Origin of the sequence: Burkholderia sp. Bp8992 (assembly GCF_003853705.1) — a bacterium.
Taxonomy (GTDB): domain Bacteria; phylum Pseudomonadota; class Gammaproteobacteria; order Burkholderiales; family Burkholderiaceae; genus Burkholderia.
Genome location: NZ_QTQI01000010.1, coordinates 111,807 through 167,593, shown reverse-complemented (window position 1 = coordinate 167,593; position 55,787 = coordinate 111,807). Strand labels below are relative to the sequence as shown.

The 55,787-nt window shown below is 68.6% G+C and carries 52 protein-coding genes (2 of these 52 cut by a window edge); 27 read left to right on the top strand and 25 right to left on the bottom strand.

All coding sequences use genetic code 11. From position 1 onward, the window contains the following. The 3 genes from DIE03_RS17050 to aceK form a co-directional block, all read right to left on the bottom strand. Positions 1-476, bottom strand: partial view of an SDR family oxidoreductase gene (locus tag DIE03_RS17050; RefSeq protein ID WP_124452277.1) — the 5' portion only. It extends 202 nt beyond the left edge of the window; only the first 476 of its 678 coding nucleotides appear in the window; it begins with the start codon at positions 474-476; the stop codon falls past the left edge of the window. Positions 477-578: 102 nt separating this feature from the next. Then, positions 579-1,352: a carbonate dehydratase gene (can, locus tag DIE03_RS17045; RefSeq protein ID WP_124452275.1), complete on the bottom strand. Its 774-nt coding sequence runs from the start codon at positions 1,350-1,352 to the stop codon at positions 579-581. Between the two features lie 56 nt (positions 1,353-1,408). Next, positions 1,409-3,226, bottom strand: coding sequence for a bifunctional isocitrate dehydrogenase kinase/phosphatase (aceK, locus tag DIE03_RS17040; protein WP_124452273.1), 1,818 nt, complete (start codon positions 3,224-3,226; stop codon positions 1,409-1,411). 304 nt (positions 3,227-3,530) lie between these two features. Here aceK and DIE03_RS17030 point away from each other — a divergent pair, with 304 nt between their 5' ends. After that, on the top strand, positions 3,531-4,610 hold the full coding sequence (locus tag DIE03_RS17030; RefSeq protein WP_124452271.1) for an MBL fold metallo-hydrolase: 1,080 nt from the start codon (positions 3,531-3,533) through the stop codon (positions 4,608-4,610). Between the two features lie 13 nt (positions 4,611-4,623). Here DIE03_RS17030 and DIE03_RS17025 read toward each other — a convergent pair whose 3' ends face one another. The 6 genes from DIE03_RS17025 to argS all read right to left on the bottom strand — a co-directional run bounded on the left by DIE03_RS17025 (position 4,624) and on the right by argS (position 12,752). After that, positions 4,624-6,276: an ABC-F family ATP-binding cassette domain-containing protein gene (locus DIE03_RS17025; protein ID WP_124452269.1), complete on the bottom strand. Its 1,653-nt coding sequence runs from the start codon at positions 6,274-6,276 to the stop codon at positions 4,624-4,626. A gap of 192 nt (positions 6,277-6,468) precedes the next feature. Further along, complete coding sequence (locus DIE03_RS17020) at positions 6,469-8,064, bottom strand: ABC transporter substrate-binding protein (RefSeq protein WP_124452267.1); 1,596 nt, start codon at positions 8,062-8,064, stop codon at positions 6,469-6,471. Positions 8,065-8,478: 414 nt separating this feature from the next. Further along, complete coding sequence (locus DIE03_RS17015) at positions 8,479-9,252, bottom strand: SDR family oxidoreductase (protein WP_124452265.1); 774 nt, start codon at positions 9,250-9,252, stop codon at positions 8,479-8,481. 19 nt (positions 9,253-9,271) lie between these two features. Beyond that, the gene (locus DIE03_RS17010) at positions 9,272-9,910 is read right to left on the bottom strand and encodes a thiol:disulfide interchange protein DsbA/DsbL (protein ID WP_124452263.1); all 639 of its coding nucleotides are present in this window, start codon (positions 9,908-9,910) and stop codon (positions 9,272-9,274) included. Positions 9,911-9,980: 70 nt separating this feature from the next. Then, positions 9,981-10,883 (bottom strand): SPOR domain-containing protein, encoded by a 903-nt coding sequence (locus tag DIE03_RS17005; protein WP_124452261.1) that lies wholly within the window; start codon positions 10,881-10,883, stop codon positions 9,981-9,983. A gap of 87 nt (positions 10,884-10,970) precedes the next feature. Further along, positions 10,971-12,752 (bottom strand): arginine--tRNA ligase, encoded by a 1,782-nt coding sequence (gene argS, locus DIE03_RS17000; RefSeq protein WP_124452259.1) that lies wholly within the window; start codon positions 12,750-12,752, stop codon positions 10,971-10,973. Positions 12,753-12,952: 200 nt separating this feature from the next. Between argS and DIE03_RS16995 the strand changes: the two genes are divergently transcribed. Next, on the top strand, positions 12,953-13,276 hold the full coding sequence (locus tag DIE03_RS16995) for a DUF1840 domain-containing protein (RefSeq protein ID WP_006489103.1): 324 nt from the start codon (positions 12,953-12,955) through the stop codon (positions 13,274-13,276). Positions 13,277-13,386: 110 nt separating this feature from the next. Here the strand turns inward: DIE03_RS16995 and metH are convergent, their stop codons facing one another. From metH to DIE03_RS16965, 5 genes are all read right to left on the bottom strand, one after another. After that, complete coding sequence (gene metH, locus DIE03_RS16990) at positions 13,387-16,104, bottom strand: methionine synthase (protein ID WP_185658175.1); 2,718 nt, start codon at positions 16,102-16,104, stop codon at positions 13,387-13,389. A 41-nt stretch (positions 16,105-16,145) separates the two neighbouring features. After that, positions 16,146-17,213, bottom strand: a complete 1,068-nt coding sequence (locus tag DIE03_RS16985) for a homocysteine S-methyltransferase family protein (RefSeq protein WP_124452257.1) — start codon at positions 17,211-17,213, stop codon at positions 16,146-16,148. Between the two features lie 203 nt (positions 17,214-17,416). After that, positions 17,417-17,674 (bottom strand): DUF3567 domain-containing protein, encoded by a 258-nt coding sequence (locus DIE03_RS16980; protein ID WP_006477667.1) that lies wholly within the window; start codon positions 17,672-17,674, stop codon positions 17,417-17,419. Positions 17,675-17,928: 254 nt separating this feature from the next. Then, the gene (locus DIE03_RS16970; protein WP_124452255.1) at positions 17,929-19,206 is read right to left on the bottom strand and encodes a DUF3108 domain-containing protein; all 1,278 of its coding nucleotides are present in this window, start codon (positions 19,204-19,206) and stop codon (positions 17,929-17,931) included. 112 nt (positions 19,207-19,318) lie between these two features. Beyond that, positions 19,319-20,185, bottom strand: coding sequence for an IclR family transcriptional regulator (locus DIE03_RS16965; RefSeq protein ID WP_124452253.1), 867 nt, complete (start codon positions 20,183-20,185; stop codon positions 19,319-19,321). A 142-nt stretch (positions 20,186-20,327) separates the two neighbouring features. Here DIE03_RS16965 and DIE03_RS16960 point away from each other — a divergent pair, with 142 nt between their 5' ends. From DIE03_RS16960 to rfaE2, 6 genes are all read left to right on the top strand, one after another. Next, positions 20,328-21,320, top strand: a complete 993-nt coding sequence (locus DIE03_RS16960) for a fumarylacetoacetate hydrolase family protein (RefSeq protein ID WP_124452251.1) — start codon at positions 20,328-20,330, stop codon at positions 21,318-21,320. Between the two features lie 122 nt (positions 21,321-21,442). Next, positions 21,443-22,270 (top strand): enoyl-CoA hydratase/isomerase family protein, encoded by an 828-nt coding sequence (locus DIE03_RS16955; protein WP_124452249.1) that lies wholly within the window; start codon positions 21,443-21,445, stop codon positions 22,268-22,270. A 79-nt stretch (positions 22,271-22,349) separates the two neighbouring features. Then, entirely contained in the window at positions 22,350-23,090 is a 741-nt protein-coding gene (locus DIE03_RS16950) for a PhaM family polyhydroxyalkanoate granule multifunctional regulatory protein (protein WP_124452247.1), read from the top strand. Positions 23,091-23,114: 24 nt separating this feature from the next. After that, a complete protein-coding gene (locus DIE03_RS16945; RefSeq protein ID WP_124452244.1) occupies positions 23,115-24,341 on the top strand; it encodes a patatin-like phospholipase family protein in 1,227 nt (408 codons plus the stop codon). A 466-nt stretch (positions 24,342-24,807) separates the two neighbouring features. After that, positions 24,808-25,686, top strand: a complete 879-nt coding sequence (locus DIE03_RS16935) for a diiron oxygenase (RefSeq protein ID WP_011353352.1) — start codon at positions 24,808-24,810, stop codon at positions 25,684-25,686. Positions 25,687-25,836: 150 nt separating this feature from the next. After that, positions 25,837-26,322: a D-glycero-beta-D-manno-heptose 1-phosphate adenylyltransferase gene (gene rfaE2 / locus DIE03_RS16930; RefSeq protein ID WP_012329309.1), complete on the top strand. Its 486-nt coding sequence runs from the start codon at positions 25,837-25,839 to the stop codon at positions 26,320-26,322. A 16-nt stretch (positions 26,323-26,338) separates the two neighbouring features. On the opposite strand, the gene DIE03_RS16925 is transcribed toward rfaE2, so the two are convergent. The 7 genes from DIE03_RS16925 to DIE03_RS16900 all read right to left on the bottom strand — a co-directional run bounded on the left by DIE03_RS16925 (position 26,339) and on the right by DIE03_RS16900 (position 32,522). Continuing rightward, positions 26,339-26,581: a hypothetical protein gene (locus tag DIE03_RS16925; protein WP_124452242.1), complete on the bottom strand. Its 243-nt coding sequence runs from the start codon at positions 26,579-26,581 to the stop codon at positions 26,339-26,341. After that, entirely contained in the window at positions 26,566-26,718 is a 153-nt protein-coding gene (locus DIE03_RS38315; RefSeq protein WP_185658174.1) for a hypothetical protein, read from the bottom strand. Before DIE03_RS38315 ends, DIE03_RS16925 begins: the two co-directional genes overlap by 16 nt. A 60-nt stretch (positions 26,719-26,778) precedes the next feature. Next, complete coding sequence (locus DIE03_RS16920; RefSeq protein ID WP_124452240.1) at positions 26,779-27,564, bottom strand: type III pantothenate kinase; 786 nt, start codon at positions 27,562-27,564, stop codon at positions 26,779-26,781. After that, complete coding sequence (locus tag DIE03_RS16915; protein WP_124452238.1) at positions 27,561-28,481, bottom strand: biotin--[acetyl-CoA-carboxylase] ligase; 921 nt, start codon at positions 28,479-28,481, stop codon at positions 27,561-27,563. Before DIE03_RS16915 ends, DIE03_RS16920 begins: the two co-directional genes overlap by 4 nt. A gap of 84 nt (positions 28,482-28,565) precedes the next feature. Then, positions 28,566-29,108, bottom strand: coding sequence for a hypothetical protein (locus DIE03_RS16910; protein ID WP_124452236.1), 543 nt, complete (start codon positions 29,106-29,108; stop codon positions 28,566-28,568). Positions 29,109-29,310: 202 nt separating this feature from the next. Further along, on the bottom strand, positions 29,311-30,156 hold the full coding sequence (locus tag DIE03_RS16905) for a tetratricopeptide repeat protein (RefSeq protein ID WP_124452234.1): 846 nt from the start codon (positions 30,154-30,156) through the stop codon (positions 29,311-29,313). 8 nt (positions 30,157-30,164) lie between these two features. After that, the gene (locus tag DIE03_RS16900) at positions 30,165-32,522 is read right to left on the bottom strand and encodes a bifunctional 2',3'-cyclic-nucleotide 2'-phosphodiesterase/3'-nucleotidase (RefSeq protein ID WP_409364424.1); all 2,358 of its coding nucleotides are present in this window, start codon (positions 32,520-32,522) and stop codon (positions 30,165-30,167) included. A gap of 21 nt (positions 32,523-32,543) precedes the next feature. Between DIE03_RS16900 and DIE03_RS16895 the strand changes: the two genes are divergently transcribed. From DIE03_RS16895 to DIE03_RS16850, 10 genes are all read left to right on the top strand, one after another. Next, positions 32,544-33,668: an ABC transporter permease gene (locus DIE03_RS16895; protein WP_124452230.1), complete on the top strand. Its 1,125-nt coding sequence runs from the start codon at positions 32,544-32,546 to the stop codon at positions 33,666-33,668. Beyond that, positions 33,665-34,579: an ABC transporter ATP-binding protein gene (locus DIE03_RS16890; protein WP_124452228.1), complete on the top strand. Its 915-nt coding sequence runs from the start codon at positions 33,665-33,667 to the stop codon at positions 34,577-34,579. Before DIE03_RS16895 ends, DIE03_RS16890 begins: the two co-directional genes overlap by 4 nt. A gap of 17 nt (positions 34,580-34,596) precedes the next feature. Then, positions 34,597-35,526, top strand: coding sequence for an MlaD family protein (locus tag DIE03_RS16885; protein WP_124452226.1), 930 nt, complete (start codon positions 34,597-34,599; stop codon positions 35,524-35,526). A gap of 85 nt (positions 35,527-35,611) precedes the next feature. Next, positions 35,612-36,235: an ABC-type transport auxiliary lipoprotein family protein gene (locus tag DIE03_RS16880; RefSeq protein WP_124452224.1), complete on the top strand. Its 624-nt coding sequence runs from the start codon at positions 35,612-35,614 to the stop codon at positions 36,233-36,235. A 19-nt stretch (positions 36,236-36,254) separates the two neighbouring features. Next, a complete protein-coding gene (locus DIE03_RS16875) occupies positions 36,255-37,406 on the top strand; it encodes a VanZ family protein (RefSeq protein ID WP_124452222.1) in 1,152 nt (383 codons plus the stop codon). A gap of 147 nt (positions 37,407-37,553) precedes the next feature. After that, positions 37,554-37,871, top strand: a complete 318-nt coding sequence (locus DIE03_RS16870; protein ID WP_045567109.1) for a ferredoxin — start codon at positions 37,554-37,556, stop codon at positions 37,869-37,871. 13 nt (positions 37,872-37,884) lie between these two features. After that, positions 37,885-38,529, top strand: coding sequence for an alpha/beta hydrolase (locus DIE03_RS16865; protein WP_124452220.1), 645 nt, complete (start codon positions 37,885-37,887; stop codon positions 38,527-38,529). 497 nt (positions 38,530-39,026) lie between these two features. Beyond that, complete coding sequence (locus tag DIE03_RS16860) at positions 39,027-40,340, top strand: D-alanyl-D-alanine carboxypeptidase family protein (RefSeq protein ID WP_124452218.1); 1,314 nt, start codon at positions 39,027-39,029, stop codon at positions 40,338-40,340. Positions 40,341-40,388: 48 nt separating this feature from the next. After that, positions 40,389-41,315, top strand: a complete 927-nt coding sequence (locus DIE03_RS16855) for a D-amino acid aminotransferase (RefSeq protein ID WP_124452216.1) — start codon at positions 40,389-40,391, stop codon at positions 41,313-41,315. Then, complete coding sequence (locus tag DIE03_RS16850) at positions 41,315-41,623, top strand: YbeD family protein (protein WP_011353335.1); 309 nt, start codon at positions 41,315-41,317, stop codon at positions 41,621-41,623. The genes DIE03_RS16855 and DIE03_RS16850 overlap by 1 nt, the downstream gene beginning before the upstream one ends. A 24-nt stretch (positions 41,624-41,647) precedes the next feature. Here DIE03_RS16850 and DIE03_RS16845 read toward each other — a convergent pair whose 3' ends face one another. Next, positions 41,648-42,637 carry a transcriptional regulator GcvA gene (locus tag DIE03_RS16845; RefSeq protein WP_124452215.1) on the bottom strand — a complete coding sequence of 330 codons (990 nt, stop codon included), beginning with the start codon at positions 42,635-42,637 and terminating at the stop codon, positions 41,648-41,650. Positions 42,638-42,739: 102 nt separating this feature from the next. Between DIE03_RS16845 and DIE03_RS16840 the strand changes: the two genes are divergently transcribed. The 6 genes from DIE03_RS16840 to DIE03_RS16815 all read left to right on the top strand — a co-directional run bounded on the left by DIE03_RS16840 (position 42,740) and on the right by DIE03_RS16815 (position 47,960). Next, positions 42,740-43,066 (top strand): DUF2917 domain-containing protein, encoded by a 327-nt coding sequence (locus DIE03_RS16840; protein WP_124452213.1) that lies wholly within the window; start codon positions 42,740-42,742, stop codon positions 43,064-43,066. Between the two features lie 83 nt (positions 43,067-43,149). Next, on the top strand, positions 43,150-43,905 hold the full coding sequence (lipB, locus tag DIE03_RS16835; RefSeq protein ID WP_124452212.1) for a lipoyl(octanoyl) transferase LipB: 756 nt from the start codon (positions 43,150-43,152) through the stop codon (positions 43,903-43,905). Further along, complete coding sequence (lipA, locus tag DIE03_RS16830; protein WP_124452210.1) at positions 43,898-44,890, top strand: lipoyl synthase; 993 nt, start codon at positions 43,898-43,900, stop codon at positions 44,888-44,890. The genes lipB and lipA overlap by 8 nt, the downstream gene beginning before the upstream one ends. 251 nt (positions 44,891-45,141) lie before the next feature. After that, positions 45,142-46,158 (top strand): taurine ABC transporter substrate-binding protein, encoded by a 1,017-nt coding sequence (gene tauA, locus DIE03_RS16825; RefSeq protein ID WP_124452207.1) that lies wholly within the window; start codon positions 45,142-45,144, stop codon positions 46,156-46,158. Between the two features lie 42 nt (positions 46,159-46,200). Continuing rightward, complete coding sequence (locus DIE03_RS16820) at positions 46,201-46,998, top strand: taurine ABC transporter ATP-binding protein (protein WP_124452205.1); 798 nt, start codon at positions 46,201-46,203, stop codon at positions 46,996-46,998. Next, a complete protein-coding gene (locus tag DIE03_RS16815; RefSeq protein WP_124452203.1) occupies positions 46,998-47,960 on the top strand; it encodes an ABC transporter permease subunit in 963 nt (320 codons plus the stop codon). The genes DIE03_RS16820 and DIE03_RS16815 overlap by 1 nt, the downstream gene beginning before the upstream one ends. 37 nt (positions 47,961-47,997) lie before the next feature. Here DIE03_RS16815 and DIE03_RS16810 read toward each other — a convergent pair whose 3' ends face one another. The 3 genes from DIE03_RS16810 to DIE03_RS16800 all read right to left on the bottom strand — a co-directional run bounded on the left by DIE03_RS16810 (position 47,998) and on the right by DIE03_RS16800 (position 51,508). After that, the gene (locus tag DIE03_RS16810) at positions 47,998-48,594 is read right to left on the bottom strand and encodes a hypothetical protein (protein WP_124452202.1); all 597 of its coding nucleotides are present in this window, start codon (positions 48,592-48,594) and stop codon (positions 47,998-48,000) included. A gap of 5 nt (positions 48,595-48,599) precedes the next feature. Then, the gene (gene ggt, locus DIE03_RS16805) at positions 48,600-50,474 is read right to left on the bottom strand and encodes a gamma-glutamyltransferase (RefSeq protein ID WP_124452200.1); all 1,875 of its coding nucleotides are present in this window, start codon (positions 50,472-50,474) and stop codon (positions 48,600-48,602) included. Between the two features lie 71 nt (positions 50,475-50,545). Next, a complete protein-coding gene (locus DIE03_RS16800; protein ID WP_124452197.1) occupies positions 50,546-51,508 on the bottom strand; it encodes a LysR family transcriptional regulator in 963 nt (320 codons plus the stop codon). 240 nt (positions 51,509-51,748) lie between these two features. Here DIE03_RS16800 and DIE03_RS16795 point away from each other — a divergent pair, with 240 nt between their 5' ends. The 3 genes in view from DIE03_RS16795 to DIE03_RS16785 are tightly spaced (at most 29 nt apart) and all read left to right on the top strand, a layout consistent with a single transcriptional unit that may run on beyond the window. Further along, the gene (locus tag DIE03_RS16795; protein ID WP_124452195.1) at positions 51,749-53,884 is read left to right on the top strand and encodes a 3-hydroxyacyl-CoA dehydrogenase NAD-binding domain-containing protein; all 2,136 of its coding nucleotides are present in this window, start codon (positions 51,749-51,751) and stop codon (positions 53,882-53,884) included. Between the two features lie 29 nt (positions 53,885-53,913). Further along, the gene (locus DIE03_RS16790) at positions 53,914-55,110 is read left to right on the top strand and encodes an acyl-CoA dehydrogenase family protein (protein WP_124452193.1); all 1,197 of its coding nucleotides are present in this window, start codon (positions 53,914-53,916) and stop codon (positions 55,108-55,110) included. 14 nt (positions 55,111-55,124) lie between these two features. Next, a protein-coding gene (locus DIE03_RS16785) for an acyl-CoA dehydrogenase family protein (RefSeq protein ID WP_124452191.1) crosses the window boundary here: on the top strand, positions 55,125-55,787 show its 5' portion. It continues 483 nt past the right edge of the window; only the first 663 of its 1,146 coding nucleotides appear in the window; the start codon lies at positions 55,125-55,127; its stop codon lies off the right edge, out of view.

Genomic DNA, 55,787 nt, shown 5'->3' with positions numbered 1-55,787 from the left:
ATGCGCAGCGCGTCGTTCAGCGCCGCCTTGCTCGCGCGGTACAGCCAGCCGGTCGTGCCGGTCGCCTCGGCGATGCTGCCCATCCGGCTCGACACGACGGCCAGCACGCCGCGTGCGTCCTCGACGAGCGGCAGCAGGATCGGCAGCAGCTGCATCGGTCCGCGCACGTTCGTATGCATCACCGCGTCGAAATCCTCGGCCGTGATCGTCTCGACGCCTTCGGTGCGCGGCCCGTACACGCCCGACACGAGCACGGCTGCATCGAGCCGTTCGCCGTCGAGCTTCCAGCCGAGCACCGCGATCTGCTCGGGCTGCGTGATGTCGAGCGCATGCGCGTGCGCGCCGAGCGCGCGCAGCGCGTCGAGCGACGCTTCGTCGCGCGCGGTCGCGATCACGTTCCAGCCGTCGCGCCGGTATTGCCGGACGAATTCGCGGCCGAGGCCGCGCGATGCACCGACGATCAGTACGGTTTTCATGCCCATCGCTCCTTTCCTGGGCGCCGCCTTGGCGGCGCCGGTGTCAGATCCGTTCGATGCGTGCCGCGGCCGCGCCGCGGCCGCCGCCAGGCTGCTGGCGCACTACTGCTTCGCGTCGTCGCACGGCTTCAGCGTCGCGGCGACCGCCTGCGCGACGCCTTCGAGCCGCGCGGCGGCGTCCGCCGCGATCATGTCGTTGTCCGGTGCATGCTGGCCGCCGGCGGTCAGCGCGGCCACGCAGCGCTTGTAGGTCTCGTCGAGCGCGTCGAAGTTCGACACGGCCATCCCGAGGTTGCGCATCCGGCCGTCGTGCACGCCGTACACGAGCCCATGCACGGTGAGCGACTGGCCCCGCGCCCACGCGTCGTTGACGATCGTCGTGCGGCACACGTTGACGACCTGCTCGATCGCGTTCAGCTCGATCAGGCGGCGATAGCGCGCTTCGCCGACCGGCCAGCCGTCGAGCAGGGCCGCGTGGCGCTCGCGCACGTCCTGCACGTGGTGCAGCCAGTTGTCCGCGAGGCCGACGCGCCGGTTGAGCAGTGCCGCGTTGACGCCCGAGCAGCCGTAGTGGCCGACGACCATGATGTGCTTCACGCGCAGGATGTCGACCGCGAACTGGATCACCGACAGGCAGTTCAGGTCGCTGTGCACGACGACGTTCGCGATGTTGCGGTGCACGAATACTTCGCCCGGCGGCAGGCCGATGATCTGGTTCGCGGGCACGCGCGAATCCGAGCAGCCGATCCACAGATATTCCGGCGCCTGCTGGTCGGCGAGGCGCGCGAAGAATTCCGGATCGTCCTCGAGCTTGCGCTTGACCCAGGCTTCGTTGTTGTCGAACAGATGTGAAAGCGGATTGTCTTGGGTGTTCATCGGTGTGGATTCCGTTGGCGGAAATCGGGTCGATATCGGTTTCGGTGTCACCGGCGTCAGGCCGCGCGCTGCGCGTTGCCTTCGCCGTCGTTCTGGTCCGCCGCACCGAAGCGCGCGGGGTAGCGCACGCTGAAGCGCAGCGCCGTGTCGTACGGGTAAAAGTCGGGCAGTTCGCCCTGCATCAGCTTGTCCTTGCTCGCCTGCCACAGCGCGGGATCGAAAAAGTCCGCGTGATGCTTCATGAACACGCTGCGCACGCGCGGGTCGCCGAGCAGGAACGGTCCGTAGGTTTCCGGAAAGATGTCGTGCGGGCCGACGGTATACCACGGTTCGCCGGACAGCTCGTCTTCCTCGTTGCGCGGCGGCGGCACGCGGCGCACGTTGCAGTCGGTCAGGTACTCGATCTCGTCGTAGTCGTAGAACACGACGCGGCCGTGGCGCGTGACGCCGAAGTTCTTGTACAGCATGTCGCCGGGGAAGATGTTCGCCTTCATCAGCTCCTTCACCGCGTTGCCGTATTCCTTCACGCCGTGCTCGACGTCCGCATCGCTGCCGTTCTGCAGGTACAGGTTGAGTGGCGTCATCCGGCGCTCGATGTACAGGTGCTTGATCACGAGGTTGTCGTCCTCGTATTCGAGCAGCGACGGCACTTCCTTCTCGAGTTCGCGCACGAGCGCGTGGTCGAGCCGCGCGAGCGGCAGCGCGACGCTCGAATACTCGAGCGTGTCGGCCATCCGACCCAGGCGGTCGTGGCGCTTCACGAGCTGGTACTTCTCCATGATCTGCGCGCGGGTCGTTTCCTTCGGCGGCGGGAACTGGTCCTTGATGATCTTGAACACGTACGGGAACGACGGCAGCGTGAACACGAGCATCACGAGGCCCTTGATGCCGGGCGCGATGATGAAGCGGTCGCTCGAATGCGACAGATGGTGCAGCAGGTCGCGGTAGAACAGGTTCTTGCCCTGCTTCTGCAGGCCGACCGACGTGTAGATCTCGGCCTTCGGCTTGCCCGGCATGATCGTGCACAGGAAGTCGACGTACGCGGACGGCACGCCCATGTCGACGAGGAAGTACGAGTGCGAGAAGCTGAAGATGATCTGCAGCAGGTCGCGGCGCAGCAGCACCGTGTCGAGCGCGAGCAGGCCCGGACGTACGTGGCGGATCGGCACCGCGAACGGCAGCACGCGGTCGGCGTTGATGATGCGGCCGATGACGTACGCGCTCTTGTTGCGGAAGAACAGCGACGACAGCACGTGGATCTGGAAATTCGGCGCCGCGTCGAAGTGGCCGAATTCGTCGTCGATCGCCTGCATCACGCAGCCGATGTCGCGCGGCAGATCCTCGAATGCCGGTTCGAGCTGGAAGTTCGTGACGACGCGCTCGAGCGTGGCGGCGAGCCCGTCGGTGCCCGGATAGTACGCGCGGTAGGTCGGCTTCGCGGCCGGTTCGTCGTTCTCCAGGTACTCGGTCGAGATCGCCGGGCGCACGAAGATGAAATCGTTGCTGAAGTACGAACGGTGCAGGATCTTGCAGCACACCGAATTGAAGAAGGTTTCCGCGCACTCGGGCTGGCGGTGCGACGTGAGCAGGCCGATGTAGTGCAGCTTGATCTGCTGCCACACTTCGTCGTCGATGTTCTCCGCGTCGTATTCGTCTTCGAGCACCTCGACGCATTCCTGCACGCGATCGTCGTACGACGTGATCCGCTCGCGCGCGAGCCGCTGCAGCCCGTGCCAGTCGCCGCGCTCGAACAGCGTCTTCGCCTCGACCGCCGCTTCGCGGAAGATCCGGTAATGGCGATCGAAGTATTCGAGCATCGTCTGCGCGACGTCGAAACCGATCTGCGACGACAGCAGTTTGGGGAAGTGATTCATCGCGTGCAGGCTCGTTCAAGGGGCTGTAAGCACTCGCCATTTTAGCGCCCAAGTCGGCGTTTCAATGACTTTCGCGGTGACGCGCCGACGGCCGTCAATCGGCGCGTTGTTCGCCGTTGGGCGCCGTTCGATACATCTTCGCGTAAAGATGCGGGTACGGAACCGATTCTGACACGAACTTTTTTCTGGCGGGCCGGCGCTCGTCGGGCACCTGTTTCGCGCGACGGCGATAGAATCGACGCACCGCCCGCCGCGCCCTGCCGCCGGCACGCATTCGCACCGATAACGACGAGACGCCCCACCGATGAACGCACTGGAACACCAACTCGACTACCCCTTCGCCGACACGCTGCCCGCCGCGGGCGACACGTTCGAGGTCGCGCCCGGCGTGCGCTGGCTGCGCATGCCGCTGCCGTTCTCGCTCGACCACATCAACCTCTGGCTGCTGCGCGACGAGATCGACGGGCAGGCCGGCTGGACGATCGTCGATTGCGGGATCGCGTCGGACGCGATCCGCACGCACTGGGAGCAGATCTTCGACACGCATCTCGACGGCCTGCCGGTGCTGCGCGTGCTCGTCACGCACTGCCACCCCGATCACTTCGGCCTCGCGAACTGGCTGTGCGAAGGCGGCGACCGGGGCCGCTGGAACGTGCGGCTGTGGATGACGCTCGGCGAATACATGTTCGGCTGCCTGATGGCGGCCGGCAACGGCTCGAACGCTGGTGGCGCCGCGGCTGCCGATCATTTCGCGCGCCACGGGCTCACCGATCCGGCCGCGCTCGACAAGCTGCGCAACCGCCGCAGCTACTACTCGGATCTCGTGCCGGCCGTGCCGCCGCGCTACCGGCGCCTGCGCGAAGGCGATGCGGTGACGATCGGTGCGCGCACGTGGCGCGTCGTCACGGGCTTCGGTCATTCGCCTGAACATTGCGCGCTGCACAGCGAGGCGGACGGCGTGCTGATCTCCGGCGACATGGTGCTGCCGCGCATCTCGACGAACGTGTCGGTGTTCGACCTCGAGCCGGAAGGCAACCCGCTCGCGCTGTACCTGCAGTCGCTCGGCCGCTACGAGACGATGGCGCCCGATACGCTCGTGCTGCCGTCGCACGGCAAGCCGTTCCGCGGTGTGCGCACGCGCATCGCGCAACTGCGCGAACACCACGATGCGCGGCTTGCCGAAGTGCGCGTCGCGTGCGCGGAGAAGCCGACGAGCGCAGCGGACATCGTGCCGATCATGTTCCGCCGCCGCGAACTCGACATCCACCAGATGACGTTCGCGCTCGGCGAGGCGCTTGCGCACCTGAACCTGCTGTGGCTCGCGGGCGAACTCGTGCGCGAGCAGGGCGACGACGGCGTGCTGCGATTCCGCACGGCCGGCTGAGCGCGCGTCGTCCTTACACGACGGGCTCGTAGCGCCACCCGTCGTGATGCCATTGCATCGTGTGCGTCGGTTCGAGCGCCGCGAGAAACGCGGGGTCGTGCGACGCGACGACGATCGCGCCCGGGAAGCCGCCCAGCGCGGCTTCGATCGCGCGCACCGATTCGAGATCGAGGTGATTGGTCGGCTCGTCGAGCAGCAACAGCTGCGCGGGCGTGCCGCGCCACAACGCGCATGCGAGCGCGGCCTTCAGCCGTTCGCCGCCGCTCAGTTGCCGGGCCGGCTGCGTCGCGCGCGTCGCGTCGAGCTGCAGCAGCGCGAGACGGCTGCGCAGGTCGCCTTCGGCAAGCGGCGTATCGAGCAGGTCCAACTGCTCGACGATCGAGCGCTCGGGGTCGAGCAGCGCGAGTCGCTGGTCGAGATACGCGGCGCTCACGTGCGTCGTGCAGCTACCTGAGCGCGGCGCGAGTTCGCCCGCGAGCATTCTCAGCAACGTCGATTTGCCGCAGCCGTTCGGGCCCGTCAGCGCGATACGCACGGCGCCGCTCGCTGACCACGTGATCGTGTCGGCGTTGCCGGCGACGCGCCACGGCAGTTTCGCGTGTTCGAGCGTGAATAGCTGGCGGCGTGCGCTGACTTCGGTAGCCGGCAGCGACACGAGCACGGGTGCGTCGGCTTCGACGCGCGCGGCCGCTTCCTGCACGCGCTCGTCGAGCGTCGCCTTGAAGTCGCCCTGATGACGCCGGACCGCCCCCATGATGCTGCGCGCCGCACCTTTGCGGCTTTGCTTTGCGCCCGAAGACAGGTTGGCCGTCTTCGCGTCGCGCAGCGACGCGGCCGCATGGCGCTGGATCGTGTCGTGTTCCTGTTCGAGCCTGCGCCGCACGCGCCCGCGCTCGGTGCGCGCATGGTCGAGCGCCGCTTGCGCGGCATCCCGTTGCGCGTCGCGCTGCGCGCGGTAGAGCGCGTAGTTGCCGCCGTACGAGTGCGCGCCGTGCGGCGTCAACTCGACGATGCGCTGCACGCCGGCGAGCAGCGCACGATCGTGGCTCACGATGACGACGCCGCCGCGCCAGCCGTCGAGCGCCGCGTGCAGCCACGCGCGGCCCGGCGCGTCGAGGTGATTGGTCGGTTCGTCGAGCACGAGCAGGCCAGCGCTCGACAACAGTGCGCCGATCAGCGCGACACGTGCGAGCTGGCCGCCGCTCAGCGCGTGCGCGGGCGTGTCGGGCTGTACGTCGCGCAGCCCGGCCGCGTCGAGCGCCGTGCGTAGCCGCTCCGCGAGATCCCAGCGATCGCCGATCAGGTCGAAGTCGTGCGGTTCCCCGCGGCCGTCCGCGATACGCGCGAGCGCGCCGAGCGGTGCGTCGAGCGCGGCGACCTGCGCGACGGTCCGCGGGCGGGCTGCTGCGTTGTCGTCGTCATCGTCATGCTGCTGCGCGACGTAGACGACGGGCGTATGCCGCTCGATCGTCCCCGCGCTTGGTGCGCGGCGCCCCGCGATCAGTTGCGCGAGCAGGCTCTTGCCGATGCCGTTGCGGCCGACGATGCCGGTCGGCGTGCGATCGATGGCCAGGTCGAGCGAATCGAACAGCGTGATGCCGTCGTCGAAGCGGAAGGAAACGTGATGAAGCGCGACGAGCGCGCCGGTGGGCGTGGCTGCAGCCATAAGCACCTCCAAAAATGCGTGAAGACCTTCGCATGCGGCGTGCGTGGCACGGGCGGCGAAAACATTTCGGGAAGGCTTAGTTGTTCACTTTGGCTGGCGTCCGGTATGAGGAACAGGCGCGCAGTGTAGCAAGCGCGGCGCGCGGGCCGCAAGCGAGCGGCGTGTGCGCCGTCGCTTGCGTGCCACGCACGGTCACTGCACGGCGACCGTCGTGAAGTTCTGCCGTCCGAACGGACTCACGTGATAGCCGTTCACGGTCGTGCGCGTCAGCGCCGCCGCGGTCGGATAGCCGAGCGGGATCCACAGCGCCTGGTCGTGGATGATCTTCTGCGCCGATTCATACAGCTTCGCGCGCTTCGCCTGGTCGGCCGTCGACTTGCCGTCGGCGATCAGCTTGTCGAGCTGCGCATCGCAGAAACGCGCGAAGTTGATGCCCGATTTCACCGCATTGCAGCTGAACAGCGGCGACAGATAGTTGTCCGGATCGCCGTTGTCGCCGGCCCAGCCCATGAACAGCATGTCATGCTGGCCGAGCTTCGCCTGCTTGATGAGTTCGCCCCATTCGATCACTTTCACCTCGGCCTTCACGCCGATCTTCGCGAGGTCGGCCTGCAGCAGTTCCGCGCCGACCTTCGGGTTCGGGTTCAGCACGCTGCCGGTCGGGCGCGTCCAGATCGTCGTCGAGAAGCCGTTCGGGAAGCCGGCCTGCGCGAGCAGCTGCTTCGCCTTCGCGGGATCGTACGCATACGGCGCGACGTCCTTCGCATAGCTCCACGTGTTCGGCGGATACGGGTTGTTCGCGGCCGTCGCGGTGTTGTCGAACACGACCTTCAGGTAGGTCGTGCGGTCGAACGCGAGGTTCAGCGCCTCGCGCACCTTGTCGTTGTCGAGCGGCTTCTTCTGTGTGTTCAGCGCGACGAAGGCGGTCATGAACGCAGGCGTCTGCACGACCTTCAGCGCGCTTTCGCCCTTCGCGGCGAGCACGTCCTGCGGCTTCGGCGACAGCGCGATCTGGCATTCGCCGGCCTTCACCTTCTGCAGGCGCACCGACGGGTCGGGCGTGATCGCGTAGATCAGCCGGTCGACCTTTGGCTTCGTGCCCCAGTACGTCGGGTTCGCGTCATAGCGGATCAGCGCGTCCTTCGTGTAGCTCTTCAGCACGAACGGGCCCGTGCCGACCGGCTTCGCGTTCAGGTCGGCCTGCTTGCCGGCCTTCAGCAGCTGGTCCGCGTATTCGGCCGAGTAGATCGATGCGAAGCCCATCGTCAGGATCGGCACGAACGTCGCGTTCGGCTCGTTCAGCACGAACTTCACCGTGCTGTCGTCGACCTTCGTGACCGACTTCACGAGCTTCACGAGGCCCATCGACTGCGCGTGCGGGAAGCCGCTCGCGCCGGCCACCTTGTGCCACGGGTTCGCATCGTCGAGCATCCGCGCGAACGTGAACACGACGTCGTCCGCGTTCAGCGTGCGGCCCGGCTTGAAATAATCGGTGGTCTGGAACGCGACGTTCGGGCGCAGGTGGAACGTGTACGTGAGGCCGTCGGCGCTCGCTTCCCATTTGTCGGCGAGCGCGGGTACGACTTTCTTCGCGGCTTCGTCGTAGGACACGAGCGTGTTGAAGATCACGTCGGCCGACGCGTTGGTCGTGACGAGCGAGTTGTACTGCACGACGTCGAAGCCGTCCGGGCTCGATTCCGTGCAGACGGTGAGCGGCTTGGCGGCGGCGAGGCCGGGGGCGGCAAGGGCGGCCGCGAGTGCGGCCACGGCGAACAGCTTGACGTGCATAGGTTCTCCCACGTGACTTGTGATTTTTGCTGGCTGTCGGAATGCGGGCGCGGCGCGGTCGAGGACCGGCCGGCGCGGCTGGCGAATAGCATACCGTCAAAGCGCGCGACGCGTGGAAAAAGGCGCCGGAACGCGGTGAATTGAGCGACAAACGGCTGCGTTCGCGACGGAATGGGTGCTGATGCGGCGGTTCGCGTAGTGCGAGCGCGACGCGGGAGGCGAGAGGGCGGGACAGGGCGGGCGGCTGCGACTGCGCGGCTCAAACGCCGGAACGGACGGAATCGCGACAGATGTGCGCGGCGCGTGATGCGACACGACGGTATAGACCCGCGCGGGTTCGCGCGGTATGGCGATGCAGATCAGGCCGAGGCCGGACGGCGCCCCGGCGAGATGCGCGCCGGATCCACGACGCGCTCAGTGCGTGCCGGCCTTCGGCTTGCGCGGCGCCTTTTCGAACAGGCGGTCGTACAGCCAGCGCGGCAGCACGTGCAGCACCTTCGCGACGACGCCCATCTGCCACGGAATCACGCGGAACGCGTGCTGCCGCGCGATCGCGCGCGCCGCGCGTGCGGCGAAGCGGTCGGCGTCCATCAGGAACGGCATCCGGTACGGGTTGTGCGCGGTCATCGGCGTGCGGATGTAGCCGGGCGCGATCGTCACGACGCCGACGCCGGCCGGGCGCAGCTCGACGCGCAGCGCTTCCAGGTACTTGATCGCGGCCGATTTCGACGCGCTGTACGCGCCGGAGCCCGGCAGGCCGCGTACGCCGGCGACGCTCGCGACGCCGACCAGCGTGCCGTGGCGCGCGGCCGTCATCGGGCCGACGAACGGCTCGAACGTCGCGACCATCCCGTAATAGTTGATGTCCATCACGTCGCGGAACGTCGCGAGATCGCCCTGGCCCGTGACGGCGCCCTGGCTGATGCCCGCGTTCGCGATCACGACGTCGGGGCAGCCGTGCGCGGCGATGAACGACGCGGCGGCGGTGGCCAGCGCATCGGCATCGCGCACGTCGGCGGAATAGACGGAAATGGACAGCTTGGGGAAGCGCCGCGCGAACGCATCGAGTGCATCGGTGCGTCGCGCGACGAGGGCGAGCGTGGCGCCCTGGCGGGCGTATTCCTCGGCCATCGCGAGGCCGAGGCCGCTCGACGCACCGGTGATGAAGACCTTCAGCGGAGTAGTCATGCCGGTGCGCGTGCGGCGATCAGAGCTTCTTGTCCTGAACCTGCTTCACGAGGAAGTCGAGCACCTGGGCCGTGCCCGGGATGCTGTTCGTGTAGGCGGGGCCAGTCTTGTACTTGCCCTGCACGACGACCGTCGGCACGCCGTCGATCGCGTAGTCCTTCAGCAGCTTGGCCGACTGGTTCACCTCGCCCTGCACGCTGAACGAGTTGTACGCGTCCATGAACTGCTTCTTGTCGACGCCCTGCGTGGCCAGGAAGTCGGCCTGCGCCTGCGGCGTCAGCAGGTAGTTCTTCTGCTTGTGGATCGCGTTGAAGATCGCCGGCGTGACCTTCTCGGAGATGCCGAGCGCGGACACCGCGTAGAACAGCTTCGAATGCGGGACGAAATCGTCACGGAATGCAACCGGCACGCGCTTGAACTCGATGTTGTTGCCCTGCTTCTTCACCCAGGCCTCGATCGTCGGCTCGAATTCGTAGCAGTGCGGGCAGCCGTACCAGAAGAACTCGATCACCTCGACCTTGCCGGCCGGAGCGGATGCCGGCTGCGGCGACTTCATCACCTCGAAGTCCTTGCCGGCGACCGGTGCGGCGGGCGAAGCCTGGGCGAGGCCGGCAGCCAGGCCCAGGGACAGAAGGAGCGTGCTAAGCAGTTTTTTCATGTTGTGAACGTCGAATCAGTTGCTCGGGTTACGGAACGTAACGGGTTCTGCGTGGGCTCGGCCGGTTGGCTTACTGCTTCGTGAAGCGGATCACCGCCGTGTCGACACCTGCATCGGACAAGCGTTGACGGGCCGAGTTCATATCCTCGAATTTCGAGAACGGGCCGACGCGCACGCGGAAATAGGTCACGCCGCTGACATCGCGCTTCGACACCTTCGACTCGAAGCCCTGGAAGCCGAGGCGCGCGCGCTGCTGCTCGGCGTCGCCTTCGGTCTTGTACGCGCCGACTTGCAGGAAGTAGCCGGTGTTCGCGTCGTTCGCGGTCGGCGGCTTCGCCGCTGCTGCGGCCGTGGCGGACGACGTCGGCTTCGGCGTGTTCGCGGCCAGCTGCTGTTGCTGCTGCTTTTGCGCGGCGGCCTGCTGCGCCTGCTTCTGCGCGGCGAACCGTGCGAGATCGTCCTCGCCGCCTTGCTGCTGTTGCTGCGCCTGTTGCGTCTTCTTCGGCGGCGGCGTGGTGTCGGCCGGCTTCGGCGCGACGGCGACGCCGTTGCCCGACGACGTATTGTTCGACGCGGTCGTGTTGCTCGAGCTGCCCGTGTTGTTCGAGCCGCTCGATCCGTTGGCCGACGGCGGCACTTCGACGATCTGCGGCTCGGGCAGCAGGCCGCCCTGGGTCTGGTTCGCAGCCTGGCCGGGCGCGGTGTTCGGCGGCGCCGACTGCGCGGCCTGCGGCACCGGCTGGCCGGGCGTCTTGCCCTGCAGCGCACGGTTCGGGTCGAACTGCTGAGGCTGGCTCGCGCCGTTGTCGGCCGGCGGCGGTGCGACCTTCGACACGAACGGCGACGGCGAACGCGTGATGTAGAGCGCCACCACCACTGCGATCGCGAGGCCGACGATCAGGCCCAGCACGATTCCAAGAAATGTCCCTCCGGCTTGTTTCGATTGCTTCGAAGTTCGGCGTGGTTGTGCCATTGCTTGAGTCACCTGCAAAAAGAATCGTGAGAGCCGCGGCGGGCGCTGCCGCGGCCGTTCACAGCCCGGATCGGGCTGCTTGCATCCTTACATCTTGGCGGGCGCGGACACGCCGAGCACCGCCAGACCGTTCTCGAGCACCTGCCGGGTCGCGGCGAGGAGCGCGGCGCGCGCATTGCGCGGCGCTTCGTCGTCGACCAGCACGCGCTCCGCATTGTAGAACGAGTGGAATTCGCCAGCGAGATCGCGCAGGTAGAACGCGACCGCGTGCGGCGCCAGTTCGTTCGCCGCGTGCGTGAGCATGTCCGGGTACGCGGCCAGCTTCTGCATCAGCGACGCCGCCTGCGCGCTCGTCAGCTGCGACAGGTCGGCGCCCGGCAACTGCGCGACGTCGACGTTGTAGCGCGACTTCAGTTCGTTGAGCACCGAGCAGATCCGCGCATGCGCGTACTGGACGTAATAGACCGGGTTTTCGTCGTTCTGTTTCAGCGCGAGGTCGATGTCGAACACGAACTCGGTATCGGCCTTGCGCGAGATCAGGAAGAAACGCACCGCGTCGCGGCCGCGCGTGATGGTCGCCTCGTCGATCAGGTCGGGCGCCGCTTCCTGGCCCGCCGCCGCGCCGCCCGACCATTCGATCAGGTCGCGCACCGTCACGTAGCTGCCCGCGCGCTTCGAGATCTTCACTTCCTGGCCGTCGCGCATCACGGTGACCATCTTGTGCAGCACGTAGTCGGGATAGCCCTTCGGAATCCCGATGTGCAGCCCCTGCAGGCCGGCGCGCACGCGCGCGATCGTGCCGTGGTGGTCCGAGCCCTGGATGTTGATCACCTTCGTGAAGCCGCGCTCCCACTTCGTCACGTGGTACGCGACGTCCGGCACGAAGTACGTGTACGTGCCGTCCGACTTGCGCATCACGCGATCCTTGTCGTCGCCTTCGTCGGTCGTGCGCAGCCACAGCGCGCCGTCCTGCTCGTAGGTCATGCCGGCCTTGACCAGCGCGTCGACCGTCTTCTCGACGCGGCCTTCGCTGTACAGCGACGATTCGAGGTAGTACTGGTCGAACTTCACGCCGAACGCCTGCAGGTCCATGTCCTGTTCGCGGCGCAGGTAGGTGACCGCGAACTTGCGGATCGCGTCGAGATCCTCGACGTCGCCCGTGCCCTTGACCGGCTCGCCGTCCGACGCGGCGACCGTTTCGCCGTTCAGGAAGTCGCGTGCGATGTCGGCGATGTATTCGCCGTTGTACGCGGCTTCCGGCCAGCCTGCGTCGCCCGGCTTCAGGCCGCGTGCGCGCGCCTGCGTCGAGATCGCGAGGTTGCCGATCTGCACGCCTGCGTCGTTGTAGTAGAACTCGCGGTGCACCGCGTAGCCCTGGCTCGCGATCACGTTCGCGAGCACGTCGCCGAGCGCGGCCTGGCGGCCGTGGCCGACGTGCAGCGGGCCGGTCGGGTTCGCCGACACGAATTCGAGCAACACTTGTTTGCCTTTCTCGCGATCCGACGTGCCGAATGCGCGGCCCTGGTCGAACACGGCGGCGATCACCGCCTGCTTCGCGGCGGCCGACAGGCGCAGGTTGATGAAGCCGGGGCCGGCGATCTCGGCGGCCTCGACGAGGCCTTGCGCGGCCGGCTGCGCGGTGAGCGCGGCGACGATCTGCTCGGCGAGCTGGCGCGGGTTCGTGCCGAGCGGCTTGGCGAGCTGCATCGCGACGTTGCACGCGACGTCGCCGTGCGCGGCGACCTTCGGGCGCTCAAGCGTGATGGTCGGGGCGACGGACGCTGCGTCGGCGCCTTTCAGCGCGTGTGCGACCTGCTTGACGCTATCCGCGAGCAGGGCTTCGAGGGTCTGTTTGTGTGCTGGCAGCATGCTGGTAGAAGGCTTCGTTGGTGGCGGCCGGAAACGCCGGCCCGCCGGCGCGCTTTTTAAGCGCGCGTTTCAGGGATCGCAGAATTTTAACAGGTGCTAATATGCCGCTCAGGCGGCCCGCGTCCGCGAGGCCGGACGCCGGTCTGCCGGCGTTCCCCAACCGCGCCGCGCAGGCACAACAAGATGAAAAGGGAATTGTCATGATTACGTTCAAGAGCAAGGCGGCACAGGATCTCGACGTGCTGAAGGATTTCGCCGTGTATGTGCTGGGTCTCGTCGGCAAGCAGCTGGGCGAGCGCGGTGTGATTACGCACGACGAGCTGGACCACGCGATCGCCAAGCTGGAAGGCGCCGTGGCGCAGGCGAAGCAGGAACGCGCCGAGCACGCCGGCCATTTCCACGAGGACGAAGCCGACCACGCGCACCACGAAGTGCCGCCGAGCCTGGCCCAGCGTGTCGCGCCGTTCCTCACGATGCTGCGCGAAGCGAAGGCCGGCCAGGCCGACGTCCACTGGGGCTTCTGAGCTTCCTTGCCTGGCTGGACGAAAGGTAAGTAAGACAGGAAAAAGCCCGCTTTCGAGCGGGCTTTTCTTTTGTCTGATAAAACGGGCGGCCGGCCGCCCGTCCGCATCGATCAGAGCTGCGGCGCGAGCGCGCGGCGCGCGTCGTCGAGCGACAGCGCCATGCGCTGCGCGTAGTCCTCGAGCTGATCCTGCCCGATTTTGCCGACCGAGAAGTAGCGGCTGTCCGGATGCGCGAGGTAGAAGCCCGACACGCTCGCGGCCGGCAGCATCGCCAGCGAGTCGGTCACGCTCATGCCGATCTCGTCCGCATGCAGCACGTCGAACATGTCGCGCTTCACGAGGTGATCGGGGCAGGCCGGGTAGCCGGGTGCCGGGCGGATGCCCGCGTACTTCTCGGCGATCAACGCGTCGTTGTCGAGCGTCTCGCCGCTCGCGTAGCCCCACAGCTCGCGGCGCACGCGTGCGTGCATCGCTTCGGCGAACGCTTCCGCGAAGCGGTCGGCGAGCGCCTTCAGCATGATCGCGCTGTAGTCGTCGTGGTCGGCTTCGAACTGCTTTTCCTTCACGTCGACACCGAGGCCGGCCGTCACCGCGAACATCCCGATGTAGTCGGCGACGCCCGATTCCTTCGGCGCGATGAAGTCGGCGAGCGAGCGGTTCGGCCGCATCACGCCGTCGACCACCGGGCGCACGCTTTGCTGGCGCAGGTTGCGCCACGTGAGCAGCACTTCCGAGCGCGACTCGTCGCTGTAGATCTCGATGTCGTCGTCGTTGACGGTGTTCGCCGGCAGCAGCGAGATCACGCCGCTCGCGGTCAGCCAGCGGCCCTGGATCAGGCGCGCGAGCATCGACTTGGCATCCGAGAACACGCGCCGCGCCGATTCGCCGACGATCTCGTCGTTCAGGATCGCCGGGTACGGGCCCGCGAGATCCCAGGTCTGGAAGAACGGGCCCCAGTCGATGTAGTGCGCGAGCTCGCTGAGGTCGTAGTTCTTGAACACGCGGCGGCCGATGAACTTCGGCTTCACCGGCGTATAGCCGGCCCAGTCGACCTTCGTCTTGTTCGCGCGCGCCTCGGCGAGCGTGACCATCGGCTGCGCCTTGCGGTTCGCGTGCTGGTCGCGGATGCGTTCGTAGTCGGACTTCAGCTCGTCGAGGTACTTCGCCGCGCCTTCGTCGGACAGCAGGTTCGACGCGACCGACACCGAGCGCGACGCATCGGGCACGTAGACGACCGGGCCTTCGTAGTGCGGCGCGATCTTCACGGCCGTGTGCACGCGCGACGTCGTCGCGCCGCCGATCAGCAGCGGGATCTTCTTCACGCGGAAGTAGTCGTCGCGCTGCATTTCGGATGCGACGTACGCCATTTCCTCGAGGCTCGGCGTGATGAGGCCCGACAGCCCGATGATGTCCGCGCCCTCGACCTTCGCCTTCGCGAGGATCTCGTTGCACGGCACCATCACGCCCATGTTGACCACTTCGAAGTTGTTGCACTGGAGCACGACCGACACGATGTTCTTGCCGATGTCGTGCACGTCGCCCTTCACGGTCGCGATGACGATCTTGCCCTTCGCGCGCACGTCGCCGCCCGCTTCCGCGAGCAGGCGCTTTTCTTCCTCGATGAACGGGATCAGGTGCGCGACGGCCTGCTTCATCACGCGCGCCGACTTCACGACCTGCGGCAGGAACATCTTGCCCTGGCCGAACAGGTCGCCGACGATGTTCATCCCGTCCATCAGCGGGCCTTCGATCACGTTGATCGGACGGCCGCCGGCCGCGGCGATCTTCGCGCGCACTTCTTCAGTGTCCTCGACGATGAAGGTCGTGATGCCGTGCACCAGCGCGTGCGAGAGCCGCTTCTCGACCGGCTGGTTGCGCCACTCGAGGTTCTCTTCCTTTTTCGCGCCGCCCGCCTTGAACTTGTCGGCGATCTCCAGCAGGCGATCGGTGGAATCGTCGCGGCGGTTCAGGATCACGTCCTCGACGCGCTCGCGCAGCTCGGGGTCGAGATCGGCGTACACGCCGAGCTGGCCCGCGTTCACGATGCCCATGTCCATCCCGGCCTGGATCGCGTGGTACAGGAACACGGTGTGGATCGCCTCGCGCACCGGGTCGTTGCCGCGGAACGAGAACGACACGTTCGACACGCCGCCGCTCACCTTCGCGTGCGGCAGGTTCTGCTTGATCCAGCGGGTCGCCTCGATGAAGTCGACCGCGTAGTTGTTGTGCTCCTCGATACCCGTCGCGACCGCGAAGATGTTCGGGTCGAAGATGATGTCTTCCGGCGGGAAGCCGACTTCGTTCACGAGGAAATCGTACGAGCGCTTGCAGATCTCGGTCTTGCGCTCATAGGTATCGGCCTGGCCCGTTTCGTCGAACGCCATCACGACGGCGGCCGCGCCGTAGCGGCGGATCAGGTTCGCGTGGTGGCGGAACGCGTCTTCGCCTTCCTTCAGCGAGATCGAGTTCACGATCGCCTTGCCCTGCACGCACTTGAGGCCGGCTTCGATCACGTCCCACTTCGACGAGTCGATCATGATCGGCACGCGCGCGATGTCCGGCTCCGACGCGATCAGGTTCAGGAAGCGCACCATCGCCGCCTTCGAATCGAGCATCGCCTCGTCCATGTTGATGTCGATCACCTGCGCGCCGTTCTCGACCTGCTGGCGCGCGACAGCGAGCGCCTCGTCGAACTGGCCGTTGAGGATCATCCGTGCGAACGCCTTCGAGCCGGTGACGTTGGTGCGTTCGCCGACGTTGATGAAGAGCGTTCCGGGCGTGACGTTGAACGGCTCGAGGCCGGCAAGGCGCATCATGTGATCGGTCATGGCGGTGCGAATTTTTTGATGAAGGACGTGGGGCGGTCGGGTCAGACGTTGTCGCTGTACTGGTTCGGCCAGCGGCGCGGCTTCACGTCGGCGAGCGCCTTCGCGATTTCGGCGATGTGTTCGGGCGTCGTGCCGCAGCAGCCGCCCGCGAGGTTCACGAGCCCGGCCTGCGCGAATTCCTTCAGCAGGCCCGACGTGACGTCCGGCGTTTCGTCGAAGCCCGTGTCGCTCATCGGGTTCGGCAGGCCCGCGTTCGGGTAGCACGACACGTAGGTGTCGCACAGCTTCGCGAGCTCGGCGATGTACGGGCGCATCAGCGCCGCGCCGAGCGCGCAGTTCAGGCCGAACGTGAGCGGCTTCGCGTGACGCAGCGAATTCCAGAACGCCTCGACCGTCTGGCCCGACAGGATCCGGCCCGACGCATCGGTGACGGTGCCCGAGATCATGATCGGCAGGCGCTCGCCGGTGTCCTCGAACAGCTCGTCGAGCGCGAACAGCGCGGCCTTCGCGTTCAGCGTGTCGAAGATCGTCTCGACGAGGAACAGGTCGACGCCGCCGTCGAGCAGCGCCTTCGCCTGCTGGTAGTACGACGTGCGCAGTTCGTCGAACGTGACGTTGCGCGCGCCCGGATCGTTGACGTCCGGCGAGATGCTGGCCGTCTTCGGCGTCGGCCCGATCGCGCCCGCGACGAAGCGCGGCTTGTCCGGCGTCGCGTATTTCGCGGCCGATTCGCGGGCGAGCTTCGCCGATTCGACGTTCATCTCGACGACGAGATCTTCCATCCCGTAGTCGGCCTGCGCGACGGTCGTCGCGCCGAACGTGTTGGTCTCGACGATGTCGGCGCCGGCCGCGAAGTACTGGTCGTGGATCTCGCGGATGATCTGCGGCTGCGTGAGCGACAGCAGCTCGTTGTTGCCCTTGATGTCGCGCGGGAAATCCTTGAAGCGCTCGCCGCGATACGCGGCTTCGTCGAGCTTGTAGCGCTGGATCATCGTGCCCATCGCACCGTCGAGGATCAGGATGCGCGATTTCAGCAGCGCGGGCAGGGCGGCGCCGCGCGTGTAGCGCGCGTCGAGCGGGGCGGAAGCGGCGAGAGGAGTCGCAGACATGGGCGGAAGATCGGCGAAGACGGGAAAACCGTCATTGTAGCCGGTGCGTCAAGCGGTCGTCGGCCCTCGCCGCGCGGGCCGGACGGCCCGCCAAAGGAAAGCCCCCGCCGGCGAGCCGGACGGGGGCAGGATCGGAGTGCACGCGGCGCCGCATCGATGCGCGGCGAATGGCCCGGCCGCATGACGCGCCGGGCCGCGAGTCGTCAGTGCAGCACGACGGGCATCATCATCAGGCTGTCGAATTGTCCGAGGAATTCGTCGACTTCGTCGAGCGACGGTTCATCCTCGATCAGCTGCTTCACGTGTGCGCGGAATCGCTCGGCAAGTTCGCCATCGATGAAGATTTCGCGCTGCGCATTCTTGTCGACGATTTCGTATCCGCCGGCATTCATCAGGTGATGGCCGGCCTGCGGCGCAAATTCGACGACGCAGTAGTTGGGGCTGTTGTAGATCATTTGCATGGCGGCACTCCTCTTCGCAGTGGCATCTGGCCTTGTTGTCCCCTAGGTGGGGCAAGCCTTGCCGGTTTCAAGGGGCTTGCGCTGCACACCCCGTTCCCGTTCGCGTGGGGTGTATCGGTTAGAAGCCGATGTCTATGAAACGTTTCCCATTGTCTGCCGGTGGACGGAAATAGTTGTTAAAGAGTGTCATCGGCCATTTCACGGAAATCTGTAATCGGTCGAAATTGCCGAATCGTGCGCGTTCACGCGCGAGTTCACTGTGTGACAGTCGAAGATGCCGGCGGTGCAGCCGGTTGCGCGGGCGGTTGTGCGGAAGGTTGCACGGCGGCCGGCGGCGCGGGTTGTGCCGGTTCCGCGGCCGGTGCGGCCGGCGCATCGGGCGCCGGTGTGCCCGCAGGCGCGTTCGTTGCGCCGCCTGCAGGCGCGGCGTCGGCCGGCACGTTCGGTGCCGAGAGGCGGCCATGCCACACCAGCTCGATCTGCGCGCCGTTCGGCTCGGTCTGCATCAGCCGCGCGGGCAGCCAGCCGAGCGACGGCGCGAGCCACATGTCGATGCGGCGCGTGTCGCCGTCGCGGCGCGGCAGGCGCATGAAGTGCCGCGCGTCGACGATGCCGGCCTGCGTCTGCACCTGCTCGTCGCCGATCACGGCGATCGGCCAGTTCTCGCCGCTGTTGTTGTCGATCACGAAGAACTGCTGCGTGACGCCCGGCTTGTACGCGGACGGATTGCCGCGCACGAGCCCCGACAGCTGCATCAGCATGCTGAAGCGGTCCTGCACGCCGTCGGGCAGCGGCGCGTTGTTCGGCGTGCGCGTGAACACGACCTGCCGGATCTCGCGGTTGAAGATCGCGATGTCTTCCGGCCGCTTGCCGCGCTTCTCGACATAACGGTCGGGCGCGACGCCGAATGCGTCGATGCGGCCCTCGCTGCGATAGGTGAACGGGCCGACGAACGGCACGGGCATCGACACCGACAGGTCGTACGTATGCCCGTCGGTGCGCCAGCGGATCGTGCCGATCATGTTCTGCATCCCGTTGTAGAACGTGTCGTACTGCAAGTCGCCGGACGGCGGCGCGGCGAACTTCACGCCATTCGTCGCGGGGCCTGGCGTTGCGGCGCCGCCGGCGGCCGATGCGGCGTTCGCCCCCGATGCACCCGATGCGCCGCTCGCGGCGGATACGGCAGCCGGCGGTTCGCCGTGCTCGGCGGTCTGCGTCGACGTGAGGACCGGTTCGGGCGACGGCGCGGGCTTCGGCGCGGCGGCCTTGGGTGCCGCGGGCGCTGGCGCGACCGGATGCTCGGCCGGCTTGGGGGGCGGCGGCGCGGGCTGGCGCTCGATCGGTTCCGCTTTCAGCAGCTCGATCTGCACGGGGATCTCGGCGGGCGGCGGCGTGAACGCATCGCGGTTGCGCATCAGCCAGAACGCCGCAAGCGCGTGCAGCACCAGCACGACGACGAGCGCGACGCCCACGCGCAGCCAGCGGCGGGGCAGGGCATGGCTCGGGCGGATGTCGGCAGGCGGCATGGGCATCGGAACAGGATCGGGGCGGTCGCGTGACGTCGGGCGCACGGCGCGTCACAGGAATCGGACCGTCGGATGCGCCGCGCGTTCGCGCCGCGTGACGCGGGATGAATCCGGTGCGTCAGGCGTCGCGTGCGTCGGGACTATAGCCGAGTTCGTAAGACAGTTTTTGCGCGCATGCGCGCAGCGCGGTGTCGATCTCGCCGCCCCACGCGATGTCGAACGAACCTTCCTGGCCGAGCGCGACGATCGCGAGCGCGAGTTCGCCGACCGCGTCGAACACCGGCATGCAGAACGCGTGGATCGTCGGCAGCAGCATCCCTTCGACGCGCGCGGCCTCGTGCCGGCGCACGTCGGCCAGCACCGCGTCGACTTCGTCGAGCGTGCGCGGGCCGCCGTGGTGCGGCGAGCGGCGCGTATCGGCGAGTTCGCGCTCGAGCATCGCGGCGGTCTTGCTGCGCGGCAGGTACGCGGCGAACAGCAGGCCGGTTGCCGAGCCGAGCAGCGGCATCACGTCGCCGAGCTTCAGCGACGCCTTCGCCGGATGGCTCGATTCCATCCAGTGCACGATCGTCGGCCCCTGGTTGCCCCACACCGCGATGCCGACCGTCTGGTCGAGGCGGTCGCGGAATTCGGTCAGCGCGATCCGCGCGAGCTTCACGCCGTCGACGCGCGCGAGCCGCGCGAGCCCCATCTGCAACACGAAGCCGCCGAGTTCGTAGCGCCCGGAGACGGGGTCTTGCGACACGACGCCGAGCCGCGAGAAGCTGACGAGGTAGCGGTGCGCCTTCGCAGGACTCATGCCCGCGCGCTGCGCGAGATCGCGCAGCATCATCGCGCGCGGCTCGCTCGTCAGCACGTCGAGCAGGCGGAAGCCGACCTCGATCGACTGGATGCCGGAACGGACCTTCTCGCCGTGCTCGCCGGAAGCGGCGTCGTCGGTGTCGGAGTCGGCGAGATCGTCGTCGGGAAGCGGGTTGGCGGGCATGGGCAGCGGGTGCGCGAAAATGCGGCAGGAATCGGGGTGAAAACGGGGGTGAAAACGGCAGGCGCGATCGTCGCGCGCCGCATGGATTCACCATCGTAAAATAGATTCCCTCCATCGTCACTACAACGGCAGAGTCCCCCTTATGAAACTTGCTTCGCTGAAGGACGGCACGCGCGACGGCCAGCTGATCGTCGTATCGCGCGACCTGCACACCGCGGCGATCGCCGACGCGATCGCGCCGACGCTGCAGCGCGTCCTCGACGACTGGGCGTTCTACGCACCGCAGCTGCGCGACCTGTACGACGCGCTGAACCACGGCCGCGCGCGCAACACGTTCGCGTTCGATCCGGCCAACTGCATGGCGCCGTTGCCGCGCGCGTTCCAGTGGGCCGACGGCTCCGCCTACGTGAACCACGTCGAGCTGGTACGCCGCGCGCGCGGCGCCGAGATGCCGCCCGAGTTCTGGACCGATCCGCTGATGTACCAGGGCGGCAGCGACGATTTCCTGGGGCCGCGCGACGACGTCGTGTGCCCGTCGGAGGAATGGGGCATCGATTTCGAGGCGGAAATCGCTGTGATCACCGGCGACGTGCCGATGAGCACCTCGCCCGACGCCGCGCTGAAGGCCGTGCGCCTCGTCACGCTCGTGAACGACGTGTCGCTGCGCAACCTGATTCCGGCCGAGCTCGCGAAGGGTTTCGGCTTCTTCCAGAGCAAGCCGGCCACCGCGTTCGCGCCGGTCGCCGTGACGCCCGACGAGCTCGGCGACGAATGGCGCGAAGGCCGCGTGCACCGGCCGATGATCGTCCACTGGAACGGCAAGAAGGTCGGCCAGCCCGATGCGGGCACCGACATGGTGTTCCACTTCGGCCAGCTGGTCGCGCACGCCGCGAAGACGCGCAACCTGCGTGCCGGCTCGATCGTCGGTTCCGGCACCGTGTCGAACAAGGACGCGAAGCGCGGCTACTGCTGCATCGCCGAGAAGCGCTGCCTCGAGACGATCGAGCACGGCGCGCCGCAGACCGGATTCATGCGCTACGGCGACACCGTGCGCATCGAGATGTTCGACGCGGCCGGCAAGTCGATCTTCGGCGCGATCGAGCAGTCGGTCGCCCCGCCCGACGGCACGGCGTAAGCCGCGCGGGGGCGTCACATACCGCGAAACCCGGCTCCGGCCCGCGCGCCGGGTTTCGCCCGATGTTTGACCGCGCAGGCTTGGCTACACTCGATTCAAGAGCCTCGAACAAGGAGCGGCACATGGCCGATCTCGCCGCGTACGGCGGTTACGAAGCACTGAAGGTGACGCGCCGCGACCACGGCGTGCTCGACATCGTGATGAGCGGCGAGGGCGCGAACCGCAGCGGCCTCGCGACCGCGAACGCGCGCATGCATCGCGAGCTCGCCGACATCTGGCGCGACGTCGATCGCGATCCCGACACGCGCGTCGCGGTGATCCGCGGCGAAGGCAAGGGCTTTTCGGCGGGCGGCGATCTCGCGCTCGTCGAGGACATGGCGAACGACTTCGACGTGCGCGCCCGCGTGTGGCGCGAGGCGCGCGACCTCGTCTACAACGTGATCAACTGCAGCAAGCCGATCGTGTCGGCGATGCATGGCCCGGCCGTCGGCGCGGGGCTCGTCGCCGGGCTGCTCGCCGACATCTCGATCGCCGCGAAGGATGCGCGCATCATCGACGGCCATACGCGGCTCGGCGTCGCGGCCGGCGACCACGCGGCGATCGTGTGGCCGCTGCTGTGCGGGATGGCGAAGGCGAAGTACTACCTGCTGCTGTGCGAGCCCGTGAGCGGTGAGGAGGCCGAGCGAATCGGGCTGGTCTCGCTCGCGGTCGAGCCGGCCGACCTGCTGCCGAAGGCGTACGAAGTGGCCGAGCGGCTCGCGCACGGTTCGCAGTCGGCGATCCGCTGGACCAAGTACGCGCTGAACAACTGGCTGCGCTCGGCCGGGCCGGCCTTCGATACGTCGCTCGCGCTCGAATTCATGGGCTTCTCGGGGCCCGACGTGCAGGAAGGCATCCGTTCGCTGCGCGAGCGGCGCCCGCCCGCGTTCCCCGGCGACGCACCGTTCTGACGCGCGCTATGATCAAACCACGCGCGGCTGCGCGACGCATGGCGGCCGCCTCGCTCCCCCAGTCAACCAGGATGCCCGTATGACGACCGATGCCTCCGGCGCCAACCCTTTCGCCGGCTTTGCCGGCTTCAAGCCCGCCGACATGATGGACCGCATGTGGGACATGATGCGGATGTCGCCGTTCGGCGGGATGGCGTCGTTTCCGGGCGCCACGCCAGGGCTGCCGCCGTCGCTGTCGAGCATGTCCGACATGATGGCGCCGCTCACGAGCGTCGAGGAGCTCGACAAGCGGATCACCGATCTGCGCGCGGTCGAGCAGTGGCTGAAGCTCAACCTCGGGATGCTGCAGTCCGCGATCCAGGCGCTCGAGGTGCAGCGCGCGACGCTCGCGACGCTGCGTGCGTTCGGCGCGTTCGCGCAAAGCTCGATGTCGGCGGCCGAGGACGCGGCCGTGGCAGCCGCGCAGGCGGCGAAGGCGGCGCCGTCCGGCGATGCAGCGCCGGCGCCGGATGCCGCCGATGCGCCGGCCGGCGACGCCGCAGGGCAGGCGTTCGATCCGTCCGGCTGGTGGAACCTGCTGCAGTCGCAGTTCAACCAGCTCGCGAGCCTCGCGATGGCGCAGCCGGGCATGCAGCCCGCCGCGCCCGGCGACGCGCAGCCGGACGCGGCTGCCGCACCGGAGCCGGCCGCGAAGCCGGCACCGGCCGCCGCCGCGCCGCGCAAGCCGGCCGCGAAGCGCGCGAAGCCGTCCGGCTCCGCCGCCGCGCGCGCAGCCGCCGCTTCGTCGCCCGAAACGCGTCCGCCGAAGCGCTCGACGTGACGCGGCGCAGGTAGCAGGTCGATCATGCGGCTCGCGCTCGTTCTGATGGGAGGCGGCGCACGTGCCGCCTATCAGGTCGGCGTGCTGAAGGCACTGGCCGAAATCGCGCGCGAAGCCGATCCGCAGCGGCACACGCTGCCGTTCGCGGTCGTGTGCGGCTCGTCGGCAGGTGCGATCAACGCGACGTCGATCGCGAGCCACGCGGACGACTTTTCCCACGGCGTGCGGCGCCTGCTCGAATTCTGGGAGCCATTGCGTGCCGATTACGTGTATCGCACCGACTGGCTCGGCATCGCGGGCGCCGGCGCGCGCTGGCTCGCGACCATGACGTTCGGCTGGGCCGCCCGCCGCTCGCCGCGCGGGCTGCTCGACAACGCGCCGCTCGCGCACCTGCTGCAGCGCGAGCTGAGCTTCCACCGGATCGAGCAGATGCTCGAGGCGCGCCTGCTGCATGCGCTGTCGATCACCGCGCTCAGCTATTCGAGCGGCCGGCACCTGACGTTCTACCAGGCGGCGCAGCCGATCCAGGCATGGCGACGCGCGCAGCGCACCGCGCGGCTCGTCGACCTGTCGGCGTCGCACCTGCTCGCGTCGTCGGCCATTCCGTTCGTGTTCCCGGCCGTGCCGCTCGTGCTCGACGGGCAGATCGAATACTTCGGCGACGGTTCGATCCGGCAGATCGCGCCGCTGTCGCCGGCCATCCACTTCGGTGCGGACCGGATCGTCGTCGTCGGCGCGGCCGACCCGCGGCCCGAGATCCCCGCCGCGAACGGCGCCGGGCTGGTGCGCGGCTACCCGACGCTCGCGCAGATCGGCCAGCAGGTGCTCGCGAGCGTGTTCCTCGACTCGATCGGCTCGGACATCGAACGCATCGAGCACATCAACCGGATGATCGAGCACCTGCCGCACCAGGTCGAGCTCGACAGCGGCTGGCGGCACGTCGATGTGCTCGCGATCGCGCCGTCCGAGCGCATCGAGCTGATCGCCGCGAAACACCTGAAGCAGATGCCGGCCACGATGCGCGGGCTGCTCGGCGCGATCGGCGGCAGCCAGCCGGCCGGCGCGTCGTTCGCGAGCTATCTGCTGTTCGAGGAGGCGTTCACACGTGAACTGATCGAGCTCGGCTACGTCGACGGGCGCGCGCAGCGTGACACGCTGGCCGGATGGATCGCGCAGGCGGCCGGCGGCAGTGCGCCGGCGGCCGGCACGCCGCCGGAAGACGGTCTCGCCGCCGGCGAAATACGGGTCTGACACGTGCAAGCTAATGTAAGGTTGCGTTTTCGCGACGGTCGCCCGCGACCGATCGCCGCACCGCGATTGGCGGCGTGCGACCGGGCGGGCGTCTCGGAACCGTCATGCACGCGTGCTATCATGGCCGCCGCCGTATACACCATATCGAGCAGCCCGCCGATCCGGCATCCGCACGGGGCCTTCCGGGGAACCCGCCTGGGGCAGGGGACGGGCGCGCCAACGAGCCGGCCAGCGCCGGCCCCCAACTCAGGCAAGCGCGGCCGGCTCCGTCCGAACGGGGCGGGGCTGCGGCATGCCCAACGGCGGCACGCGGCCGCCCGGCCGCCGGACGAGGAATCAGCGTCCGGCCGGTCGGTTTCCCGCGTAAAATTAGAGTCTTGGCTGCAAAAAGCGCGCTTGGGCGTGCTTGCGCGGCAACAGTCACGTTTAGAGAAGTCGCATTGCGCAGAACAGGGGTGGGACCATCATGAACACGATGCTTTATCCGGAACTTTACAGGTCGCTCGAAGCCGTCCGCTGGGACATGGAGAAGGACATTCCGTGGGACAAGTTCGACGCTTCGCTGCTCACCGACGAGCAGGCGAAGACGATCAAGATGAACGCGATCACCGAATGGTCGGCGCTGCCCGCGACCGAAATGTTCCTGCGCGACAACCAGCACGACAGCGACTTTTCCGCGTTCATGAGCGTGTGGTTCTTCGAAGAGCAGAAGCATTCGCTCGTGCTGATGGAATACCTGCGCCGCTTCAAGCCGGAAATGGTGCCGACCGAAGAGGAACTGCACGCGGTGCGCTTCCAGTTCGACCCGGCGCCGCCGCTCGAGACGCTGATGCTGCACTTCTGCGGCGAGATCCGCCTGAACCACTGGTATCGCTGTGCGGCCGACTGGCACACCGAGCCCGTCATCAAGCAGATCTACGAAACGATCTCGCGCGATGAGGCACGTCATGGCGGCGCGTACCTGCGCTACATGAAGAAGGCGCTGAACAACTGCGGCGACGTCGCGCGTGCCGCATTCGCGAAGATCGGCGTGCTGATGGCGTCGGCGCGCCGCACCGAGAAGCCGCTGCACCCGACCAACCTGCACGTGAACCAGGCGCTGTTCCCGCGCGACACCGTGCAGTCGCGCCTGCCCGATCCGGAGTGGCTCGAGCGCTGGCTCGACGAGCAGATCCGTTTCGACGGCGAGTGGGAAAAGAAGGTCGTCGAGCGCATCCTGCACAACCTGTCGATCCTGTTCGAGCGCACGTTCGCGACCGCGCAGGAACTGAACCGCTACCGCAAGGAAGTCACCGGCCGCCTGCAGGCCGAAAGCGGCCCGTCGTCGGCTGCGCAACCGGCCTGAGGCCGGCAGGTGCCGCCGCCGGCGTGAATCGCGCCGGCCGTGTGGCGCCGTGTCGTATCCGTTGCATGAAGCCCGCCTGGCCAGCCCGGCGGGCTTTTTAACTGGCGCCGCCGTCGCGTGCGCCGTCGTTCATTCCGTCCGACCTTCACCATGTCCGCTACCTTCGAACGCAAGCTGATCACCCGTGATGCCCTCGTCGCGCTGCGCGCGTCGCTGCCGTCGCCCGTCGTGTTCACCAACGGCGTATTCGACATCCTGCACCGCGGCCACGTCACGTATCTCGCCGATGCGAAAGCGCTCGGTGCGTGCCTGATCGTCGGCGTGAACAGCGATGCGTCGGTGCGCATGCTCGGCAAGGGCGACGACCGGCCGATCAACCGCGAAGAAGACCGCGCGGCACTGCTCGCGGCGCTGGAAAGCGTCGACTGGGTCGTGACGTTCGGGGAAAAGACGCCGGTGTCGCTGATCGAGGCCGTGCGTCCGGACATCCTCGTGAAGGGCGGCGACTACGACATGGATGCGCTGCCGGAATCGGCACTCGTGCGCGGCTGGGGCGGTCGCGCGCTGGCGATTCCGTTCGAGCACGACCGCTCGACCACTGCGTTGCTGAAGAAGGTGCGCGCGCAGCAGTCCTGAGCGCGGACCGGCGCCGTCAGGGCGCGGACGCCGCGAGCGGTGCAGTCGTGACGGCCGGCGGCGCGATCGGGCCGCCGATGACGGGCTGGTCGGTCGCCTGCGCGAGCGGCGTCACGTGCAGCGCATCGGGCCGTACCTGCCGCAACAGCACGCCGGGTTCGCGCGGGCCGGCCGACGGCAGCGGCCCGAACACGCCGCGCGCCACCACGAACGCGAGCATGTTGGCGAGAAAGAGAACAGCGATCAGCCAGCGCAGCATCGTCGAAACTCCTTGTCGTCATCGACGTCGTTCACGTCATTCAGTCGAGCCGGCCGCATGGCCGGCTTTTTCATGGCTTCCGCCGATCGATTGCGCGGGCGGTTGCCGCCGCCCCGCGCGCACTGCTTCGTCAGCATGCCGCGTGTCCGTCCGGACCCGCGTCGCCGAGCACCGGTGCGATGCCGGCGTCTTTTTCGTCAATCCTGCGCGGCTTCCGCCGCAATCAGCGCGAGCCCGGACAGGATCAGCCCATCGTGCCGCGTATGCGGGACCGTCAGCGCACGCGCGACGTCGTCCGCCGCGCCGCCGGCCAGCACGAGCCGCACGGGTGCCTGCCACGCTTCGGCAAGGTCGCGCCATGCGCGTTCGATCAGTCCGGCCTGCGCATACAGGCAGCCGGCCGACAGCGAGCGCGGCGTGTCGACCTGGAACGGGTCGGCCTGCGCGCCCGCGAGCAGGCCGCTCGCGATGTCGGTGGTCAGCGTCGGCAACTGCGCGGTGTGCGTGCCGAGCGCGCGCATCATCAGCGCCCAGCCCGGTGCGATCAGCCCGCCCGTGAAGCGGCCGTCTGCGCGCAGCGCCTCGAGCGTCGTCGCGGTGCCGAACGTCGCGATCAGCAGATGCTCGCCCGGAAACGCCGCGTGTGCGCCGATCAGGCCGGCCCAGCGGTCGCTGCCGAGCTGTCCCGGCGTCGTATAGCCGTTCGTCACGCCGCATTGCACGGGCCGCGAGCGGATCGTCGTGCGCGGCAGGCCCGGCCAGCGCGCGTCGAGCAGCGCGTCGAGCCGTGCGGCCACGTCGGCGCCCGCGACGTTCGAGATCCAGGCGCCGCGCGGCTGCGGCAGGTGCGACCAGTCGGGGTCGGCGCCGCCGTCGCGCGTGTGGCCGAACGCGCCCGTCTCGACGAGCGTGCGCTGCGCGTCGGCGAGCGCCCACTTGATCCGGCTGTTGCCGGCGTCGATCAGCAGGTGCGGCTCGCTCATTGCGCTTCGCGCAGCGACACGTCGCCGGCCGCGATCGTCTGCATGCCGCTCGGTGTGTCGAGCAGCAACTGCCCGGTCGCATCGATGCCCGTTGCGATGCCGCGTGCGCGTTCGACGCCCTGTTCGAGCAGCACGACTTCGCGGCCCGCGTACGCGTGCAGCGCATGCCAGCGCGGCAGGAACGGCGCGAGGCCGTCGGTGCCGAACTGCGCGAGTGCGGGCGTGAGCGCGTTCAGCGATGCGGCGAGCGTGTCGGTGAGGTTGGCCGATGCGCACGCGATCGACAGCGCGGCCGGCGGCAGCCCGCTCGCGAGCGTCGCTTCGCGCGCACGCAGCGCATCGACCTGCGCGGCGACGGCGTCCGCGCCGCGCACGTTGATGCCGAAGCCGATCACGACGGCGGTGGCGTCGGCGGTGGTCCAGACGGTTTCGATCAGGATCCCGGCGAGCTTGCCGATGATGCGCGGCGCGCCGTCGCCGGTGGTCGTCAGCAGCAGGTCGTTCGGCCATTTGAGCGCGACGCGCGAGCCGGCGTCGAGCGGCAGCGCGGCCAGCCCTTCGGCGAGCGCGACGCCGATCGCGATGCTGAGGCCGCCGAGCGCGTCGACGGGGCGCGGCACGATGCAGCCGACCGAACACAGCAGCGCATTGCCGGGCTGTGCGAACCACGGGCGGCCTTGCCGGCCGCGGCCGGCCGTCTGCTCGAATGCGACGCGCACGAGCGGTGCGGGCAGAGCCTTTGCGTTGCGCGGCAGCGCCTTGAGCCGCGTCGCGACGTCGGCGTTGGTCGAGCCGGTGGCGGCGACGATGTCGAGCGGCCACGCGCGCGGCGCGGCGTCCAGATGGGCCTCGAGCCGGTTGCGCGCGATGTGCGCGTCGCCGGATTCGGGCGTGTCGGAGGAGGTGGGGGCGTTCATGGCGCCTATTGTAGCGACAGGGGGCGTTGGCGCGCGCCGGACGGCGCGCGCAACCTGCGGGGCGGCGGCCCGCCGCCCCGCGGCTTAATGCTGCTCCATCCCCTCCAGCGCCTTGATGTCCTCTTCGGACGTCATTTCGCAGGCCAGCAGCGTCTTGCCCTTCAGCGCCGGGCCCTGGCGGGCCGATACGAGGATCAGCGCGCCGCCCGGGCCGCGGACGGTCAGCCGGCGCGAATAGCCGACGGACGACGCGCCCAGCATGTGGCCCTTCTCGCGTGTGAGCTGGTAGCGCTCGGCGAGCTGGCTGGCGACTTCGCCGTCGACGAGCACGCCGATGCCGGTACTGACGAACACCACGTGCTGCGTCGTGAAGCCGTCGCGGCGGATCGGCTCGGGCAGGCGATAGACCGCGGCGCCCAGCATCGACTGGTCCGGCTTCGGATCGGCCGCCTTCGCGGTGTTGTAGATCGAGTCCATCAGGTCCGACGCGAACGGCGGTTTGCAGAGCGCGGCGTTGAAGATGTCGTAGTGGGCGGGCGGTGCGGCGAGTGCGGCGAGCGGGGCGGCCGTGACCGAAATGACGGCCACGCCGAGGACGGCGCGAAGCCGCGACAGGCGATTGGACATGATGCAGTTCTCTCAGGTTTTGTTGTGAGGCTGCATGTTAAGGCATTGCCGCGCGCGCATCGGCGGGCGCGTTCGAATCGACGCCCCGCGATCGATGCCGTTTCCGGACGATCGATGCGCGGGGTCGAGGCGCGCGTGGTGCGTGTCGCAACCACGGCTGTCCGGCCAGGTCACGCTCGCGCGCGTCCCGGCCGAACGGCCGTCACGGCGCGACGACCGGATGCTTCAGCGCGTGCGCGGTCTCGATCCACTGCGCGTGGAACGCGTCCGCGTCGGGCTTGAGCCCGAGCTCGCCGTTGCGATAGGCCATCGCGAGCGTCTGCACGGCCTCCGGCAGCTCGTGCTCGGCGGCCCGGCGATACAGCGCCAGTGCGCGCGCGTCGTCGCGCGGCACGCCGCTGCCGTCGCGATACGCGTTCGCGAGCATGAAGTCCGCGGCCGGGATGTCGGCTTGCGACGCGACCTCGAACCAGTGCGCGGCCTGCACGGGATCGGCGGCGACGCCGTAACCGCTGCGATAGATCAGCCCGAGGTAATACGCGGCGGCCGGGTCGCCCTGTCCGGCCGCCGCGCCGAGCAGCGCGCGGGCGCGTGCATAGTCTTTCGGGATGTCGTTGCTGCCGAGCAGCAGCGCCTTGCCGAGCGCGAGCTGGGCGCGCCGTGCGGCCGGCGCGTCGGCCTTGCCGTCGGCCGTCGCGGCCGTTTCCAGCCAGCCGCGCCCTTCGTCGCGCAGCCCCGGTTCGTGCGCATCGACGAGCGCGATGCCGAGCGCCGCCTGCGCGGCGCCCGAGCCGCGGCGCGCGAGCGTGCGCAACTGCGCCAGCGCGTGCGGCTCGGTGGCCTGCGTGACCATCGCCTGCCACTCGTCGAGCTGCGCGGCGCTCGGCGCGGGGCCGGCGCCGCGCAGGCCGGTCGTCGCGACGACGGCGGCGACGGTCACGGCCGCCGCCGCGAGCAGCGCGGCCGGCGGGAGTTTCGCGCGCAGCACGCGCCGCGCGGCAGCGGCGAGGCCGGTTTCGGCCGGCCGCATCGTCCGGATCGGTTGCATCGCGTGTCTCATTGGGTCAGGTCGATCTCGTAGGTGGCGAGGTTCTTGCCCGAGCCGTCGTCGGCCGCGACCTGCGTGATGCCGGCCAGGCCGGCCGCCGCCGCGTCGCCGAGACGGTTCGGCGCGGACGCGAACTGGACGTGCGCGACCGAGCTCGCGAGCTTCGTGAAGCGCCAGCTGCGCTGCGCGCCGTCCGCCGTGCGCGTGATCGCGCCGCGTTTCTTGATGAATGCGATCAGCACGTCGCGGTTCGCGTCGGGCGACGCGAAGATCGTCTTGCTGCCGTCGAGGCCGGGGAAGTTGCCGCCGCCGCTCGCGCGGTAGTTGTTGGTCGCGACGATGAACTGCGCGTTCGGGTCGATCGGCGCGCCCTTGTACGTCAGGTTCCTGATGCGGCTGCCGAGCGGCTGCGTGACGTCGATTTCATACGCGAGATCGGCCGACGTGAACATGTCGAAGTTGTAGCCGGGGAACGTGCTGACGAGCGGCTGCACGGTCGCCTTGGTCGGGTCGATCCGGTTGAAGCGCTTGGCGGCCGTCTCGAGCCAGTTCTTCACGTCGGCGCCGCTCACCTTCACCGCGTACACGGTGTTCGGGTACAGGTACAGGTCGGCCGCGTTGTTGATCGCGAGCGCGCCCGGCGCGACGTCCGTGTAGTCGGTGCCGCCGCCGAAGCCGCTCTTGAACGGCGCGCTGACCGACAGCACCGGCAGCGACGCGTACTGCGGCAGGTTCGCCTGCACGTAGGTCTTCACGTAGTCGGCCTGCGCCTCGTTGACGATCTGGATCGCGCCCGGATCGCCGACATCCGCGAAGTACGAGTTCATCCGGTAGTCGGTCGAGCCGATCGGCGTCTTCACGTAGTCGATCGTCGCCTGGTGTTCGGCCGCGATCGCGGCGGACACCGACGGATCGACCGCGACATAGCTCTTGTCGGCGTTCTGGATCGGCCGCGCCTCGACGGTCGTCTGCGACTTGTCGACGCTCCACGTCTTGCCGTCGAACTTCAGGCCGAGCTTGATCACGCCGAGGTGCTTGCCCCAGTAGTTGGCCATTACGGTCGGCACGCCGTTGACGGTGCCCTTGACCTTGTCGACGCCCGGCAGGTTGAACTGCGACACGGTGCTGTTCGCGTCCGGGAACACCTGGTGCGAGTGGCCGATCAGCATCGCGTCGATGCCGCTCACCTTCGACAGCCACCAGCTGCCGTTTTCCATCGTCGGCGAGTACGCGGAATTGTCGAGGCCGCCGTGCGAGATCGCGACGACGAGATCGGCGCCCTTCGCGCGCATTTCCGGAATGTACTTCTCGGCCGCTTCCTTCAGGCCCGTCGTGTAGACCTTGCCGTCGAGCCAGCGCTTGTCCCAGTTCATGATCGCGGGCGGCGTGAAGCCGATGATGCCGATCTTCACGGGCGCGCTGACGGTCTTGCCGTCCGGCGTCGTCGCCGTCACCGTGCGGGTCAGGATCGTGTACGGCGTGAACAGCGGCGCGTTGGTCTTCGCGCTGATCACGTTCGCGAGCACTTGCGGGAAGTTCGGGCCCGCGCACTTCTTCTGCTGGGCCGGCGCCGGCAGGCCGTCGATCTCGAACGTGTTGCCGGTCACCTGCGACAGGTACGGCAGCCCGTAGTTGAATTCGTGGTTGCCGATCCCGCCGCCGTCGAACTTCGCGGCGTTCATCACCTTGTAGATCGCGAGCGTCTGGTCGCAGCCGACCGGCTTCACGAGCGCCTGGTAGTCCGACAGTGCGGTGCCCTGGATCGTGTCGCCGTTGTCGAGCAGCAGCGTGTTCGGATACTGCTTGCGCGCCTGCGCGATCAGCGTCGACACGCGCTCGAAGCCGAGCGAATTGTCGGCGGCGAGCTTGAAATAGTCATACGACAGCACGTTGGTGTGCAGGTCGGTCGTCTCCAGCAGCGCGAGCGTGGCCGTCGTGCCGACGGGCGCCTGGGCCTGCGGCTGCGACGGCTGCGTGGCGGTGACGTCGTCGCCGCCGCAGCCGGCGAGGGCGAAGGCGAGGCTGGCGAGCGCGGCGGCGGCCGGTACGTGCCGGCGGGAAAGCGGGGGGAAACGCATCGGTTGTCCTGTTCGGTGTTCTGTTTTATGAAACGCGAGGTACGCACGAATGGCGGCGCGGGGCGCCGACGGCCTGAGGTGCGGCGCGTGAGAGTATCGAAAGGAAACGTGACGGAAGAATGAAAGGTCGCGATGTCGGCGGCGGGCCGACGCGGGCGGCAGCGGGCAGGCCCGGCCCAGCCCAGCCTCCCCGGCCCGGCGCCCGCGGCTGCGCGCCCCGAGCCCCGCGCCCGCACCGAAATCCTCACGTCGCGGCGCCGGGCGGTTCGCTACAATGGCCGCTGTCATCCTTTTGCAAACAACCTGCCCTTGGACTTCGAGACTCCTCCCGGCCTGTCGGTCGACGCCGGCGGCCAGGGCCAGACGGTGCGCCTCTACGGCCAGTGGACCGCGCTCGCGCTCGCGCGCAATCGCGGCGCGGTCGCACGCCGCGTCGCGAGCATCGCCACCGGGCGCGTGAGCGAATGGGATCTGTCCGGCATCGAGCGGCTCGACCACGTCGGCGGGCAGGCGCTGTGGCGCGTGTGGGGCCGCAAGCTGCCGGCCGGCGTCGCGCTGAGCGCCACGCAGCGCACGATCTTCGAGCGCATCGAGCGGCTCGACAGCGAGCGCGAGGCGCCGGAACGCGTCGTGCGCTTCGGTCCCGTCACGCGGCTCGGCCTGGCGATCTTCGCGTTCGGCGAACACCTGCAGGGCGGCATCGCGATGTTCGGCCGCGTGATCCTCGATGCGCTGTCGGTGCTGCGCCGCCCGAAGACGATGCCGTGGAAGGAAACCTCGGCGAACATCTACAGCGCGGGCGCGCAGGCGCTGCCGATCACCGCGCTCGTCGCGTTCCTGATCGGCATCGTGCTCAGCTACCTGTCCGCGCAACAGCTGCAGATGTTCGGCGCGAACCGCTACATCGTGAACATCCTCGGGCTGTCGGTGATCCGCGAGCTCGGCCCGGTGCTGTCGGCGATCCTCGTCGCGGGCCGCTCGGGCTCGGCGATCACCGCGCAGATCGGCGTGATGCGCGTGACCGAGGAGCTCGACGCGATGCGCGTGATGGGCATCCCGCACGGGCTGCGGCTGATCCTGCCGCGCGTGCTCGCGCTCGGCATCGCCATGCCGCTGCTCGTGATGTGGACCAACATCATCGCGCTGACGGGCGGCGCGCTCGCCGCGAAGCTCGTGCTCGGGATCGACGTCAACTATTTCGTGCGCTCGCTGCCGGGCGTCGTGCCGATCGCGAACCTGTACATCGGCGTCGGCAAGGGCGTCGTGTTCGGCATGCTGATCGCGCTGGTCGCGTGCCATTTCGGCTTCCGGATCAAGGCGAACTCGCAGAGCCTCGGTGAAGGCACGACCACCTCGGTCGTATCGTCGATCACGGTCGTGATCCTCGCCGACGCGGTGTTCGCGATCCTGTTCCAGAACGTGGGGCTCGGATGAACGCATCGAACGAAACGACCGCGCACGCGGCGGCCGTCGGCGCCGGGTCGGTCGGCACGCGGCCGGCCGGGGAGGCCGGAGCCGGCGATCTCGTGATCGAGGTGCGCAACCTGACCAAGCGCTACGGGCGCAACATCATTCACCAGAAGCTCGACTTCGACGTGCGGCGCGGCGAGATCGTGTCGATCGTCGGCGGCTCGGGCTCCGGCAAGACGACGCTCGTGCGGCAGATCCTCGGCCTCGAGCGGCCGACGTCGGGCACGATCAAGGTGTTCGGCGAAGATACCGCGACGATCGACGACGCGAGCGCGAGGATGATGCGTACGCGTTCGGGGATGCTGTTCCAGCAGGGCGCGCTGTTCTCGTCGATGACGGTGTTCGACAACGTCGCGCAGCCGCTGCGCGAGCTCGGCCGCGTGCCGCCGGACCTGCTGCACGACATCGTGATGCTGAAGCTCGAGATGGTCGGGCTGCCGTGCAAGCACGCGTCGAAGATGCCGGCCGCGCTGTCGGGCGGGATGGTGAAACGCGTCGGCATCGCGCGCGCGATCGCGCTGGAGCCCGAGCTGCTGTTCCTCGACGAGCCGACGGCCGGCCTCGATCCGCAGGCGTCGGACGAATTCGTCGAGCTGATCGCGACGCTGCACCGCACGCTCGGGCTGACCGTCGTGATGGTGACGCACGACCTCGACACGATGGTCGCGCTGTCGACGCGCGTCGCGGTGCTGGCCGACCGCAAGGTGCTGGTCGCCGCGCCGGTCGAGGAGGCCGCGAACGTCGACCATCCGTTCATCCACGAATATTTCCTGGGGCTGCGCGGGCGCCGCGCATTGCAGGCGCTGCCGCCCGAGCGGCGCGCGAAGCTGCCGAAGGCGGCCCTCGAACCGGCGCTGTCGAGCGTCGAGCTGTAGAAGCAAGGAACCCGCGAATGGAAAACAAATCACATGCGTTCTGGGCCGGCCTGTTCACGATCGCGCTGACGCTCGCGATCGCGGGCACCGTGTTCTGGTTCAACGTCGACCGCACCGTGCGGGTGCCGTACGACCTGCTCGCGCGCACCAACGTGACGGGGCTGTTCCCGGACGCGGCCGTGCGCTTTCGCGGCCTCGACGTCGGCAAGGTGCAGTCGATCGGCTTCGATCGCACGCATCCGGGCCAGATCCGGATCCGGATCCTCGTCGATCACGATGCGCCGATCACGCAGTCGACCTACGGCAGCCTCGGGTTCCAGGGCGTGACGGGCATCGCGTTCGTGCAGCTCGAGGATACGGGGCGCGACCTGGCGCCGCTGCCGTCGTCGCCGAAGGCGATCGCGCAGATCCCGATGCGGCCGAGCCTGTTCGACCAGATCCAGGAGCGCGGCGACGTGCTGCTGCGGCAGCTCGAACTGGCCGCCAAGAGCGCGAACGCGCTGATGTCGCCCGAGATGCGCGAGCAGTTGCGTGCGACGGCCGAAAGCCTGCAGCACGCGGCCGATGGCGCGGCAACGCTGACGAAGCAGCTCGGCCCGGCAGTCACCGCGCTGCCGGAAACGATGCACGAGGTGAACCGCGCGATGGCGTCGGCGAACACGCTGCTGCAGCCGAACGGGCCGCTCGTGTCGAACCTGAACAAGGCCGGCACGGCCGCCGAGCAGGTCGGCGTCGCGCTGAACGACCTGAACGCGCGCGTGCAGTACGACACGCTGCCGCGTTTCAATTCGCTGGCCGGCAGCGTCGGCGATGCGTCGCGGCAATTGAAGGACGTGGCCGGTGAACTCGGCCGCAATCCGCGCAGTCTGTTGTTCGGTTCGCCCGGCGCGGCGCCGGGGCCCGGCGAAGCGGGCTTCGTCTGGCCGGGTGCGACGGCCGGCAAGTGAGACACGGCAGCAGTTCATCGATCGTCCGGCCGGAAGGCCGGACATGACGCCCATCGAAACCGGAAACATCATGCAGGAACACGCCATGCCACGAATCCTTGACCGCGCGCTGCGTCCCGCCGCGGCCGCGCTTGCCGTGCTGACGCTCGCGCTGGCGGCCGGCTGCGCCGACAACAGCGCGGTGCTGTCGAATGTCCGCTACGACCTCGGGCCCGCATCGTCGGTGGTGACGGCCGGTTCCGGCCCCGCGCTGAAGGTGCTCGACGTCGCCGCGCCCGATGCGCTCGATTCGGACAAGTTCGCGTACCGCCTCGCGTACGCGGATGTGCAGCACGTGGCCGTCTATCGCGACAGCCGCTGGACCGCGCCGCCCGCGCAACTGCTCACGCAGCGGCTGCGCGGCGCGCTGTCGTCGCGCGGCGCGGTGCTCGAAGGGTCCGACGGCGTGCGCGCGCCGACCCTCAAGGTCGACCTGAACGAATTCGAGCAGGTGTTCGACGGGCAGTCGCAGAGCCACGGCGCCGTCACCGCACGCGCGACGTTGACGCTCGACGGCAAGGTGCTCGGCCAGCGCACGTTCGTCGCGCGCGCGCCGTCGAGCACGCCGGACGCGGCCGGCGGCGCCCGCGCGCTCGCAGCCGCGAGCGACGAGCTCGTGTCGCAGATCGCCGCGTGGGCCGGCATGCAGGCGTACGCGGGCACCCCGTGACGCGCGCCGCGCAGCCGCGATGAGTGCGACCGGCACGCATCGCGCATCGCCGCTCGCGCGGCAGGCCTTCGCCGCTTACGCGGCGCTGGTCGTCTACGCGTCGCTGTATCCGTTCGAAGGCTGGGTGTCGCTCGGCATCGGGCCGTTCGACTACCTGTTCGCGCCGATGCAGCGCTATGTGACCGCGTTCGACGTGGTCACGAACGTGCTCGGCTACCTGCCGTTCGGCGCGCTCGGCGTGCTCGCGCTGCACCCGCGCTGGCGCGGCGTGACCGCGACGCTGATCGCGGGCGTGCTCGGCGTCCTGCTGTCGGGCTCGATGGAAGCGCTGCAGACCTACCTGCCGACGCGTATCGCGTCGAATCTCGATCTCGGCGCCAACGCGCTCGGTGCGCTGCTGGGGGCGGCGCTCGTCGCACCGGCCACGGGCGCGCTGCTCGACCGCGGCGCGCTGCGCCGGCTGCGCTTCGCGTGGTTCGAGGCCGACGGCGCGACGCCGCTGCTGCTCGCCGCGCTGTGGCCGTTCGCGATCCTGTTTCCGTCGCCGTTCCTGTTCGGCATCGGCGACTGGCCGGCCGCGCTGTGGGAACGCGCCGACGCGTCGATGCAGGGCGCGCTGCTCGCGTGGCTACCGGCCGCGTGGCAGGTCAGCGAATGGCCCGAGCGCGTCGACGGCTGGCTGTCCGATTCCGCGTGGGAGGCGACGCTCGGCGGGCTGATGCTGTTCGCCGCGCTGGCGGTCGCGTCGCTCGCGATGCGGCCGCGCGCGCCGCGCATCCGGCTGCTGATCGCGCTCGTCGTGGCGACGCTCGTGCTGAAGGCGGCCGCGACGTTCATGCAGTCGGCCACCGGCCTCGTCGTCGTATGGGCGACGCCCGGCGCGCGGCTCGGCATCGAGCTCGGCTTCGCCGCGGCGCTCGTCGCGCTGCGCGTGCCGGAGACGTGGCGTGCAACGCTCGCGGCACTCGCGCTGCTGGCCGGCGTGGCGCTCGTGAACCTGCTGCCGGTCAATCCGTTCTTCGACTTCACGCTGTCGGGCTGGCGGCAGGGGCGTTACGTGCACTTCAACAGCATCGCGCGCTGGCTCGCGTGGATCTGGCCCTACGCGGCGCTGATCTGGCTCGGCCAGCGCGTCGAGCGCGCGTGGCTGCCGGCCGCGCTGCGCCGCTGACGCGGCGGTCCGGGCCGTGCGGCGGCGGCCGTATCGCGGGCAGCCGCGCGCGCCGGTCGCTATAATCTTCGGCATCCTCCGTTGCCGCGCGCAACGGCAATCGCTCCTCTTTCCGCACGGCCTCGCGCCGGGCCGCTCGCCATCATCATGGATTCCTACTACCAGCACCACGTCTTCTTCTGCCTGAACCAGCGCGAACCGGGCGCCGAACGCCCGAGCTGCGCGCAATGCGACGCGCAGACCATGCAGGAATACGCGAAAAAGCGCGTGAAGGAACTCGGCCTCGCGGGGCCCGGCAAGGTCCGCATCAACAAGGCCGGCTGCCTCGATCGCTGCGAGGAAGGGCCCGTGATGGTCGTGTATCCGGAAGGCACGTGGTACACGTACGTCGACCGGGCCGACATCGACGAGATCGTCGAATCGCACCTGCGCGACGGCAAGGTCGTCGACCGCCTGAAGATCTGAGCGGGCCGGTCGAATGAACGTACATACGCAGAAATCGCTGATCGCGGGCCCGGTCGGGCAGATCGAAATCGCGGTCGACCTGCCTGACGCCGTGCGCGAGGATGGCGCCGCGCCGCGCGGCATCGCGCTCGTCGCGCATCCGCATCCGCTGTTCGGCGGCACGATGGACAACAAGGTTGCGCAGACGCTCGCGCGCACGCTCGTGCAATTGAACTATGTCGTCTACCGGTCGAACTTCCGTGGCGTCGGTGCGACCGAAGGCGTGCACGACAACGGTACCGGCGAAGCCGACGACCTCGTGGCGGTGCTCGCGCACATGCGCGCGCAGCCCGCGTACGCGGACCTGCCGCTCGTGCTCGCGGGCTTCTCGTTCGGCACCTTCGTGCTGTCGCACGTCGCCAAGCGGCTGCGCGACGCGGGCGAGTCGATCGAGCGGATGGTGTTCGTCGGTACGGCCGCGAGCCGCTGGCAGGTGGCCGACGTGCCCGAGAACACGCTCGTGATCCACGGCGAAACCGACGACACGGTGCCGATCGCGTCGGTGTACGACTGGGCGCGGCCGCAGGAACTGCCGGTGGTCGTGATCCCCGGCGCCGAGCATTTCCTCCACCGCAAGCTGCACGTGCTGAAGCGCATCATCGTCGACGCGTGGCGCTAGCCCGCGGGCAAGCGCCGGCGTCCCGTCGCACGCACCGGCACCCGGCCGGATGATGCGTGCCGCTTCCCGAAACCTCGCGCGACATCGCGCCGCACCGCGCGGCGCGTCGCTTGCCGCACGACGGCGCAACCCGACTTGCACGCGGCCTGCGCATGCCTTTCGCGCGGCTTCGAGCGCGCTTGCCCGCAACCTGCTCGCGCTATCCTCCCGAAGCCGCTGCGCGGCCGTGCGGCGCCAGGTTCGCGAAAACGCCCTGCGCGGCCACGTATAATGGCCGCATTCCGCGTCGCCCGCGGCCCGGCTGGGCCCATGCGGCGCTCGTTTCGCCGCCTGTCCGCCCGCTCGCGACGGCCGCGAACCGAACGCCTCCGCACGAGTCCAACCGGCGCGTTTCGCGCCGCCCGACGTTGTCGGGCGCGTGCCCGGAACGCCCGCCGCCTTGCCGTTCAACCCTGCGCGTTTCGCACCGCACTTTCTGCCATCAGCCTGAATCGATCATGCGTCTGTCTTCCCAAGGCCTCAAGTCCCTCGCTTCCTCCATCGCCTTCGGCACCGCCGCGCGCAACGTCGCGCTCGGCGTGATGCTGCCTGTCGCGCTCGCGTCGACGATCGTCGTCGCCGAGGCGAAGCCGGCCGCCAAGGCCAAGGCCGCGCATGCGGCGCCGGCCGCCGCCGAGCAGTTCACCGGCGCGCCCGCGACCTACATGCCGGGCGCGGTGCCGCCGCCGGGCGTGAACGCACGCTCGTGGGTGCTCGTCGACGCGACCAGCAACACGGTGCTCGCGTCGGGCAATGCGGATGAACGCGTCGAGCCTGCGTCGCTGACGAAGCTGATGACCGCATACCTCGTGTTCGAGGCGCTCGACAAGAAGAAGATCTCGATGGAGCAGATCGTCACGCCGAGCGAAGCGGTGCGCCGCGTCGGCCGCGACGAGTCGCGCATGTTCATCGAGGCGAACAAGCCGGTGTCCGTGCACGACCTCGTGTACGGGATGATCATCCAGTCGGGCAACGATGCCGCGATCGCGCTGGCCGAGCTCGTCGGCGGCAGCGAAGGGCAGTTCGTCACGCTGATGAACGCCGAGGCGCAGCGCCTCGACATGAAGGGCACGCACTTCGCCGACGTGAACGGCATGCCCGACCCGAACCACTACACGACGGCCGGCGACCTCGCGAAGCTGTCGGCCCACCTGATCCGCGATTTTCCGCAGTACTACAGCATCTTCTCGGAGAAGGAATTCAAGTACAACAACATCCGCCAGGGCAACCGCAACCGCTTGCTGTGGCTCGACCCGACGGTCGACGGCCTGAAGACCGGCCATACGCAGGCGGCCGGCTACTGCCTGATCGCATCGGCGAAGCGCGCGATCCCGGGTGTCGACGGCCAGCGCCGCCTGGTGTCGGTGATGATGGGTGAGCAGAAGGAAGGCGAGCGCACGCAGGACAGCATGAAGATGCTGAACTACGGCTACAGCGCGTTCGATTCGGTGCGCCTGTTCAAGGGCGGCCAGGCGATCTCGACGCCGCGCCTCTACAAGGGCAAGGAAAACACCGTGCAGGTCGGCGTGAAGGGCGACCAGTGGGCGACCGTGCCGCGCGGCCTCGGCGACAAGGTCAAGACCGAAGTCGTCGTGAACGCGCCGCTGATCGCGCCGCTCGCGGAAGGCCAGCAGGTCGGCACCGTGAAGATCGTCGCCGACGGCAAGACGCTGTCGGAATTCCCGGTCGTCGCGCTGCAGGCCGTGCCGGAAGCGGGTATCTTCGGGCGTATCTGGGACTCGATCCTGCTGATGTTCAGCAAGAAGAAGTAAGCACGACGGGCCTTTGTTTTCACGACTTCATCCCCATCTGTCATTGCCATGAGCCAAGCCGAATTCGAACCGATCGTCTACCTCAGCGTCTCGGCGCAGGAGGAACTGGTGCCGCTGTCCGAAGCCCGTGTGCCGGTGCTCGACCGCGGGTTCATCTTCGGCGATGGCGTGTATGAAGTCGTCCCCGTCTATGCGCATGACGGCGCGCACGTGCCGTTCCGGATCGAGCAGCACCTGGAGCGGCTCGCGCGCAGCCTGAAGAAGATCGGCATCGACAATCCGCACGACGCGGCCGGCTGGCGCGCGCTGATCGAGCGCGTGGTCGCGGCGAATGCCGAAGGCCTCGGCGACGGCAACGCGCTCGTCTACCTGCAGGTGACGCGCGGCGTCGCGAAGCGCGGCCACGCGTTCCCCGCGAACGCGGTGCCGACGGTGTTCGCGATGACGAGCCCGCTGCGCCTGCCGTCGGCAGAAGAGCGCGCGAAGGGCGTGCGCTGCGTGACGGCCGAGGATCGCCGCTGGCTGCATTGCGACATCAAGTCGATCTCGCTGCTCGGCAACGTGCTGATGGCGCAGCATGCGGCCGAACGCGATGCGTTCGAGACGCTGCAGTTGCGCGACGGCTACCTGACCGAAGGCTCGTCGTCGAACGTATGGATCGTGAAGAACGGCGAGCTGTTCGCGCCGCCGCGCAGCAACAAGATCCTCGAAGGGATCCGCTACGCGCTGGTCGAGCAGCTGGCCGACGAATGCAAGATCCCGTTCGTCGCGCGCGAGATCAGCGAAGTGGAGTTGCGCGCGGCCGACGAGATCATGATCACGTCGGCCACGAAGGAAGTGCTGCCTGTCACGTCGCTCGACGACCTGCCCGTCCAGGGCGGCAAGCCGGGCCCCGTGTTCGCGGCGCTGTATGACGCGTACCAGCGTGCGAAGGCACGCGAGTTTGAACAGTTTGACCTAACCCGGAGAAAATGATGAGCGAACCGACCAAAACCATCGAGGTGACCGGCGCGATCGATACCCGGAAGGAGTCGCTGCTGGAGTTTCCGTGCGATTTCCCGATCAAGATCATGGGCAAGGCGCACCCCGAATTCAAGGACACGATCTTCAAGGTCGTGGCCGTTCACGACAACGAGATCGATGTCGAGAAGATCGAGGAGCGTGCATCGAGCGGCGGCAATTACACGGGCCTCACGATCACCGTGCGGGCAACGAGCCAGGAACAGCTCGACAATATCTACCGCGCACTGACCGGCCATCCGATGGTCAAGGTCGTGCTCTGAGCGGCCGCCCTGGCGGCCCGGGGATCAGCGCGAACGGCCGCTGATCCCTTTCCATCCTCCTTCCAGCGCACACTCGGCGGGGCATTTCCCCGCCGCGCGCCGCGCGTCCAGTTCTTCGCACATCCGCTTGTATTCCACGACCTGCTCGAGCAGCCAGGTCCTGAACGCCTGCACGCGCGGCGTGTTCAAAACCGGCGGCGGACACACGAAAAAGTAGTGCCACGGGCTCTGCCCGTCGATGTCGAACAGGCGCACGATGCGCCCGTCGAGCAGATCGTGCACCGCGAGCGAGCGGCGCACCAGCGCGATGCCCTGGCCGTCGATCGCGGCCAGCAGCAGGTTCGACGAATCCTGGTACAGGATCCCCCGTTTCGGTTCGGTCAGCGTGTCGAGCCCGGCCGCGTCGAACCACGGCCGCCACAGCTCGTCGTCCGAGCGCAGCAGGTTGTAGTGCACGAGATCGGCGGGCGTCTGCGGCAGCTTGCCGCCGTTCAGCGTCGGCGCGCACGCCGGAAAGAACACCTCCTCGAACAGCGGCTCGACATGCAGGCCCGGATAGGTGCCTCCGCCGAAGCGGATCGCGAGATCGACGTCGTCGCGCGCGAAATCGGTGAGCGAATTGGTCGACTGCAGCTCGACGTCGATCTCCGGATGCCGCTCGATGAACGTGCCGATGCGCGGCGTGATGAAGCGCGCGGCGAACGACGACAGCATCGACACCACGAGCCGCCGGTCGCGGTCGCTGGCGCGCACGTCGCGCGTCGCGTCGGCGATCACCATCAGCGCGGTGCGGATCTGCTGCGCGTAGCGCATGCCGGCATCGGTCAGGCACAGCCGCTTGCCGTTGCGCGTGAACAGCTGCACGCCCAGCTCTTCCTCGAGCGCGCGCACCTGGTGGCTGACCGCGCCGTGCGTGACGAACAGCTCGTCGGCGGCGCGCGAGAAATTCTCGTGACGGGCAGCGGCTTCGAACGCACGAACGGCGTTCAGCGCGGGTAGCTGTCGGAGGTCCATTTGCTAATTTTCCTCACATCGACGTGAAAATTGGTCGTTTTGTCAGACGCCTTGAAGTGACTACGATTGTAGCCATCGAAGCACTTTTTGGCGGAGTCGATCATGCAAGAAATTTCCTCAAGCATCACGTTCGAAATCCCCGTGGGCGAAACCGTGCCGATGAAGGTGCAACGCAGCACGCGGCTGATCGTTCAATGCGGGCCGGTGTGGGCCACGCGCAGCGACGACGTCGACGACTACTTCCTGGTCGATGGCGAGACGCTGAAGCTGCGCCGCGGCGAGCGGCTGTGGCTCAGCGCGGAAGGGCGCGAGGGCGCGCGCGTCGCGTTCTCGGTGTCGCGGCCGCCCAAGGAAGTCGCGCTCGGCGGGCTGGCACGGCTGCGCGAACGCGTGAGCGCACTGCTGCACGACGGCTGGCGCACGGTCTGACCTTCGTTTCGTCCGACGGATACTGACAATCCGTCCCTTTCCTGGCCCGGCGAGACCCATGGGTTTTCGGTAAACTACCGCCCATGTCCGTTTCGCCGGTTTTCATCGTGTCCACGCCTGTCGCCGTTTCCGCATCACCCGCCGGAGCCCCGGATCAGCCGGCCCAGCCGGTCACCGTGCGCTGGCGGGGCCTCGAGGCCTACGAGACGAGCTTCGACGCGATGCGCGCGTTCACCGACACGCGCACGGCTGACACCGGCGACGAGATCTGGGTGGTCGAACATCCGCCCGTCTACACGCTCGGCCAGGCCGGCGACCCGGCCCACCTGCTGGTGGCCGACAGCGGCGTGCCGCTCGTGAAGGTCGACCGCGGCGGGCAAATCACCTACCACGGCCCCGGCCAGATCGTCGTCTACCTGCTGCTGGACCTGCGCCGGCGCAAGCTGATGGTGCGCACGCTCGTGACGAAGATCGAGGAGGCCGTGATCGAAACCCTCGCGGCGTATAATCTCGCTTCGGTCCGCAAGGCGGGCGCGCCCGGGATCTACGTGGCGTCCGGCGTGCATGAGGGCGCGAAAATCGCGGCCCTCGGCCTGAAGATCCGCAACGGCTGCAGCTATCACGGGCTGAGCCTGAACGTGAAGATGGATCTGCGCCCGTTTCTTGCGATCAACCCGTGCGGCTATGCCGGACTGGAAACTGTCGACATGGCGAGCCTCGAGGTTGCCGCCGACTGGAACGACGTCGCCCACACGCTGGTGCGCCGTCTGATCGCCAACCTCGACGGCGCATCCGCGGCCGCCGACAAGCCGCAGGCACTGGAACAATCGAATGACTGACGTTACCGCTTCTCCCGCACCGGCCGATTCGGCCGCCCCCGCTGCGTACGATCCGACCGCCAAGCAGAAGGCGCAGGCGAAGACGGCGCGCATCCCGATCAAGGTCATTCCGATCGAGAAGCTGAAGAAGCCCGAGTGGATCCGCGTGAAGGCGGCCACCGGCAGCTCGCGCTTCAACGAGATCAAGACGATCCTGCGCGAGCACAACCTGCATACGGTGTGCGAGGAAGCGAGCTGCCCGAACATCGGCGAATGCTTCGGCAAGGGCACCGCGACGTTCATGATCATGGGCGACAAGTGCACGCGCCGCTGCCCGTTCTGCGACGTCGGCCACGGCCGTCCCGATCCGCTCGACGCGGACGAACCGAAAAACCTCGCACGCACGATCGCCGCGCTCAAGCTCAAGTACGTGGTGATCACGAGCGTCGACCGCGACGACCTGCGCGACGGTGGCGCCGCTCACTTCGTCGAGTGCATCCGCGAAGTGCGCGAGCAGTCGCCGGAAACGCGCATCGAGATTCTCACGCCGGACTTCCGCGGCCGTCTCGACCGCGCGATCTCGATCCTGAACGCCGCGCCGCCCGACGTGATGAACCACAACCTCGAAACGGTGCCGCGCCTGTACAAGGAAGCGCGTCCGGGTTCGGACTACGCGCATTCGCTGAAGCTGCTGAAGGATTTCAAGGCGCAGCATCCGGACGTCGCGACGAAGTCGGGCCTGATGGTCGGCCTCGGCGAGACCGAAGAGGAAATCCTGCAGGTGATGCGCGACCTGCGCGCGCACGACGTCGACATGCTGACGATCGGCCAGTACCTGCAGCCGTCCGAACACCACCTGCCGGTGCGTGCTTACGTGCATCCGGATACGTTCAAGATGTACGAGGAAGAGGCGTACAAGATGGGCTTCACGCACGCGGCCGTCGGCGCGATGGTGCGGTCGAGCTATCACGCCGATCTGCAGGCGCATGGGGCCGGGGTGGTCTGAGCGTCCTCGCTTCGTCGTCTTCGGACGAACCTGGAAAAGCCCGCAGCGATGCGGGCTTTTTCGTTGGTGCGGCGGCCATCCGCGCCGCCGCACGGCAATCGCCAGCCGACCGGACGCGCAATCCAGTCGAGCATGAAAAGCAAAGCTGAAACGGCATCGATAGCTTCGCAGGATAAGTTCGCTCCCGCCGCGCGCAAAGCTCGTAAAGTCGGCTCTCCCGCAGCAATGCCCGCATTCCGAAGGAGAGCCGCATGTCCCGTTTCAGCTTCATCCGCCGCGCCGTCGTTGCGCTGACCGCCTTTGCCGCGCTCGGCGCGGCGCACGCCGAATCGCGCGAAGTCGTGATCGCGTACCAGGACATGGTCGTGCCGTGGCGCTACGCGCAGGCGAGCGGTGAAGTCGAAAAGGCGACCGGCTACAAGGTCACGTTCCGCAAGCTCGACAGCGGCGCCGACGTGATCCGCGCGCTCGCGTCGGGCTCCGTGCAGCTCGGCGAAGCCGGGTCGAGCCCGATCGCGGCCGGCCTGTCGCAGGGGCTCGACATCTCGCTGTTCTGGGTGCTCGACAACATCAACGACGCCGAGGCGCTCGTCGCGCGCAACGGCTCGGGCGTCACGACCATCGCGGCGCTCAAGGGCAAGAAGATCGGCGTGCCGTTCGTGTCGACGTCGCACTTTCACACGCTCGTCGCGCTGCAGGCCGCGGGCGTCAATCCGAACGACGTGAAGATCGTCAATCTGCGTCCGCCCGAAGTCGCGGCCGCATGGACGCGCGGCGACATCGACGCGACCTATATCTGGGATCCGGTGCTCGCGAAGGTCAAGCAATCGGGCACCGTGCTGACGACGTCGGGCCAGGTTGCGAAAGAAAGTGGCAAGGCAACCTTCGACGGCTTCGTCGTGAGCCGCAAGTTCGCGCGCGAGAACCCCGAGTTCGTCACGCGTTTCGTGAAGGTGCTCGCGGCGGCAGACGCCGACTACCGCGCGCATGCGGCGGCGTGGAAGGTCGGTTCGCCGCAGGTCGCGGCGGTCGCGAAGGTGTCCGGCGCGAACGCGCAGGACGTGCCGGCCAGCCTCGCGCTCTACGCATTCCCGACGGCGGCCGAACAGGCATCGCCGACGTGGCTCGGCGGCGGCGCGCAATCGGGCGCCGCGAAGTCGCTCGCGGCCACGGCCACGTTCCTCAAATCGCAAGGCACGATCCAGACGGTGCTGTCCGACTATTCGGCCGGCGTCGATCCGCAGTTCGTGCAGAAGGCCGCGCGCTGAGCGCGGCGATTCAGCCCACTCACTCATCGCGGAGCCCCGATCATGAGCACACTGGAAGTCCGTCAGGTGTCGGTCGCCTATCCGGGCGAGCGCGGCAGGCCGACGACGCAGGCGCTCGCGCGCGTCGACCTGCGCATCGATGCCGGCGAGTTCGTCGTCGCGCTCGGCGCATCCGGGTGCGGCAAGACCACGCTGCTGAACTGCATGGCCGGCTTCGTCGCGCCGACGACCGGCGACGTGCGCGTCGACGGCGTGCCGGTCACGGGCCCCGGCGCCGATCGCGGTGTCGTGTTCCAGAAATACGCGCTGCTGCCGTGGCTCGACGTGCTCGACAACGTCGCGCTCGGGCTGCGTTTCGCGCGCGTGTCGAAGGCCGAGCGTGAAGCGCGCGCGAGAGAGATGCTCGCGCTCGTCGGTCTGGAGCGCCACGCGCAGGCGCGCGTGTACGAGCTGTCGGGCGGGATGCAGCAGCGCGTCGGCATCGCGCGTGCACTTGCGAGCGATCCGCGCGTGCTGCTGATGGACGAGCCGATGGGCGCACTCGACGCGATGACGCGCGGCACGATGCAAGCGCTCGTGCTCGACGTGTGGGCGCGTACCGGCAAGACGGTGTTCTTCATCACGCACGATGTCGAGGAGGCGCTGTTCCTTGCGACGCATCTCGTCGTGATGACGCCGGGCCCCGGACGCATCGCGGAAACCTTCGAGCTGCCGTTCGCGCGGCGCTATGTCGAATCGCGCGATGCGCGCGCGGTGAAGTCGTCGCCGGATTTCATCGCGTGGCGCGAGCGGCTGATCGCGTATCTGCATCGCGACGAGGCGGTCGCGGAGCCTGCGTGATGGGCGAACTCGCGCGGCACGGTGCGTCCGTCGGGCGTGGCCGGAACAGTACTTTGCACAGGCAGGACAGCATGAGCACGCAGGATTCGTGGACGGCCGATCGCACGGACGCAGGTGTCGAACCGGGCGATCGCACGCAGCCTCAGGCGGCGTTGGGTCGCACGCCGTCGTCGCGCCGTTACCGGCTGCCGGGACAAGGGAAGACCGCAGGGCTGAGCGCGGCGACGGTCGCGGTGCTGGCCGTGCTGTGGTGGGTCGCGACGCATTTCCAGTGGCTGCCGCCGCTGTTCCTGCCCGCGCCGGAAGCGGTGTGGGCAGCCTTCGTCGACGCGTGGCACGGCCGTATCCAGGGTGGCCTGCCGCTGTCCGAACATCTGTTGTGGAGCGCCGCGCGCGTGTTCGGCGCGTTCGCGCTCGCGACCGCGATCGGCGTGCCGGCCGGCATCCTGATGGGTGTGAGCCGCATCGCGCGCGGCGTGCTCGATCCGCTGCTGGAGTTCTACCGGCCGCTGCCGCCGCTCGCTTACCTGCCGCTCGTCGTGATCTGGTTCGGCATCGACGAAACGGCGAAGCTCGTCGTGATCTTCCTCGCGTGCTTCGCGCCGATCGCGATGGCCGCGCGCGCCGGCGTGCGCGCGGCGACGGTCGAGCAGATCAACGCCGCGTATTCGCTCGGCGGCAGTTTCGCGCAGATCGTGCGTCACGTGGTGCTGCCGGCCGCGCTGCCGGAGATCCTCACGGGGCTGCGGATCGCGATCGGGTTCGGCTGGACGACGCTCGTCGCGGCCGAGATGGTCGCCGCGACGGCCGGGCTCGGGCAGATGGTGCTCAACGCATCGAGCTTCCTGCGCACCGATATCGTCGTGATGGGCATCCTGATCATCGGCGCGATCGCGTGGCTGTTCGATCTGGCGATGCGGTGGGTCGAGCGGCGGGTGGTGCCGTGGAAGGGGAGAGGGTAGGCAGGGCGCTGCGTGACCAGTCGAATCGACGGCGTATTCAGATGTGTTGATGGACGACGGTCAGCGGTCGACCGTATGCCGCACCGAATTCGGCGATGAACGCATCGCTCAGCAGCCAGTTCTGGAAGCAGAAGCCAAGATTGCCGAATGCCCATCGCGGCTCATAGCGCCATCGGGTCATCGGTTGTCGGTGTCCGCATACGCCGCAGGTCAGCGGGGCGTCGTCGTCGCCGTCGAACCAGTTCGAAATCGCGATGCCCCATGCGTTGCCAAGCGATGTCTGTTCGGCATCGCAGGCCGGGCAGAAGACCTCTAGGCCGCCGCCGCCAGCGTCGAAGACACGTCGCTCCACGACGATCTCCAGCCAGTTAGGAATCGATGGCGGCAAATGCGCGTTGGCATCGCATGCGCTCGCATAATGCGGGCCGAGCGGATAACCGACGTCGTCGATTTCCGCCAGATCACCTGCTTCCATTCCGTAGGTTCGGAAGTCGTCGCGATACAGGTCGCCGACTCGCGTCGCCGCGCCGACGATCCCGCGTGCCTGCAGCCACGCGATCATGCGCTGCGCCTCGGCGGGTGCTTCAGCGAGCGAAACCACCGGATCGACCAGATAGGTGAAGTTGTCGCTCACCGCCCTCATTCCCCCATCGCCACGCCTTCCCGCCGCGGATCCGCGCCGCCGAACCACACCGTCTGCCCCTGCACGTTTAGCCGCTGGATTCCCTGCAGCCCCGAGTTCATCTCGACGACCCGCACGTCGTGCCCGCGGCCCTTGAGCCCGTCGGCGAGCGCCTCCGACACGCGGCCGCGTTCCAGCTGGGTCGGCCCGTTCATCGACCCGAAATTCGGCAGCGCGATCGCCTGCTGCATCGTCATGCCCCAGTCGAGCACGCCGACCAGCGTCTTCGCGACGTGATTGATGATCGCGGGGCCGCCGGCCGAGCCGACGATCATCGTCACCTGTTTCGTCTTCTTGTCGAACACGAGCTCCGGCGACATCGCCGAGCGCGGCCGCTTGCCCGGCTGCACGCGGTTCGCGACCGGCCGGCCGTTGTCGTTCGACACGAACGAGAAGTCGGTGAGCTGGTTGTTCAGCATGAAGCCGCGCACCATCAGCCGCGAGCCGAACGCATCCTCGACGCTCGTCGTCATCGACAGCGCCTGGCCGTAACGGTCGACGATCGCGATGTCGGATGTCGACGGCAGTTCGGGGCTGCGGTCGTCGGCCATCGCGAGCGTCGCGCCCTGCGGCGCGCCGGCCTGCGCGACGCCCATGCTGCTGTCGCCGATCAACCGCGCGCGCTGCGCGAGATAGGTCCTGTCGGTGAGACTCGCCCAGCTGCCGCCCGGCAGCGGCACGAAATCGGGATCGGCGACATAACGCGCGCGGTCCGCATACGCGAGGCGCCCGGCCTCGCTGAACAGGTGCGCGGCGAACGGCGTCGGCTCGTAGCCGACATCGTTGCGCACCGGCTTCTGCGCGCCGATCTGCTGCCAGTCGGGCATCGCCTCGAGGATGCCGAGCATCTGCGCGATCGCGAGGCCGCCCGACGACGGCGGCGGCATCCCGCACACGACCGAGCGCCGGTAGTCGGCGCACAGCGGCGTGCGCACCTTCGCTTTGTAGCGCGCGAGATCCTGCAGCGACAGCAGGCCCGGATTGGTCGGGTGCTTGCGCACCTTCGTGACGATGTCGCGCGCGATCGCGCCGCTGTAGAACGCATTCGCGCCGCGGTCGGCGACCTGGCGCAGCACGGTCGCGAGCGCGGGGTTCTTCAGCACGGTGCCGGCGGCTTTCGGCGTGCCGTCCGCGTTGTAGAAGTACGCGCGGGCGGCCGGGTCGTTGCTCAGGTACTTGTCGTTCGCGATCAGCATCGCGAGCCGCGGGCTGATCGTGAAGCCGCGCTCGGCAAGCCGGATGGCCGGCTGGAACAGCCGGCGCCACGGCAGCTTGCCGTGCGCGCGATGCGCGGCGTCGAGCATGCGCAGCACGCCCGGCGTGCCGACCGAGCGCCCGCCGACGACGCCTTCGTAGAAGCCCATCGGCTGACCGGTCGGCCCGTAGAACAGCCGGTCGGTCGCGGCGGCCGGCGCGGTCTCGCGCCCGTCGTAGGCCTGCGTCGCCTTGCCGTCGAAGTACAGCATGAACGCGCCGCCGCCGATCCCCGACGACTGCGGCTCGACGAGCGCGAGCACCATCTGCGTCGCGATCGCCGCGTCGATCGCGGTGCCGCCGGCCTTCAGCATGTCGTAGCCGGCCTGCGTCGCGAGCGGGTTCGCGGCCGCGATCATGAAGTGCTGCGAGGTCCAGCCCGCCTTGTCGGTCCAGCCGGACGACAGTTCCGGCGCGTGCACGCCCGGCAGCGGGACGGCCGCGCCCGAGGCGGCGGCGACCGGGACGACGGCGCCCGACGGCGTGGACGGGGACGTGCAGCCGGCGTTGAACGCGACGAGCGCGACGGCGGCAAGCAGCGTCCAGGGACGCGAAGACGGGCGAATCCGGTCGAACATCGAACCCTCGGCAGCAGTGAATTCAAAGGAGGCAATGGCGCCGGCGCCACGCGGCTGCCGGCCCCGGCGCGCTATTGTCGCCGCGTGGCCGGCGGCTTGTCATCCGACAGAAAACCCTGACGAATCCCGCCTGGCCCGCCCCGGCCGGTCTTTCCGGCCTGTTCGAGGATGAACTCTATGAACGTCGACGTCGCGCGCGTGTGATGCCGGTTCGGCATGTAGAGCATGTACATGTGCGTGCCGAAGATGCTGAGCCGGTACGCGTCGAGCGACGTGACGACGGTGCCGCGCCGCATGTCGTCCTGCATCACGTAGTCGGGCACGATGCCGACGCCGATCCCCGCGAGGATCGCCTGGCGCAGGAACAGGAAGTTCTCCGAAATCAACGTGGGTTCGAGCAGCACCTCGTGGCGCTCGTCGCCGAGATACGCGGCGATCCGCAACTGCCGGCCCATCACCGTCGCGGTGACGACCGGCGCGGCGGCCAGCGCGCCGAGGCTCGACGGCATCCCGTGCGCGGCGGCGAACGCGGGCGACGCGCACGCGACGTAGCGCACCGCGCCCATGTCGCGCGCGACGAGGTTCTGCGGCGGCTCGGACATCACGCGGATCGCGATGTCGACTTCGTCGCGCATCAGGTCTTCCACGCGATTCTCGAACACGACGTCGAGCACGATGCCCGGGTGCAGCCGCTTGAACGCGAGCAGCCATTCCGACATCACCATCTGCCCGTAGCCGCTCGGCACCGACAGCCGCACGCGGCCCTGCAGGTCCTGGCCGAGCGTCGTCACCGATTCCTGCGCGGCCAGCAGCTCGTTGCGGATGCGCCGGCCGTGCTCGTACAGCTTCAGCCCGATCTCGGTCGGCTCGATGCGCCGCGTCGTGCGCCGCACGAGCTGCTGGCCGATCGAGCGCTCGAGCTGGTTCAGCCGGTAGCTGACGTTCGCGCGGCTCATCTTGAGCCGCTGCGCGGCCTTGCTGAGATTGCCGGCGTCGAGGATCTCGACGAGCAGCGTCAGCGCGTTCAGGTCCATGCCGGTGTCTCCTGATCCGTCCCGTTTAACGGTCGGAAAGCATTCAGTGTCAAGTCAGACTTGACAGCTTGTAAAAGCGGGAGGGAATTGTCAATGAATCTCGATCAATCGAGAATCGAGTCATGCCCGGCAACCACGCCGGACCGTTTCCCGCGCCGCCCGAACCGGCTCGCGCACCGGCGCTGCTGGCCGGGCCCGGCCGTTTCCCGCCGCCCGGCGCACCGCACTACTGGAGACACGATGAATTCCACTGCTTCCCCCGCCAGCCCGACGGCCGGCACCGTCACGCGCGAGCGCCGCGACAAGGTGCTGGTCGTCACGATCGACCATCCGCCCGTCAATGCGTTGTCCGCCGACGTGCGGCGCGGCCTGGCCGACGCGCTCGACGCCGCGCAGGCCGACGACGCGATCCGCGCGGTGCTGATCGTCGGCGCCGGCCGCAACTTCATCGCGGGCGCCGACATCCGCGAATTCGGCAAGCCGCCGGTGCCGCCGTCGCTGCCCGACGTGTGCGAGCGGATCGAGTCGAGTGCGAAGCCGGTCGTGGTCGCGCTGCACGGCGCGACGCTCGGCGGCGGCCTCGAAGTCGCGCTGGCCGCGCATTACCGGCTCGCCGTACCCGGCGCGAAGCTCGGGCTGCCCGAAGTCACGCTCGGCCTCCTGCCCGGTGCGGGCGGCACGCAGCGCGCGCCGCGCCTGATCGGCGCGAAGGCCGCGCTCGACCTGATGCTGACGGGCCGCCATGCGAGCGCCGAGGAGGCGCTCGCGCTCGGCCTGGTCGACCGCGTCGCGCACAGCGACGACACGCTCGCCGAAGGGCTCGCCTACGCGCAGGAGCTCGTGTCGCTCGGCGCACCGGTGCGCCGTACGCGCGACGCGCAGGGCCTCGCCGATCGTGTGGCCGCGCAGGCTGCGATCGACGCGGCGCGCGCGGAGCTGCCGAAGAAATCGCGCGGCCTCTTCTCGCCGGCGAAGATCGTCGACGCGGTCGAGGCCGCGCTCACGCAGTCGTTCGACGCGGGGATGAAGTTCGAGCGCAGCCTGTTCCTGCAATGCATCGACAGCCCGCAGCGCGCGGGCCTCGTGCATGCGTTCTTCGCGGAGCGCGAAGCGGCGAAGGCGCCCGAGGCGCGGCGCGCGAGCGCGCGGCCGGTCGAGCGGATTGGCGTGGTCGGCGGCGGCACGATGGGCGCGGGCATCGCGGTCGCGGCGCTCGACGCCGGGCTGCCGGTGACGATGATCGAACGCGACGAAGCGTCGCTCGCGCGCGGCCGTGCGCACGTCGAGAAGGTGTACGACGGCCTCGTCGCGAAAGGGCGGATGACGCCGGCCGCGCATGCGGCGCGGCTCGCGCGCTTCAAGGGCAGCACGTCGTACGACGCGCTCGCGCAGGCCGACGTCGTGATCGAGGCCGTGTTCGAGGACATGGCCGTGAAGCAGGCCGTGTTCGCCGAGCTCGCACGCGTGTGCAAGCCGGGCGCGGTGCTCGCGACCAACACGTCGTATCTCGACATCGACGCGCTGGCCGCGAGCATCGACCGGCCGGCCGACGTGATCGGCCTGCATTTCTTCTCGCCGGCCAACGTGATGAAGCTGCTCGAGATCGTGGTGCCGAAGCGCGTGAGCGCGGACGTCGTCGCGACCGCGTTCGCGCTGGCGAAGCAACTGAAGAAGACGCCGGTGCGGGCAGGCGTATGCGACGGCTTCATCGGCAACCGGATCCTCGCCGTCTATCGCACGGCGGCCGACTACCTGATGGAAGACGGTGCGTCGCCGTACCAGATCGATCGCGCGGTGCGCGAATTCGGCTTCCCGATGGGCCCGTTCCAGGTCGTCGACCTCGCGGGCGGCGACATCGGCTGGGCGACCCGCAAGCGCCGCGCGGCGACGCGCGACCCGCGCGCACGCTACGTCGAGATTTCCGACCGGCTGTGCGAGCGCGGCTGGTTCGGGCAGAAGACGTCGCGCGGCTACTACCTGTACCCGGACGGCGCGCGCGTCGGCACGCCCGACCCGGAAGTCGAAGCGATCGTCGCGGAAGAGCGTGCGAAGAAGGGCGTCACGCCGCGCACGTTCACCGACGACGAGATCCTGCGCCGCTACCTCGCCGCGATGATCAACGAAGGCGCGAACGTCGTGCACGAGAAGATCGCGCTGCGTCCGCTCGATGTCGATGCGGTGTTCCTGTACGGCTACGGCTTCCCGCGCTATCGCGGCGGCCCGATGCACTACGCGGACACGGTCGGCCTCGCGAACGTGCTTGCCGACATCCGCGCGTTCGCGAAGGAAGACCCGCTGTTCTGGAAGCCGTCGCCGCTGCTCGTCGATCTCGTCGCGCGCGGTGCGGATTTCGCGAGCCTGAACCGCGTCGACTGAACGCCAACCGCATTCGCAACGGAACGAAGATGGACCTCGATTTCACTCCCGAAGAGGAAGCCTTCCGCACGGAAGTGCAGCGCTTCCTGCAAGCCGAACTGCCCGCGCGCATCGCGCGCAAGGTGAAGGGCGGCCTGCACCTCACGCGCGACGACATGCGCGAATGGCACGCGATCCTCCACGCGCGCGGCTGGCTCGCGAGTCACTGGCCGGCCGAATACGGCGGCCCCGGCTGGAGCGTCGCGCAGAAGTTCCTGTTCGACAACGAATGCGCGCTCGCGGGTGCGCCGCGCATCGTGCCGTTCGGCGTGAACATGCTCGGCCCCGTGCTGATCAAGTACGGCAACGAAGCGCAGAAGCGCCACTGGCTGCCGCGCATCCTCGACGGCACCGACTGGTGGTGCCAGGGCTACTCGGAGCCGGGTGCCGGCTCCGATCTCGCGGCGGTGAAGACGAGCGCGGTGCGCCATGGCGATCACTACGTCGTGAACGGCCAGAAGACGTGGACCACGCTCGGCCACTACGCGAACATGATCTTCTGCCTCGTGCGCACCGCGACCGACGTGCGCAAGCAGGAAGGCATCAGCTTCCTGCTGATCGACATGAATACGCCCGGGGTCGAGGTCCGCCCGATCATCACGCTCGACGGCGAGCACGAGGTGAACGAGGTGTTCTTCACCGACGTGCGGGTGCCGGTGGAGAACCTCGTCGGCGAAGAGAACCGCGGCTGGACCTACGCGAAGTACCTGCTCACGTACGAGCGCACCAATATCGCGGGGATCGGGTTCTCGACGGCCGCGCTCGAGCGGCTGCGCGCGGTCGCGGCGACAGTCACGAAGAACGGCAGGCCGCTCGCGGACGATCCGTTCTTCGCGGCGCGCATCGCGCGGGTCGAGATCGAACTCGAGAACATGCGCACGACCAACCTGCGCGTGCTGGCCGCGGTCGCGGGCGGCGGCGCACCGGGCGCGGAAAGCTCGATGCTGAAGATCCGCGGCACGCAGATCCGCCAGGAGATCACCGCGCTGATGCGGCGCGCGATGGGGCCGTACGCGCAGCCGTTCGTCGAGGAAGCACTCGATGCCGACTGCGACAGCGAGCCGGTCGGCCCGGACGACGCCGCGAGCGCCGCGCAGCAGTACTTCAACAACCGGAAGCTGTCGATCTTCGGCGGCTCGAACGAGATCCAGAAGAACATCATCGCGAAGATGATGCTCGGGCTGTAACGAGGGACGCGACGATGGATTTCCAGCACACAGAAGACCGCCGGATGCTGGCGGACACGTTGAACCGCTTCATCGCCGAACAGTACGCGTTCCCGGTGCGCGACCGCATCGCGCAGTCGGCTGAAGGCTTCGATCGCGCGATGTGGCGGCGCTTTGCCGAACTCGGCACGGTCGGCGCGCTGTTTGCCGAAGCCGACGGCGGCTTCGGCGGCGCGGGCTTCGACATCGCCGTGGTGTTCGAATGCCTCGGGCGCGGGCTCGTCGTCGAGCCGTTCCTCGGCGCGCTGCTCGCGGGCCGCGCGCTGGCGCTCGCCGGCGGCGATGCGCACCGCGACAGGCTCGCCGCGCTGATCGACGGCAGCGCGAGCGCCGCGTTCGCGCACGACGAACCGGGCTCGCACTACGAACTGACGACCGTGCGCACGCGCGCCGAACGCACGGGCGACGGCTGGGTGCTGACGGGCGCGAAGGGCGTCGTCGACCAGGCGGCGCAGGTGGCGTTCTTCGTCGTCAGCGCGCGCGTGTCGGGGCAGGACGACGATGCGGCCGGCATCGGCCTGTTCGTCGTGCCGGCCGATGCGCCGGGCCTGTCGCTGCGCGACTACCGGAAGATCGACGGCGGCCGCGCGGCCGAGGTGCGCTTCGAGGGCGTCGCGCTGCCGGCCGATGCGGCGCTC

Excerpts from the sequence above, each read along its gene's own strand:
- can (WP_124452275.1), bottom strand. The coding sequence starts at position 1,352 with ATGAACACCCAAGACAATCCGCTTTCACATCTGTTCGACAACAACGAA.
- aceK (WP_124452273.1), bottom strand. The coding sequence starts at position 3,226 with ATGAATCACTTCCCCAAACTGCTGTCGTCGCAGATCGGTTTCGACGTC.
- DIE03_RS17030 (WP_124452271.1), top strand. The coding sequence starts at position 3,531 with ATGAACGCACTGGAACACCAACTCGACTACCCCTTCGCCGACACGCTG.
- DIE03_RS17025 (WP_124452269.1), bottom strand. The coding sequence starts at position 6,276 with ATGGCTGCAGCCACGCCCACCGGCGCGCTCGTCGCGCTTCATCACGTT.
- DIE03_RS17020 (WP_124452267.1), bottom strand. The coding sequence starts at position 8,064 with ATGCACGTCAAGCTGTTCGCCGTGGCCGCACTCGCGGCCGCCCTTGCC.
- DIE03_RS17015 (WP_124452265.1), bottom strand. The coding sequence starts at position 9,252 with ATGACTACTCCGCTGAAGGTCTTCATCACCGGTGCGTCGAGCGGCCTC.
- DIE03_RS17010 (WP_124452263.1), bottom strand. The coding sequence starts at position 9,910 with ATGAAAAAACTGCTTAGCACGCTCCTTCTGTCCCTGGGCCTGGCTGCC.
- DIE03_RS17005 (WP_124452261.1), bottom strand. The coding sequence starts at position 10,883 with ATGGCACAACCACGCCGAACTTCGAAGCAATCGAAACAAGCCGGAGGG.
- argS (WP_124452259.1), bottom strand. The coding sequence starts at position 12,752 with ATGCTGCCAGCACACAAACAGACCCTCGAAGCCCTGCTCGCGGATAGC.
- DIE03_RS16995 (WP_006489103.1), top strand. The coding sequence starts at position 12,953 with ATGATTACGTTCAAGAGCAAGGCGGCACAGGATCTCGACGTGCTGAAG.
- metH (WP_185658175.1), bottom strand. The coding sequence starts at position 16,104 with ATGACCGATCACATGATGCGCCTTGCCGGCCTCGAGCCGTTCAACGTC.
- DIE03_RS16985 (WP_124452257.1), bottom strand. The coding sequence starts at position 17,213 with ATGTCTGCGACTCCTCTCGCCGCTTCCGCCCCGCTCGACGCGCGCTAC.
- DIE03_RS16980 (WP_006477667.1), bottom strand. The coding sequence starts at position 17,674 with ATGCAAATGATCTACAACAGCCCCAACTACTGCGTCGTCGAATTTGCG.
- DIE03_RS16970 (WP_124452255.1), bottom strand. The coding sequence starts at position 19,206 with ATGCCCATGCCGCCTGCCGACATCCGCCCGAGCCATGCCCTGCCCCGC.
- DIE03_RS16965 (WP_124452253.1), bottom strand. The coding sequence starts at position 20,185 with ATGCCCGCCAACCCGCTTCCCGACGACGATCTCGCCGACTCCGACACC.
- DIE03_RS16960 (WP_124452251.1), top strand. The coding sequence starts at position 20,328 with ATGAAACTTGCTTCGCTGAAGGACGGCACGCGCGACGGCCAGCTGATC.
- DIE03_RS16955 (WP_124452249.1), top strand. The coding sequence starts at position 21,443 with ATGGCCGATCTCGCCGCGTACGGCGGTTACGAAGCACTGAAGGTGACG.
- DIE03_RS16950 (WP_124452247.1), top strand. The coding sequence starts at position 22,350 with ATGACGACCGATGCCTCCGGCGCCAACCCTTTCGCCGGCTTTGCCGGC.
- DIE03_RS16945 (WP_124452244.1), top strand. The coding sequence starts at position 23,115 with ATGCGGCTCGCGCTCGTTCTGATGGGAGGCGGCGCACGTGCCGCCTAT.
- DIE03_RS16935 (WP_011353352.1), top strand. The coding sequence starts at position 24,808 with ATGAACACGATGCTTTATCCGGAACTTTACAGGTCGCTCGAAGCCGTC.
- rfaE2 (WP_012329309.1), top strand. The coding sequence starts at position 25,837 with ATGTCCGCTACCTTCGAACGCAAGCTGATCACCCGTGATGCCCTCGTC.
- DIE03_RS16925 (WP_124452242.1), bottom strand. The coding sequence starts at position 26,581 with ATGCTGCGCTGGCTGATCGCTGTTCTCTTTCTCGCCAACATGCTCGCG.
- DIE03_RS38315 (WP_185658174.1), bottom strand. The coding sequence starts at position 26,718 with ATGCTGACGAAGCAGTGCGCGCGGGGCGGCGGCAACCGCCCGCGCAAT.
- DIE03_RS16920 (WP_124452240.1), bottom strand. The coding sequence starts at position 27,564 with ATGAGCGAGCCGCACCTGCTGATCGACGCCGGCAACAGCCGGATCAAG.
- DIE03_RS16915 (WP_124452238.1), bottom strand. The coding sequence starts at position 28,481 with ATGAACGCCCCCACCTCCTCCGACACGCCCGAATCCGGCGACGCGCAC.
- DIE03_RS16910 (WP_124452236.1), bottom strand. The coding sequence starts at position 29,108 with ATGTCCAATCGCCTGTCGCGGCTTCGCGCCGTCCTCGGCGTGGCCGTC.
- DIE03_RS16905 (WP_124452234.1), bottom strand. The coding sequence starts at position 30,156 with ATGCAACCGATCCGGACGATGCGGCCGGCCGAAACCGGCCTCGCCGCT.
- DIE03_RS16900 (WP_409364424.1), bottom strand. The coding sequence starts at position 32,522 with ATGACAGCGGCCATTGTAGCGAACCGCCCGGCGCCGCGACGTGAGGAT.
- DIE03_RS16890 (WP_124452228.1), top strand. The coding sequence starts at position 33,665 with ATGAACGCATCGAACGAAACGACCGCGCACGCGGCGGCCGTCGGCGCC.
- DIE03_RS16885 (WP_124452226.1), top strand. The coding sequence starts at position 34,597 with ATGGAAAACAAATCACATGCGTTCTGGGCCGGCCTGTTCACGATCGCG.
- DIE03_RS16880 (WP_124452224.1), top strand. The coding sequence starts at position 35,612 with ATGCCACGAATCCTTGACCGCGCGCTGCGTCCCGCCGCGGCCGCGCTT.
- DIE03_RS16875 (WP_124452222.1), top strand. The coding sequence starts at position 36,255 with ATGAGTGCGACCGGCACGCATCGCGCATCGCCGCTCGCGCGGCAGGCC.
- DIE03_RS16870 (WP_045567109.1), top strand. The coding sequence starts at position 37,554 with ATGGATTCCTACTACCAGCACCACGTCTTCTTCTGCCTGAACCAGCGC.
- DIE03_RS16865 (WP_124452220.1), top strand. The coding sequence starts at position 37,885 with ATGAACGTACATACGCAGAAATCGCTGATCGCGGGCCCGGTCGGGCAG.
- DIE03_RS16860 (WP_124452218.1), top strand. The coding sequence starts at position 39,027 with ATGCGTCTGTCTTCCCAAGGCCTCAAGTCCCTCGCTTCCTCCATCGCC.
- DIE03_RS16855 (WP_124452216.1), top strand. The coding sequence starts at position 40,389 with ATGAGCCAAGCCGAATTCGAACCGATCGTCTACCTCAGCGTCTCGGCG.
- DIE03_RS16850 (WP_011353335.1), top strand. The coding sequence starts at position 41,315 with ATGAGCGAACCGACCAAAACCATCGAGGTGACCGGCGCGATCGATACC.
- DIE03_RS16845 (WP_124452215.1), bottom strand. The coding sequence starts at position 42,637 with ATGGACCTCCGACAGCTACCCGCGCTGAACGCCGTTCGTGCGTTCGAA.
- DIE03_RS16840 (WP_124452213.1), top strand. The coding sequence starts at position 42,740 with ATGCAAGAAATTTCCTCAAGCATCACGTTCGAAATCCCCGTGGGCGAA.
- lipB (WP_124452212.1), top strand. The coding sequence starts at position 43,150 with ATGTCCGTTTCGCCGGTTTTCATCGTGTCCACGCCTGTCGCCGTTTCC.
- lipA (WP_124452210.1), top strand. The coding sequence starts at position 43,898 with ATGACTGACGTTACCGCTTCTCCCGCACCGGCCGATTCGGCCGCCCCC.
- tauA (WP_124452207.1), top strand. The coding sequence starts at position 45,142 with ATGTCCCGTTTCAGCTTCATCCGCCGCGCCGTCGTTGCGCTGACCGCC.
- DIE03_RS16820 (WP_124452205.1), top strand. The coding sequence starts at position 46,201 with ATGAGCACACTGGAAGTCCGTCAGGTGTCGGTCGCCTATCCGGGCGAG.
- DIE03_RS16815 (WP_124452203.1), top strand. The coding sequence starts at position 46,998 with ATGGGCGAACTCGCGCGGCACGGTGCGTCCGTCGGGCGTGGCCGGAAC.
- ggt (WP_124452200.1), bottom strand. The coding sequence starts at position 50,474 with ATGTTCGACCGGATTCGCCCGTCTTCGCGTCCCTGGACGCTGCTTGCC.
- DIE03_RS16800 (WP_124452197.1), bottom strand. The coding sequence starts at position 51,508 with ATGGACCTGAACGCGCTGACGCTGCTCGTCGAGATCCTCGACGCCGGC.
- DIE03_RS16795 (WP_124452195.1), top strand. The coding sequence starts at position 51,749 with ATGAATTCCACTGCTTCCCCCGCCAGCCCGACGGCCGGCACCGTCACG.
- DIE03_RS16790 (WP_124452193.1), top strand. The coding sequence starts at position 53,914 with ATGGACCTCGATTTCACTCCCGAAGAGGAAGCCTTCCGCACGGAAGTG.